The 52,131-nt window shown below is 71.4% G+C and carries 44 protein-coding genes and 1 pseudogene; 21 read left to right on the top strand and 24 right to left on the bottom strand.

Going from position 1 to position 52,131, the window contains the following annotated elements; all coding sequences use genetic code 11:
• Nucleotides 1–267 precede the first annotated feature (267 nt).
• Nucleotides 268–714 carry a hypothetical protein gene (locus ACIRS1_RS27515; protein ID WP_402844557.1) on the bottom strand — a complete coding sequence of 149 codons (447 nt, stop codon included), beginning with the start codon at nucleotides 712–714 and terminating at the stop codon, nucleotides 268–270.
• Nucleotides 715–748: 34 nt separating this feature from the next.
• Nucleotides 749–2,659 carry a hypothetical protein gene (locus ACIRS1_RS27510; RefSeq protein ID WP_402844554.1) on the bottom strand — a complete coding sequence of 637 codons (1,911 nt, stop codon included), beginning with the start codon at nucleotides 2,657–2,659 and terminating at the stop codon, nucleotides 749–751.
• A 638-nt stretch (nucleotides 2,660–3,297) separates the two neighbouring features.
• Here ACIRS1_RS27510 and ACIRS1_RS27505 point away from each other — a divergent pair.
• Nucleotides 3,298–3,885 (top strand): phosphotransferase, encoded by a 588-nt coding sequence (locus ACIRS1_RS27505; protein WP_402844551.1) that lies wholly within the window; start codon nucleotides 3,298–3,300, stop codon nucleotides 3,883–3,885.
• Nucleotides 3,886–3,968: 83 nt separating this feature from the next.
• Here ACIRS1_RS27505 and ACIRS1_RS27500 read toward each other — a convergent pair whose 3' ends face one another.
• Nucleotides 3,969–5,765, bottom strand: a complete 1,797-nt coding sequence (locus tag ACIRS1_RS27500; RefSeq protein WP_402844548.1) for an N-acetylmuramoyl-L-alanine amidase — start codon at nucleotides 5,763–5,765, stop codon at nucleotides 3,969–3,971.
• A 513-nt stretch (nucleotides 5,766–6,278) separates the two neighbouring features.
• A complete protein-coding gene (locus ACIRS1_RS27495; RefSeq protein WP_402844545.1) occupies nucleotides 6,279–7,757 on the bottom strand; it encodes a DUF2079 domain-containing protein in 1,479 nt (492 codons plus the stop codon).
• Between the two features lie 189 nt (nucleotides 7,758–7,946).
• Here ACIRS1_RS27495 and ACIRS1_RS27490 point away from each other — a divergent pair, with 189 nt between their 5' ends.
• The 5 genes from ACIRS1_RS27490 (at nucleotide 7,947) to ACIRS1_RS27470 (ending at nucleotide 13,295) form a co-directional block, all read left to right on the top strand.
• Nucleotides 7,947–8,627 (top strand): response regulator transcription factor, encoded by a 681-nt coding sequence (locus ACIRS1_RS27490; RefSeq protein ID WP_402844542.1) that lies wholly within the window; start codon nucleotides 7,947–7,949, stop codon nucleotides 8,625–8,627.
• A gap of 61 nt (nucleotides 8,628–8,688) precedes the next feature.
• The gene (locus tag ACIRS1_RS27485; RefSeq protein WP_402844540.1) at nucleotides 8,689–10,155 is read left to right on the top strand and encodes a sensor histidine kinase; all 1,467 of its coding nucleotides are present in this window, start codon (nucleotides 8,689–8,691) and stop codon (nucleotides 10,153–10,155) included.
• Between the two features lie 663 nt (nucleotides 10,156–10,818).
• On the top strand, nucleotides 10,819–11,124 hold the full coding sequence (locus tag ACIRS1_RS27480) for a hypothetical protein (protein ID WP_402844537.1): 306 nt from the start codon (nucleotides 10,819–10,821) through the stop codon (nucleotides 11,122–11,124).
• Between the two features lie 267 nt (nucleotides 11,125–11,391).
• Complete coding sequence (locus ACIRS1_RS27475) at nucleotides 11,392–12,048, top strand: response regulator transcription factor (RefSeq protein WP_402844534.1); 657 nt, start codon at nucleotides 11,392–11,394, stop codon at nucleotides 12,046–12,048.
• Nucleotides 12,042–13,295 carry a sensor histidine kinase gene (locus ACIRS1_RS27470; RefSeq protein ID WP_402844531.1) on the top strand — a complete coding sequence of 418 codons (1,254 nt, stop codon included), beginning with the start codon at nucleotides 12,042–12,044 and terminating at the stop codon, nucleotides 13,293–13,295. The genes ACIRS1_RS27475 and ACIRS1_RS27470 overlap by 7 nt, the downstream gene beginning before the upstream one ends.
• An 82-nt stretch (nucleotides 13,296–13,377) precedes the next feature.
• On the opposite strand, the gene ACIRS1_RS27465 is transcribed toward ACIRS1_RS27470, so the two are convergent.
• Both ACIRS1_RS27465 and ACIRS1_RS27460 read right to left on the bottom strand, forming a co-directional pair.
• Nucleotides 13,378–14,421, bottom strand: coding sequence for a hypothetical protein (locus tag ACIRS1_RS27465; protein WP_402844528.1), 1,044 nt, complete (start codon nucleotides 14,419–14,421; stop codon nucleotides 13,378–13,380).
• Nucleotides 14,388–15,986 (bottom strand): phenylacetate--CoA ligase family protein, encoded by a 1,599-nt coding sequence (locus tag ACIRS1_RS27460; protein ID WP_402844525.1) that lies wholly within the window; start codon nucleotides 15,984–15,986, stop codon nucleotides 14,388–14,390. The genes ACIRS1_RS27465 and ACIRS1_RS27460 overlap by 34 nt, the downstream gene beginning before the upstream one ends.
• Before the next feature lie 508 nt (nucleotides 15,987–16,494).
• On the opposite strand from ACIRS1_RS27460, the gene ACIRS1_RS27455 reads away from it, so the two are divergent.
• Complete coding sequence (locus ACIRS1_RS27455) at nucleotides 16,495–17,436, top strand: alpha/beta fold hydrolase (protein WP_402844522.1); 942 nt, start codon at nucleotides 16,495–16,497, stop codon at nucleotides 17,434–17,436.
• Between the two features lie 199 nt (nucleotides 17,437–17,635).
• Nucleotides 17,636–19,426: an Ig-like domain-containing protein gene (locus ACIRS1_RS27450; protein ID WP_402844519.1), complete on the top strand. Its 1,791-nt coding sequence runs from the start codon at nucleotides 17,636–17,638 to the stop codon at nucleotides 19,424–19,426.
• Nucleotides 19,427–19,468: 42 nt separating this feature from the next.
• Here ACIRS1_RS27450 and pqqB read toward each other — a convergent pair whose 3' ends face one another.
• From pqqB to ACIRS1_RS27425, 5 genes are all read right to left on the bottom strand, one after another.
• Nucleotides 19,469–20,389, bottom strand: a complete 921-nt coding sequence (gene pqqB / locus ACIRS1_RS27445) for a pyrroloquinoline quinone biosynthesis protein PqqB (RefSeq protein WP_402844719.1) — start codon at nucleotides 20,387–20,389, stop codon at nucleotides 19,469–19,471.
• A 49-nt stretch (nucleotides 20,390–20,438) separates the two neighbouring features.
• Entirely contained in the window at nucleotides 20,439–21,890 is a 1,452-nt protein-coding gene (gene pqqE, locus ACIRS1_RS27440; protein WP_402844516.1) for a pyrroloquinoline quinone biosynthesis protein PqqE, read from the bottom strand.
• The gene (gene pqqC, locus ACIRS1_RS27435) at nucleotides 21,887–22,657 is read right to left on the bottom strand and encodes a pyrroloquinoline-quinone synthase PqqC (protein WP_402844513.1); all 771 of its coding nucleotides are present in this window, start codon (nucleotides 22,655–22,657) and stop codon (nucleotides 21,887–21,889) included. The genes pqqE and pqqC overlap by 4 nt, the downstream gene beginning before the upstream one ends.
• The gene (locus ACIRS1_RS27430) at nucleotides 22,654–22,812 is read right to left on the bottom strand and encodes a hypothetical protein (protein ID WP_402844512.1); all 159 of its coding nucleotides are present in this window, start codon (nucleotides 22,810–22,812) and stop codon (nucleotides 22,654–22,656) included. Before ACIRS1_RS27430 ends, pqqC begins: the two co-directional genes overlap by 4 nt.
• A 178-nt stretch (nucleotides 22,813–22,990) precedes the next feature.
• Nucleotides 22,991–24,589: a PQQ-binding-like beta-propeller repeat protein gene (locus tag ACIRS1_RS27425; protein WP_402844509.1), complete on the bottom strand. Its 1,599-nt coding sequence runs from the start codon at nucleotides 24,587–24,589 to the stop codon at nucleotides 22,991–22,993.
• Nucleotides 24,590–25,305: 716 nt separating this feature from the next.
• On the opposite strand from ACIRS1_RS27425, the gene ACIRS1_RS27420 reads away from it, so the two are divergent.
• From ACIRS1_RS27420 to ACIRS1_RS27410, 3 genes are all read left to right on the top strand, one after another.
• Nucleotides 25,306–25,521: a hypothetical protein gene (locus tag ACIRS1_RS27420; RefSeq protein WP_402844506.1), complete on the top strand. Its 216-nt coding sequence runs from the start codon at nucleotides 25,306–25,308 to the stop codon at nucleotides 25,519–25,521.
• 331 nt (nucleotides 25,522–25,852) lie between these two features.
• Entirely contained in the window at nucleotides 25,853–26,278 is a 426-nt protein-coding gene (locus tag ACIRS1_RS27415) for a nuclear transport factor 2 family protein (protein WP_402844504.1), read from the top strand.
• Nucleotides 26,279–26,355: 77 nt separating this feature from the next.
• Entirely contained in the window at nucleotides 26,356–27,315 is a 960-nt protein-coding gene (locus tag ACIRS1_RS27410; protein ID WP_402844502.1) for a zinc-binding dehydrogenase, read from the top strand.
• 213 nt (nucleotides 27,316–27,528) lie between these two features.
• On the opposite strand, the gene ACIRS1_RS27405 is transcribed toward ACIRS1_RS27410, so the two are convergent.
• Together ACIRS1_RS27405 and ACIRS1_RS27400 are read right to left on the bottom strand one after the other, a co-directional pair.
• Nucleotides 27,529–28,014 carry an indole-3-glycerol phosphate synthase gene (locus ACIRS1_RS27405; RefSeq protein WP_402844500.1) on the bottom strand — a complete coding sequence of 162 codons (486 nt, stop codon included), beginning with the start codon at nucleotides 28,012–28,014 and terminating at the stop codon, nucleotides 27,529–27,531.
• A gap of 114 nt (nucleotides 28,015–28,128) precedes the next feature.
• On the bottom strand, nucleotides 28,129–28,728 hold the full coding sequence (locus ACIRS1_RS27400; RefSeq protein ID WP_402844497.1) for a TetR/AcrR family transcriptional regulator C-terminal ligand-binding domain-containing protein: 600 nt from the start codon (nucleotides 28,726–28,728) through the stop codon (nucleotides 28,129–28,131).
• A gap of 98 nt (nucleotides 28,729–28,826) precedes the next feature.
• On the opposite strand from ACIRS1_RS27400, the gene ACIRS1_RS27395 reads away from it, so the two are divergent.
• The 3 genes from ACIRS1_RS27395 to ACIRS1_RS27385 all read left to right on the top strand — a co-directional run bounded on the left by ACIRS1_RS27395 (nucleotide 28,827) and on the right by ACIRS1_RS27385 (nucleotide 32,256).
• Entirely contained in the window at nucleotides 28,827–30,047 is a 1,221-nt protein-coding gene (locus ACIRS1_RS27395; protein WP_402844495.1) for an alpha/beta hydrolase family protein, read from the top strand.
• Nucleotides 30,048–30,161: 114 nt separating this feature from the next.
• The gene (locus ACIRS1_RS27390; RefSeq protein WP_402844493.1) at nucleotides 30,162–30,767 is read left to right on the top strand and encodes a non-oxidative hydroxyarylic acid decarboxylases subunit B; all 606 of its coding nucleotides are present in this window, start codon (nucleotides 30,162–30,164) and stop codon (nucleotides 30,765–30,767) included.
• A gap of 13 nt (nucleotides 30,768–30,780) precedes the next feature.
• On the top strand, nucleotides 30,781–32,256 hold the full coding sequence (locus ACIRS1_RS27385) for a UbiD family decarboxylase (protein ID WP_402844491.1): 1,476 nt from the start codon (nucleotides 30,781–30,783) through the stop codon (nucleotides 32,254–32,256).
• A gap of 106 nt (nucleotides 32,257–32,362) precedes the next feature.
• On the opposite strand, the gene ACIRS1_RS27380 is transcribed toward ACIRS1_RS27385, so the two are convergent.
• Nucleotides 32,363–32,860, bottom strand: coding sequence for a hypothetical protein (locus tag ACIRS1_RS27380; RefSeq protein WP_402844488.1), 498 nt, complete (start codon nucleotides 32,858–32,860; stop codon nucleotides 32,363–32,365).
• Between the two features lie 259 nt (nucleotides 32,861–33,119).
• Between ACIRS1_RS27380 and ACIRS1_RS27375 the strand changes: the two genes are divergently transcribed.
• Nucleotides 33,120–33,368 carry a hypothetical protein gene (locus ACIRS1_RS27375; RefSeq protein WP_402844485.1) on the top strand — a complete coding sequence of 83 codons (249 nt, stop codon included), beginning with the start codon at nucleotides 33,120–33,122 and terminating at the stop codon, nucleotides 33,366–33,368.
• Between the two features lie 40 nt (nucleotides 33,369–33,408).
• On the opposite strand, the gene ACIRS1_RS27370 is transcribed toward ACIRS1_RS27375, so the two are convergent.
• The 4 genes from ACIRS1_RS27370 to ACIRS1_RS27355 form a co-directional block, all read right to left on the bottom strand.
• Nucleotides 33,409–34,479, bottom strand: coding sequence for a family 16 glycosylhydrolase (locus ACIRS1_RS27370; protein ID WP_402844484.1), 1,071 nt, complete (start codon nucleotides 34,477–34,479; stop codon nucleotides 33,409–33,411).
• A gap of 521 nt (nucleotides 34,480–35,000) precedes the next feature.
• Nucleotides 35,001–35,780, bottom strand: a complete 780-nt coding sequence (locus ACIRS1_RS27365; RefSeq protein WP_402844481.1) for an SDR family NAD(P)-dependent oxidoreductase — start codon at nucleotides 35,778–35,780, stop codon at nucleotides 35,001–35,003.
• A 30-nt stretch (nucleotides 35,781–35,810) separates the two neighbouring features.
• Nucleotides 35,811–36,959, bottom strand: a complete 1,149-nt coding sequence (locus ACIRS1_RS27360; RefSeq protein WP_402844478.1) for a zinc-binding dehydrogenase — start codon at nucleotides 36,957–36,959, stop codon at nucleotides 35,811–35,813.
• Between the two features lie 14 nt (nucleotides 36,960–36,973).
• Complete coding sequence (locus tag ACIRS1_RS27355; protein ID WP_402844475.1) at nucleotides 36,974–37,480, bottom strand: VOC family protein; 507 nt, start codon at nucleotides 37,478–37,480, stop codon at nucleotides 36,974–36,976.
• 267 nt (nucleotides 37,481–37,747) lie between these two features.
• Between ACIRS1_RS27355 and ACIRS1_RS27350 the strand changes: the two genes are divergently transcribed.
• From ACIRS1_RS27350 to ACIRS1_RS27330, 5 genes and pseudogenes are all read left to right on the top strand, one after another.
• On the top strand, nucleotides 37,748–39,802 hold the full coding sequence (locus ACIRS1_RS27350; RefSeq protein WP_402844472.1) for an aldo/keto reductase: 2,055 nt from the start codon (nucleotides 37,748–37,750) through the stop codon (nucleotides 39,800–39,802).
• 90 nt (nucleotides 39,803–39,892) lie between these two features.
• On the top strand, nucleotides 39,893–41,149 hold the full coding sequence (locus ACIRS1_RS27345) for an FAD-binding protein (RefSeq protein ID WP_402844470.1): 1,257 nt from the start codon (nucleotides 39,893–39,895) through the stop codon (nucleotides 41,147–41,149).
• Nucleotides 41,150–41,260: 111 nt separating this feature from the next.
• Nucleotides 41,261–41,446 (top strand): annotated as a pseudogene (locus ACIRS1_RS27340) (transposase); the annotation flags it as partial.
• A gap of 520 nt (nucleotides 41,447–41,966) precedes the next feature.
• On the top strand, nucleotides 41,967–42,650 hold the full coding sequence (locus ACIRS1_RS27335) for a hypothetical protein (RefSeq protein ID WP_402844467.1): 684 nt from the start codon (nucleotides 41,967–41,969) through the stop codon (nucleotides 42,648–42,650).
• Nucleotides 42,651–42,721: 71 nt separating this feature from the next.
• Nucleotides 42,722–44,122 (top strand): hypothetical protein, encoded by a 1,401-nt coding sequence (locus tag ACIRS1_RS27330; RefSeq protein ID WP_402844464.1) that lies wholly within the window; start codon nucleotides 42,722–42,724, stop codon nucleotides 44,120–44,122.
• 166 nt (nucleotides 44,123–44,288) lie between these two features.
• On the opposite strand, the gene ACIRS1_RS27325 is transcribed toward ACIRS1_RS27330, so the two are convergent.
• The 3 genes from ACIRS1_RS27325 to ACIRS1_RS27315 all read right to left on the bottom strand — a co-directional run bounded on the left by ACIRS1_RS27325 (nucleotide 44,289) and on the right by ACIRS1_RS27315 (nucleotide 46,971).
• Nucleotides 44,289–44,699: a transglycosylase SLT domain-containing protein gene (locus ACIRS1_RS27325; protein WP_402844462.1), complete on the bottom strand. Its 411-nt coding sequence runs from the start codon at nucleotides 44,697–44,699 to the stop codon at nucleotides 44,289–44,291.
• Between the two features lie 545 nt (nucleotides 44,700–45,244).
• Nucleotides 45,245–46,036, bottom strand: a complete 792-nt coding sequence (locus ACIRS1_RS27320; RefSeq protein ID WP_402844460.1) for an ABC transporter permease — start codon at nucleotides 46,034–46,036, stop codon at nucleotides 45,245–45,247.
• Between the two features lie 20 nt (nucleotides 46,037–46,056).
• On the bottom strand, nucleotides 46,057–46,971 hold the full coding sequence (locus ACIRS1_RS27315) for an ABC transporter ATP-binding protein (RefSeq protein ID WP_402844458.1): 915 nt from the start codon (nucleotides 46,969–46,971) through the stop codon (nucleotides 46,057–46,059).
• A gap of 202 nt (nucleotides 46,972–47,173) precedes the next feature.
• Here ACIRS1_RS27315 and ACIRS1_RS27310 point away from each other — a divergent pair, with 202 nt between their 5' ends.
• On the top strand, nucleotides 47,174–48,370 hold the full coding sequence (locus tag ACIRS1_RS27310) for a sensor histidine kinase (protein WP_402844456.1): 1,197 nt from the start codon (nucleotides 47,174–47,176) through the stop codon (nucleotides 48,368–48,370).
• Between the two features lie 64 nt (nucleotides 48,371–48,434).
• Here the strand turns inward: ACIRS1_RS27310 and ACIRS1_RS27305 are convergent, their stop codons facing one another.
• From ACIRS1_RS27305 to ACIRS1_RS27295, 3 genes are all read right to left on the bottom strand, one after another.
• Nucleotides 48,435–49,511, bottom strand: coding sequence for a phosphatidylinositol-specific phospholipase C domain-containing protein (locus ACIRS1_RS27305; protein WP_402844453.1), 1,077 nt, complete (start codon nucleotides 49,509–49,511; stop codon nucleotides 48,435–48,437).
• 184 nt (nucleotides 49,512–49,695) lie between these two features.
• Nucleotides 49,696–51,192, bottom strand: a complete 1,497-nt coding sequence (locus ACIRS1_RS27300) for a sensor histidine kinase (RefSeq protein ID WP_402844450.1) — start codon at nucleotides 51,190–51,192, stop codon at nucleotides 49,696–49,698.
• A complete protein-coding gene (locus ACIRS1_RS27295; RefSeq protein ID WP_402844447.1) occupies nucleotides 51,189–51,941 on the bottom strand; it encodes a response regulator transcription factor in 753 nt (250 codons plus the stop codon). The genes ACIRS1_RS27300 and ACIRS1_RS27295 overlap by 4 nt, the downstream gene beginning before the upstream one ends.
• Between the last annotated feature and the right edge of the window lie 190 nt (nucleotides 51,942–52,131).

Below are 52,131 nucleotides of genomic sequence, written 5' to 3'. Positions count from 1 at the left end.
GGGGGCCCCGCCGGGGGCGGGGGGGCCCCTCCCCACCCACGTCTAGTTCGTGGCGCCCGGGGGGGGGGCGGGGGGGGGGGGGCCGGGGGGGGGGGGGCCCCCCACGCCCCGGGGCGACGACGGTGGGCCTCCCCGTGCCGTGCGTGGTGACCGGTGCGGGCCGTGGCGCCGCGGCCACCGGACACGGGCGGTGTGCCGGGTCGGAGGGTGGTCGTGTATGGCCACCGGCTGCTGCCGTCCGGGCAAGGCTGCTTCCGGAGACTACTGTCAGGTCTCACCCCGCTCGTTGAGGTAGGCCTGCAGTTCCGGGTCGTCGAAGAAGTCTTCCCAGTCGCTCTCGCCCAGGGCCGGGTGCTCGTCCTGCTCCTCGGGTTCCTCGGCTTCGAAGACGTCGACGGTGAGGTAGCTGAGGAGGTCTTCGTCCGCGTCGAACTGTTTGAGTGCCTCGCTCATCTCCTCGGCGGTGCCGACCCCGGCTTGGCCGAACACCGTGCGTGCGTTCTCCAGCGCCGCCCCGTCATCGGTGAAGCTCCAGGCGGATGCCAACAGGCACTGCAGCGGCTGCACCGTGGGGGTAGGTAGCGAGGCCAGGAGGTCACTGTTGGTGAGGATCTCGGTGATCACGGTGATCACGGTTCCCCACTCCTGTGCCTGCAGCGCCTCGCTTCCCTCGGTGATCTTCGCGTTCAGCATCGCCGTCTCGACGTCGCTCACAGTTGCCCCTGTCCCTTCATCGTCACGGTCATGATCAGTGGTGCTCCATGCCTGAACGCTGGCGGTCGAACTCGTCGAGCAGCGTTTCGTGGATGCCGAGGCCGCTCAGTCGGTCACGCGATATGAGCTTTCCGGCGCTGGTGATCTTCGAGGACAGCTTGTCGCCGTGCTCGTGGTGGTCGAGGACATAGAGGAACTGCCGGGCCCAGCCGTCCATGGCCGCGACGCCGTTCTGGAGGTAGCCGTTCCACGAGCCCTGGAGACCTGGGTCGTACCACGGACTCGCGTACCAGGCGTCCTCCAGGAGGACCAGCGTGTCGAGGACGGGCTCCGCCGCGCCGTCTGCAAAGCACCGGAGGTCGATGGCACAGTGGAGCGGCTCGCGGGTCAGATGGCTCAACAGCTCGATGCGGAAGGTGTAGACGTACGCGCCCTCGTCGGCGCCGACGTACTCGGGTGCCGTGTCCTCGTCCGCGTGCACACCCCATATCTGCGCACCGACGTCTCCGCTGATGCCCTGGAGCTCCGCGAGCACGGCTTCGCCCGCATTCGATTCCCACTGGACCCACACTGCTTCCAGAGCGGTGCGGGCCATCGTCTCGTCGTCGATGTCCGCGACGTCTCCTTCATCGCCCGCGGGAACGGCACCGCCGCCGATCGCCAGGGACGCCGCACGGGAGAACCCGACCGAAGCGTCGAGCGCGTGCAGCTCGTAGTCGTGTATGCCCGTGGTTGCGTCGGAGACCATGCCGATGGTCTGTGACATGGCGTCGGCGCCTGTGCCGACACCCGGGATGAGCGAGTCGCCGACGAACGAGAAGACCTCGAGCCCGGTCGTCACGACGCTGACGACAGCCCGGCCCTTGCGATCGCGCCGCCGCCTGTCCTTGTCACGGGCACGGGTCTTCTGCGCGTTCTCGATGAGACGCTCCGGCGTGCGGGTACTGACGTGTTCCCGCTGCCGGACCAGCCCGAACTGGAGGTTGTCGTACGCCTTCACCGCGAGCTTGACGCCCACCGCGGCACCTGCCCAAGGAAGCGCTCCAAGACCCGCCGTCGCGGCCGAGACCGCCACGCCACCGCTTCCCAGCGCCACGTCGAGTGCCCGGTCCCGAACCTCTCGCACGGACGCCTCGATCTCGTGGTTGTCCGCGTACTCACTGACGAAGACCCTGTTGTCGTGGTTCTTGCACCACTCGTAGAACGCCTTCCCGCAGGAGTCCATCTCCTGGACCAGTTCCGTCATGCACTGCGCGAGCTCGCTGTCGGACTTCTGCAGCGGGCCGAAGGCGGCTTTGATCTTTTCGACCTCGGCCCCGGTCTTTCTCTTCGACACCCGGGAAGGGTCCTTGACCGTGTCGGCCACCTCTTTGCACCGCTCGCTCTGGTACCTCAGCAACCCCGCGGCCGACTGGGCCTTGCTGATCGCCTCGGTGAGCGAGGCGACGTGCTCGTCGTGGTCCTTACGGAACAGGCCGACCCTGATGCGGCCCTTGGCGGGGTTGAGATTGGTCGGTGGCTGATCCCAGGCTTTGACCCCGTCCATGGCGGCGCCGAAACTGCTGATGGCGTTGATCGTCTTGACGGCCGCCGCGTGGGTTTCGGTGGCTCGGCCGATACTCTTCACCGTGAGGGTGTGCACCTCGGAGAAGGCGGCGCTTCCGTCCTTCAGCCGTTCCTCCAGCCGGCTGGCGGGGTCACTCTGGATACGGATGCGCTCCAGCTCCACGGGGACCATCCTGGCGAATCCCTTGTAGTCGCCCTTGATCGGCTCCAGGGCCTTTCGGGATTTGCGGGGATCATTCATCCCCTCTCGGAAGACCCACGCCTTGTCCCTGCTCACGACGTCCAGATATGACGCGAACAGTTTCTGGAACTCCGTGTTCCCGCCTTCGCAGAACTGGGTGAAGGTCGGGAAGGTGAACCCATACGGCGGGATCTTCATGCCGGAATTTTCGAGCAGGGACTTCAGATCGAACGGTTCCAAGGAACTCTCCAGGACATGCGGACCAACGGGTGATTCCAGTCGGTTGACCAGCTGGCGTACTGACGTGCACACCGCTCATTCGATTGTGCTCGCGGGTACCGCAGCCCGGTGTGTCCGATCGGCCAACCCATCGGTCTGTGGTCAGTGCCTCTTACCGCGGGCTGCCCTTCCGATCCTGGAAGCACCCGAAACCGCCGTCGCAACGGTGCAGAAGAAAGGCTGCGTGGATCAGGAGTCCGGCGGGCTGAACGCACGGTGTCCCTGATCCAGACTGGCGAGTGCACTCCCATCACGGATGGTCCGCGCTCGGATGGCGGCTGACGGCGTGGGTTGCCGACCGAGGTGTCGGAAATTGTTTTGCCGCTATCAGGGCGGCTTGGCGAGAATAGGCGAATGATCGCTTCTATCCCCCGAGGTCCTGTCGAGCCGCCCCATGTCGTCACCGATCTCGCGGAGGGACGGCCGGTGCGGGCCGTATGGCAGAACCAGCTCGGCGGGTTGACGTTCCAGGTCGGCTCGGGCGGGAAGCGGCAGTTCGTGAAGTGGACACCGGTCGGCAGCGGTATCGATCTCGCGGCCGAGGTGGCACGTCTGCGGTGGGCAGCGAGGTTCGCGGTGGTGCCGAGGGCGCCGACGAGGCGGGGTCCTGGATCATCACGCACGGCCTGCCCGGCCACGCGGCGGTGGACGACCGCTGGAAGCACGACCCCGGCACCGCGGTACGCGCGATCGGCTCCGGACTGCGGGCACTGCACGACGCGCTGCCCGTCGCCGACTGCCCCTTCGGCTGGTCGGCCGAAACGCGACTGGAGAGCGCACGGTCACGGGTAGCGGCGGGGTCTGCCGCTCCGGTGGTTCTGCCCGAGGACCTCCAGCACTTCGGCACGGTCGAGGAGGCGCTCGGCGTGCTCTACGACATCCCTCCGGTCGATCGGCTGGTGGTCTGTCACGGTGACGCCTGCGCTCCCAACACCTTGGTCGGAGACGACGGTGCGTGGACCGGGCACGTCGACCTCGGCAGCCTCGGTGTCGCCGACCGATGGGCCGACCTCGCCGTCGCCACGTGGAGTACGCGGTGGAACTACGGCCCGGGGTGGGAAGAACCGCTGTTCGAAGCCTACGGAGTCGAGCCCGACCCGGAACGGATCATGTACTACCGGCTGCTGTCGGAATTGTGCGACTGAGGACGTCCGGTGGCGGAGACGTGCCCGGCGGAGTGCCTCCAGGGGCACTCCGCCGGGCACGTCTCCTCACCGGAGCGGGCTGTTCAGGGGCAGTCGGGGTCGACGATGTCGACGTCGGCACTGTTCACCAGGACGATCCGGTGGTCGAGCTGGACGGCCAGGTACCGGCCCGCGCCCGTGACGACGGTGTCCGAAGGCTTGGTGAAGTAGTCGTCGGACTGCCTGGCGGGGCCGGTCGTCACGTAGGCCTGTCCTGGCGGGAGCGTGTAGACGCCCAGGGGTGCCTGGGTGGAGGGCTTCAGGCCCGCGGGGTACTCGTTGGGCTGGGGGTAGGCGGTTCCGTAGACGGGGATGGCGGCCAGGGTGTTCTTCGGGCGTACGATGCGCGTTCCGTGGTGGGCCGGCCGGGTGAGACTTCCGTGCGGGTTGAGGAACCACACCTTCTGGCCGGAGAACCAGATCGCGGTCCAGTCCCCCTGGGTGTCGGCGACCACGAACTGCTGCCCGGCGACGATCGTGTCGCCCCAGTCGTCGATGAGGTCGGTGCCCGAGGACGCGCCGGGGTGGATGGCCGGGTCCGGGAACAGGGGCGCGGTGTCGCCGGGGCCGGTGCGCACGAACAGGAAGTTCGACGGCTGGGTCTGGGTCGGGCAGGGCGCCGCGGTACCGCTCTGGTCGCAGACCCGGACGGTCTGGATGTTGTCGGCGAAGCGAGGGGCGATGGTGACGGCCGAGCCCACCTGCGGCATGCTCCGCCACATGGTGTCGGGTTCCTCACCCCGCAGCAGTCGCATGTACCGGTCCCAGTCCCAGTAGGGCCCCGGGTCCCAGTGCATCCCGGCGACGGCGCTGCGGGAGGGGCCGGGGACGTTGTCGTGGCCGATGATGTGCTGGCGGTCGAGCGGGATGTGGAAGCGGTCGGCCAGGTACCGGACGAGCGCGGCCGAGGAGTGGTACATGGCCGGGGTGTACCAGGTCGCGCCCTGCGCGGCGAAGCCTTCGTGCTCGATGCCGATCGCGTGCAGGTTGGTCCAGTAGTTGCCGGCGTGGAAGCCGATCGCTCCGGTGGGGAGCATCTGCGTGACCTGCCCGTCGCCGGAACGGACGACGTAGTGGGCGGAGACCCCGCTGGAGGGGTTCTGGAAGGTCGCGATGGCCGAGTCGTAGGATCCTTCGACGTCGTGGATCACGATGGTGTCGATCGGGACGCCGTTCTCCGGCCGCGTGGCACTCTGGTAGTTGCCCACGGCGGCCGCCACGAACCGGCAGTCCAGCGTGGGCGGACACTCCGTTCCCTGGGCCGCCTGTTGCTCCTGCGGCAGACCGAGGGCGGCCAGCTGACGGGTGTCCGGGTTCACTTGGCGCAGGGGTTCCAGGACGACCTGCTGGCCGTCGGAGCGCACCCGCGCCGCGCCGTCCCGGATGACGGCGAAGACGTCGTCCGCGAACAGCCGTGCACCGCTTTCCCGGCCGGCCTCGCTGTACCGGGCCACCGCCCCGTACCAGGCCCCCGGGTCGCCGGAGCGGCTGCCCGTCAACTGCTCCTGGTAGGAGGCGAGCAGGGCCGCTCCGGCCCTGATGTTCTGCCGGTCGTCGCCGAGGACCTGCTGCGGATCGGCGCCGATCAGTGCGGCGGCCGCCGCCAGCGTGTGGGACGCCGCGCGGGCACCCGCCTCCGTCGTCGGCTCGGCGGGCGGCCGTGCCTGCCGCATGCCGGGGTCGGTGTCGGTGAGCTGCATCAGGCCGAACCCGCCGCCGGCGCTGGGCTGCCCGCGGTGGGACTCCCACCAGGACTCCTGGTAGCCGACCGCGAGGAGGACCGGTGCCGGCACGTGGAACTCCGCGGCGGCATCGGTGAAGGCCGACTGGACACGGCTCACCGCCGGTGGTCCGTCCTGCTCGGCGTGCGCGGCCGGGCATGCTCCGATGGTGACGGACCAGCAGAGCAGGGCGGTGGCGGTACTCGTGAGGAGGTGTCTACTCGGTGACGAGGGCAAGGTCCTTCTCCTGTACTTTCGCAGGTCCTTCGCAGGGCCACCGATGCGTCCCCGCCACCGCGCCTGCACAAGGCCGCCGATCGGGCGACCTCGCAGAACCCGCCAGGACGCTGCAGCGAGCGGCGACGGGCCGGCACGGTGCCGGTGCGCGAGGGCAGGACCTCCGAAACGACCGGTACGGGATGGGGCCCGGGGTGTCTCCTACGGCTGCCGCGCCTCACCGCCGAAGCCGTCGTTCGACGGCGTCTCGGGGCTTCGGGACGGCTGCAGCGCCCGGCCTGCGGCGCCTCCGTGACCGCTCGCCGGCTGTCCGATGGCGATGCCCTGTTGATGTCAAGATCTTTGATGCTTGGTGCCGTGGTCAGCAGGCAGCGGTGAAGCTGGTGCCCCGGTGTTTCAGGCTGTGCGGTGGAGTAGGAGGAATCCGTTGTCTTGTGCGGCGGTGTGGTATCCGGCCTCGTAGGCTGCCGCGACTTGGCGGGCTTGCTCCTGTGCGGGCACGGGGAAGCCGGCCTGGTCCCCGTCGGTGTCGACGATGATCCAGTCGGTCGGCTGGAGGTTCGGGGTTCCGAAGAGGGCCACGGTGCACCGGTTGGTGAGTTGGGGCACGAGGCTGTTTGAGGCCGCCACACTCGCCCCGCTGGGGATCTCGTCAAGGAGCCGGTGGGCGGCCGCGATGCGTGGCGATGTCTGCCAGAAGTCGACCGTGGCGAGCTGGGACAGCGGGAAGGCGGGGATGAGTGCGAGTGTGACGCAGGCGCCGGCGAACAGGCCGGTGCGTACCACGCGACGCTCGCGGAGCGGCTTGCCCGCCACCGATCGCTCGAGGGCGTGTACGAACGCGGCGAAGACGATCGGCATCAGTACGGCGCTGTAGTGGAATTGGGTACCCCAGTAGGCCGGGTTGTCGGAAAGGAACCGCCAGGTGAGCGTGGGAACGGCCAGGGCCAGTAGGGAGGAACGGACCGCCATGAAGGCGGTCGGTGCCAGCAGGAGGACCAGGGTGACCACCTTGGTCTGTGGAGTGACCAGGTCCAACGGCAGGTGCAGGAGCCCGGCCAGGCCGCCTTGGCCCCCGACGCCCGAGAGGTTCCCCGAGTATGAGTAGTGACCTGCGGGATTGAAGGCCGGAATCAGGACGAAGGTCTCCAGCAGCGTCCCGCCGATTCCCGCGGCGATGGTGACGGCACCCAGGCGGTACGAGCCGCGCCAGGCGACGTAACCGCCGATTGCTGCGAGAGTGAGTCCCAGGTCTTCCTTGACCAGCAACAGTGGCAGGGCCCAGAGCACGGCGACGCGCCACCGTCGCCGGCCCAGGGCCGTGACGGAGAAAGCCAGGAGCGGGACGGCGAAGCACACCTCGTGGAAGTCGAAGCCGACGGCCGAGGCGATCCCCCAGGAGGCGCCGTAGCCGAAGCCGACCACCAGCGCCGCCTGCCGGCCACCGATGTCGTGCGCCCACCGGCTCAGTGGAACGGCAGCCACTGCCAGCAGGGCGGCCTGCACCACCAGCAGTGTCAAAGAAGAGGGGAAGATCCTGTAGAACGGTGCGATCAGCGCGGTGATTGGGGAGAAGTGGTCGCCCAGGAGGTTGAAGCCCGGCCCCTTGAGCCCTGAAGTCGGCGCATGCCCCTGACTGTAGGACCGGACCTCCTGCTCGAATATCCCGAGGTCGAAGCCCGTCGTCAGCATTTTCTGCTGCAGACGGATCGACAGCACAGAATAGAGAACGAAAAGGATCCCGGCGCATCCCCAGGAGAATTTCTTGCCGTTTCCGGCCTGTGCGATGCGGTCTGCAGAAGAAAGCCATCGGCCAGGGCTGATCAGAGCCGTTACCCGCGTGTTGCCGGATGTGACCGGCGGGGAGATGGACATGGCCCGGCCTCTCGGATCGCCTGCTGATCGGAAGGACCGAGCATGCGGGAGGCCACCTGATGCTTCGCTGACTCAACCTGACCGACTGATCAGATCGGCAGGAGATTCGCCGGCAACCACACAGTTCGGGCAGGAATCCATGCCTGATCGGGCACGGGCGGGCAGAAACACCATGGCACCCTGGTAGGCATGCGGATTCTGGTGATCGAGGACGAAACCGACCTCGCGGCGACCCTGCACCGCGGCCTTTCGGCCGAGGGATACACGGTCGATCTCGCCCACGACGGCCAGGACGGTCTACTGCGGGCGCGCGCCGGGGACTACGCGGCGATCGTGCTCGACATCATGCTGCCGACCATGAACGGCTACCGCGTCTGTGCCGCGCTTCGACGAGAACGCATCGACACACCGGTCCTCATCCTCACGGCCAAGGACGGGGACTGGGACCAGACCGAGGCGCTCGACACCGGCGCCGACGACTACCTCGCCAAACCGTTCTCCTACCCGGTCCTGCTCGCACGACTGCGCGCTCTGCTGCGGCGTCCGGCCCTCGGCCCCACGCAGTTGGCCGTGGGGGACCTCGTCCTCAACCCGGCGACTCGCACCTGCCACCGTGCGGATCAGCCGGTTCTCCTCACGGCGCGGGAGTTCGCGATCGCGCAGGTGCTGGCCCGTCGGCCGGGTGAGCCGATCGGAAAATCCGAGCTTCTGTACCACGCGTGGCCCGATCACGCGGCGGATCCGAATCTGGTCGAAGCCAGAATCAGCGCTCTGAGGCGCAAGATCGACACCCCGTTCGGCCGGCACTCGCTGCAGACCGTACGCAGCCTGGGCTACCGCCTGGTGGACGACCGTGAACCTCACCGGTAGGCGATGGCGACCAAGGTCTGTCAGCGCCCGCTCCGCCCTCGGCGCGGCCCTGGCAGCAACGGTGATCTTCACCCTCGGAGCCTGGTTCGTTCACGACCGCACCTACCAGCGGGAGATGCAGGCCACCCGGGACACCGCCGTCTCCCAGACCTACACCACCAGACAGCAGATCACGTCCACTGGCAGCGTGGACAACCTGGTGATCAACACAGACGCGCCCTACGCGATCGTGACGGGCGACAACACCATCGTCGGCGGCTCCGGGGCCCTCTGGCCGTTCCTGACAGGCCCCCACCCGGCTCTTCCGTTCCCAGGACACGGACCAGTCGATGACATGCAGGACTACAACCGGCAGTACACCGTCCGCCTCGACACCGTTCCACCGCAGACCGACCCACACTACTTCCCGCTGCAAAGGACGGCGCTGGACAACTCCCTGCTCGGTACCACCATCACTGTGCAGGCCACCACCTTCGTCCTTGACCAGAGCCACAGCCCGCCGCCGGAAGCGGGACAAACCACTGCGGGCAACGGCACCCGCTACCGGGTCTACACGGCCATCAGTCCCCGACCCGCGCAGCGGGCCGCAGCGGCAGTCGACCGCCTCCTGTTCCCCGCGGTCCCTCTGGCCGTCGCCCTGGTCGCCGTCGTCGCCTACCTCGCCACCCGCCGTGCCCTGCGCCCGGTGGAGGCGATGCGGCTGCGCATGGCCGAGGTGAGCGCCACCGACCCACGTGAACGTCTCGATGTCCCGGACAGTCAGGACGAGGTCGCCGCGCTCGGCACCACCATCAACGCCACTCTGGAGCGTCTCGACCACGCGGCCACGGACCAGCGCCGGTTCGTCGCCGACGCCTCCCACGAACTTCGAAGCCCACTGGCCGGCTTGCTGAGTGGTTTGGAGGTCGCGCTCGCTCATCCCGAGCTCGGCAGTCCGAGAGAGACCATCGCCACCGCCGCCCGACAGGCCAGGCGCCTGCAGACACTCGCCGAGGACCTGCTGCTGCTCGGGCGACTGGACGCCACCACCGTCCAAGACCTGCCCGCCGCCAGCGTCGACCTCGCCGAGTTGGCCACCGAACTCATCACCGAGTACGAGGATCGGTACGGCGACGAACTCACCCTGACCTGCCACGTCGACGGCCCGGCCCCGGCCCGCGGCAGACACGATCACCTCGAACGCGCCCTGCGGAACCTCTTGGACAACGCGTGCCGCCACGCACGCACCCGTGTCGAGGTACAGGTCGCATCCCAGCCCACCGAAGCGCCCGACGCCGAGGTATCTGTGACCATCAGCAACGACGGTCCCCGGATCCCCATGGACCAGAGGGATTTCATCTTCCAGCGGTTCGCGCGGCTGGACGACTCCCGCACGCGCGAAACCGGCGGCGCCGGGCTGGGACTGGCCATCGCCCGCGAGATCGCACACCACCACCACGGCACACTGGCAGCCGCCGACGACCCGGAAGGCGCCTGCTTCGTCCTGTGCCTGCAGCGAGCACGGCCAGCCAGCGGTCTGGCCCCGTAATCGGCACTGGCCCGGGCCTGACAGTTATCGTCAGCCGCGGAGTCCTGGGCGGCGACGTGTCGAGCGACTGCGTCGACGCCGGGGCGGCAGCAGCTGGGCGGCGCCGGACTGCCAGAAGGACCTGGCGGACCCCCGGGCGGGCACCACCCTGCAGGTGTTCTGTTCGAGCCCGACGCTGGGCACGGTCAGTGGTTGAGTCCGCCCAGCGGCAACGCCCCGGTGGGGGTGCGCAGGACTGCGTCGAGGGTCAGGCGTGCGGTGCGGGCCCGGTGGTCCACGCCGACGCCGATCACCCCCTGGCCGGTGGCCCCCGACGACAGGGCCTCGCCGAACCGCTGTCCCTCGGGGACTGATCGCCCGACCGTGGGGACTCATCCGCCACCAATCCGGCTCCCCTCGTGGCGCTCTACCTCCGAGGGAGTACGGGAACCGGGCGTGGCCGTGCTCTCGGTCGGGCCGGAGGACAAGGCCCTGCTCTCGCGGCACCGCACTCCGGCCGGGCCCGTCGTCGGCCGCCGGACCGGGTCGTGCGAGCCCCACGGCCCGGCGACCCGGCGGGATGAAGAACGGTTAAAGACCGGGGAGACGCTGCCGAAACACGGGCTTTGGTGAGCTGGGTACCAGAAGGCGGCCACGGGGCCGCCGACAGTGAAAGGGCTCATCATGAACATCACCCGCATGATCCACCGCAAGGCCGTCGCCGTCCTGGGCGGTGCGGCGCTCACGACGCTGGCGGTGTGCGGTGTGGCGGCCGCCGCACAGTCCCCGGACAACGCGGCAAAGCCGTCCGGCCGGAGCGTTACCCCCCTCCAGACCGACAAGAACGGCAACCTGAGCTACAGCCACACGGTCCCCAAGGGCGATGCCGCGGCCAAGTCCGGCCAGGCCAACCGGCCGATCCAGACCGGCAAGGACGGCAAGCTGACCTTCACCGACAGTGTCGCTCCCGCGACTCCGGTGCAGAAGTGATGCGCTGAGCCGCAGGGCGCTCCCCACCAGTCGGCCCGCGGTGGCTCCACCTCGGAGGGGGCGGAGCCACCACCGCCGCGAGGCCGCACGGACGGGGCTGTTCCAGCAACCGACCCAGCAGGCGGTGGAACAGCCCCCGGGCTCGGGGATGTCCCCCGGTCCGGGGGTCGATCGGAGCCTTCCGGGCACGCCGGTGCGCGGACAGACTGGATGCTGCCGTCCACCCCATGGGCGCGAACAGGGGGCGACGGTACGGAAGGACGTGTGATGCGGGTTCTGGTCGCGGAGGACGAGCCGGTCCTGGCGAGGATGGTGGGCCGCGGACTGCGGCACGCGGGCATGGCGGTGGACGTGGTCCTCGACGGTGAAGAGGCCCGCGAGCTGGCCGAACTGGCCGACTACGACGTCCTGGTCCTGGACCGCGACCTGCCCGGTGTGCACGGCGACACGCTGTGTCGCACCCTGGCCGCCTCCGGTGCCCGTACCCGGATCCTCATGCTGACCGCGGCCGGCACCCTGGAGGACCGGGTCCGCGGGCTGGGCCTGGGGGCGGACGACTACCTGTGCAAACCGTTCGAGTTCCCCGAACTCGTCGCCCGGATCCAGGCGTTGTCCCGCCGCGCCGCACCCGCCGTGCCGCCGCGCCTGCAGCACGCCGGCATCACCGTGGACACCGCGCGCCGCCACGTCACGCGCGAGGGCCGCACCCTGACCCTGACCCCGAAGGAGTTCGCGGTCCTGCGCATCCTCCTGGAGGCCGACGGCGCCCCCGTCAGCGCGGAGGCACTCCTGGAACGGGCCTGGGACGCCCACGCCGACCCGTTCACCGGCGCGGTCCGCGTCACCATGAGCAAGCTGCGCGGCAAGCTCGGCGCCCCCGACCCGATCCAGACCATCCCCGGCATCGGGTACGCGCTGTGCTGAGGACCCGCAGCATCCGCACCCGCATCGCCGTCGCCTTCGGCGCCGCCTTCCTCGGCCTGGGCGCCCTCCTACTCACCGCCGTGTACTTCCTCACCCAACGGGGCACCACCGCCCGGGCCCTGGAGATCACCGACCTCGCCAAGCACCCCGCGGCCTGGGCGCAGGCCCAGCCCGTCGGCCCCGGACAGGCTCCCTTCCGCGGCACCCTGCTGCCCGGCGGCGACGGGACGACCCTGACCACCCTCAGCCGGCAGATCACCGACGCCGCGGCCCAGCAGCAGCTCCTGTGGTCCGTCGTCGCCCTGGTCATCGCCGCCCTGCTGGCCTCCCTGGTCGGCTGGTGGACCACCGCCCGCGTGCTGCGCCCCGTCGACGAGATCACCACCACGGTCCGCGAGATCAGCGCGACCAGCCTCCACCGGCGCCTGACCGCCGGCGCCCACCGCGACGAGATCACCGCACTCGCCGGCACCTTCAACGAGCTTCTCGACCGCCTCCAGGCCGCCTTCACCGCGCAGCGGCGCTTCGTCGCCAACGCCTCCCACGAACTGCGCACCCCCCTCGCCGTCCAGCGCACCCTCATCCAGGTCGGCCTGCACGATCCGGACCCCGCCGAGCTCGCCGAGGTCCGCTCCGAGCTCCTGGAGTCCAACCGGGCCGGTGAGCGGCTCATCGACGGCCTGCTCGTACTCGCCAGCGGCCAGCACGGCCTCGACCACCACGAGCCGGTCGACCTCGCCGCGATCGCCGCCCGGGAGACCGACGCGGCCGCCGGCGCCGCCCGCACGGCACGGGTCACCATCCGTACGGAAGGCCGGCCCACCGCCGTGCACGGCGATCCGGCCCTCCTCACCCACCTGGTCCGCAACCTCGTGGCCAACGCCGTCCTGCACAACCATCCCGGCGGCGGCGTCCACGTCCGGCTCGACGACCGGACGCTCCTCGTACGCAACACCGGTCCCAGCCTCGACCCCGACACCATCGACGAGCTCCTCGAACCGTTCCGCCGCGGGTCGCACCCACGGCTCAGCTCCCCCGGCGGCGGGTCGGGGCTGGGCCTGTCCATCGTCCACGCCATCGCCGTCGCCCACCGCGCGCACCTCGCCCTGGAGGGCAACCCCGAGGGCGGGCTCACCGTCCGCGTCCGCTTTCCCGCCGACCCGCCGCCACCCGCACCCGAGCGGCACCGGCCCCCACCACCGGACGCACCGCCCGGCAGCCCCGGCGACGGCGCCACCAACCCGTAGGAGAGGCGGCCGGCCCGCGGAACGACCCTGCTCGACGGCGGGTCGGGTGCAGCGGCACTGCGGCGGGCAGGTCGGGACCCGGTCAGACCATCCGGGCGGTGGTGGGCGCATCCTCGCCCCGGACCCGGGCCTCGCGGCGGGCGCGGCCGGGCGTGGGGCCGGTGCCCAGGACCCGGCCGTCCGCGAGGGCGAGCCAGCTGCCCGGCGGTGTGCCCTCGGGCACGGCGGTGTCGAGGGCGGCGGCGAGTTCGGACCGGGAGGGCCGGGGCCGCGGGCCGGGCAGCCCCTCGCGCCACCGGGCGGTGGTGCGCTCGCCGCCCGAGCGGCGCCTCCAGTACAGGTGTTGGGCGACGATCAGCGGGCCCAGCGCGGTGAGCAGCGGGAATCCGGAGGTCAGCAGGCCGAGGGCGAAGCAGGTGCTCACGGCTGTGGTGGTCAGCAGTCCGGCGAGGGCGGCGCAGGCCGCGGCGGTGCGCCCGTGGGCCTTGGCGGCGACCAGCGGGTACAGGACGAGCAGCAGCAGGTCGCCGAGGCCGACGGCGACGGGGTGGGGCCCGCCGGTGAGGGCGAGCATCGGGGCGAAGGGGCGGTCCTGGACCTGCTCGAAGAAGCGGGTGGTGGTGTCGGTGAGCGTGGTGGCTGCCAGGTCGTAGCCGGTGAGGACGGCGGCGAGCGCGGCGGTGTGGGCGGAGCGCAGGCCGCTCTGGGTCCACAGGTTGGCGACGCCGACGACGGCGACGGCGATCAGCGCGTCGCTGCCGGCCCTGGCCGCGCCGGGGTGGCCGGTGAGGGCGGCCAGGGCGGTGGCCGCGGTGGCGGTGAGGGCGGCGGTCCAGGACCACGGCGTGGCCCGCAGTCCGGCGGCGGCGAGCAGCGGGGCCAGGGTGAACTGCGCGGCCAGGCAGCAGACGAGGCCGAACACGGCGGAGACGGCCGCCCCGGGCAGCGCGGAGTACAGCAGCGGGGCGATGACCACGCCAGCGCAGAGCACGGCGACGTCGCCGCCGGTGTACACGCCGACCGGCGGCCGGGGCATCCGGACGCGGGCGAGGTACCAGGCCGCGGCGGCGGTCTCGACGGCGACGGCGGCGCTCAGCGCGGCGAGTGCGGCGGGGCTGGCGCCCATGCGGTGCCTCCGGGGGCGGGGTCGTCGGTGGGATCGGGGTCGCGTCCGGTGCCGGCCTCGGTGCCGGCCTCGGTGCGGGGCGCGGTGCGGGGCGCGGCCGCGGCGGCACTGGACGCGGAGCCCTGCGCGGAGCCGGTCTCGAAGCTGTGCTCGCGCAGGTCGGCGCGGACGGGGGTGGTGGGCGGCATGGTGGCGCGGTCCTCGTGCAGCACGATGTCGCACAGCCGCAGGCCCGCGGCCCCGGCGCGCTCCTCCAGGCGCCCGAGCAGGGCGGTCGCGGGCAGCCGGGTGACCAGCAGGTGCAGGCGGGCGGTGCCGTCGGGGCCCTCGGTGAGGGCATGGCGCGCCGGGAGCGGGACCTCCGGTTCGGCCTCGACGAGGTCGAGCACCTCGCGGGTGGTGACGGTGGTGCTGAGCGGGCCGTTCCAGCGGCCGAGGATTCCCGAGGTGGCGGGCAGGTGGGCGAGTTCGCAGCCCGGCGGCTCGGCCGGCAGGCGTACGAGGTCGCCGGTGGCGTAGCGCAGCAGGAGGGTGCACTCGCGGTAGGGCACGTACGGGGTGTGCACGACGGTGCCGAGGCCGCCGGGGGCGGTCGGTTCCAGGGTGAGCGGGTCGAGCACTTCGAGGTGGCCGAACTCGGTGGTGTGGTGCAGGTGCCCCTGGGTGCAGGGGGTGGCGCCGGAGGGCAGGGTCTCGGTCATCAGGTAGGCGGAGGACACGGCGGCGCCGAAGGCCTCTTCGGCGCGGCGGCGCAGCGGGGCCGAGAGGACCTCGCCGCCGACGCTGATCGACTGCAGGCCGAAGTCGGTGCTGTGCCACTTGTGGTGTTCGGCTTCCTGGACCAGGGCCGCCAGGTAGGAGGCGGAGGTGGTCAGGTGGGTGATCTGGGGGTCCTTGCCGGGCAGGCCGAGCGGGGACGCGAGGCGGTCGAGGGCGAGGGCGGGGCTGACGGTGCCGAGCTGGACGAAGCCGGCGCCGGTGCGGGTGGTCGACTCCTCGGCGCTGACCAGGGGCAGGGTGGCGCGGGAGCAGCCGGCGTAGGCGACGGTGTGGCGGGGGCGCAGGCCGAGGCCGAGCACGGCGGAGATGGTGCTGAACGCGATGGTGCAGTCCAGTTCGGCGCGGGAGAACCAGACGGAGGTGGGGGTGCCGCTGGTGCCGGTGGTGAGCGCCATCAGGGCGGGGGTGGCGCTGTCGGAGACGAAGGCGGCGGGCAGGGAGCGCAGCGCTTCCTTGGGGGTGACGGGGACGCGTGACCAGTCCTCGGGTTCCAGCCGGTCCGGGTCGAGGTCAAAGGCGGCGAACTGCCGTCGGTAGTAGGCGGTGTGGCGGGCTGCGGCGCGGGCGGTGGCGCGCAGGCTGCGTCGGGCGACCTCGCGGCGCAGTTGCGGGTCGACGTGCCCGGCGCGGCCGGGCAGCAGGGCGGAGTCCTCGCCGGGCTCGCCGAACTCGGCGATGGTGGCGACCAGGTCCCGGGCGAGGCGTTCCAGGTCGCCCGGACGTATCCGACGATTCGTCAGAATCGCTGCACCGTAGCGCAGTTGGCTGATTGCGGTTGCGAACAAGCGGGCTCCCCGGGCCAGGGTCGGAGTGATCGCCACCCGGCCCTGGCCGGGGCCGACCGGGTCAGGCCATGTGCGCGAACATCGCGGCGGTGAGGGTGCTGAAGGCGTACTTGAGGTAGTGCTTGACCATGAGCGGTTCTCCCTCGTACGGGCGCGCGGCCGGGTGGGGCCGGGCGCGACGGGTGGTGCCCGTGGGCCGGGATCCGGTAGGCGGGCAACGGGAGTATAGGGACGGCGAAGGCCTCGGGAACAGCCCTGCGTACGCACTCAACCTTCAAATTCTTCACAGAAGTTGTCGATCGGAGGCCGGGCGCGGGGCGAGGGTCCGAGGTCAGGGCGGGTCAGGAGCCTGATCTCCGGGGCTCCGTCCTGGGCTGGAGTTCGACGTCGCCCCTGCCCGACTCCCCTGCCCGGTGGGCCGATCGGCCGACCCGCGACGACCGCGGGCGTTCCTAGCATGGTCTCTACCACTGCCGTCCCGTACCCGACCGGGCCTGGAGGAAGATCCATGTCGACAGCGTCCGCGCCCCGCGCCGAGGCCCCGCCGCTCACCGGCACCGCGCCGCAGCAGGGCTCCCCCGCCGTACGCGGGCACAGCTGGCGCGGATACCCGTGCGAGTCCCGGCTGGTCCGCTCACCGGCGCCGGCCCTGGCCACGATCGTGCTGGTCGGAGGTGCGTTCCAGACGAAGGAGAGCTGGGGGCGCCTGGAGCAGGAGTTCCTGGCCGTCGCCGACGTCCTCACCGTCGACCTGCCCGGCTGGGGCCGCGGCGCGGTACTGCCCGAACACTACGGGGCCGACTTCCTGGCGGACGCGCTCTGCCACGTCCTGGACGACCTGGGGCTGGCCTCGGTCAACGTGGTGGCCGGCTCGTACGGTACGGCCGTCGCCTACCACCTCGCCCAGCGCCACCCCGCCCGGGTCCGCCGCATGGCCCTGGTCGGCACGATGACCTCGATCCCCGACCACTCCCGCGCCGCCATCCAGCGCACCCTGGAACACCTGGTCGCGGGCAGGACCGAGGAGTTCGCGGACGGTTCGGTGGCCCTGATGATGAACCACGACCGTACCGACCAGGTCGCCTCCGCGCTGCGGGTCCGTCGCTTCCTGCGCCGCAGGCTGCTCAACCTCCACCCCTCGGAGGTCGAGCAGCACGTCACCAACACCAGGCGTCTGCTGCGGCACGCCCCGCTGCGGACCGACCGGCCGCCGACCGTCCCGGTCCTGGTCGCCACCGGCGAGCACGACCACTTCACCACCCCCGAACTGTGCCGGGAGCTGGCCGCGACCTGCCCGGACAGCTGGTTCGCCCGGCTCGCCCACGCCGACCACATGCTGCCCGTCGAACGCAGCGTGGAGGTCGCCGACCTGATCAACCGTTTCCTCGCCGGCCTGCCGATCGTCCGACTGCCGTACTGCCGGTCGGTGGAGCGCGTCGGCAGACCTTGACCCCGAACACAGGACACGGGCCGCACGACCTCGGACGGGGCAGTCGGTGGTCCGCCCGACGGAAAACGGCTCACTTCTCTCCGGTCAGGACGAGGAACAGCAACCTGTGCAGCGGCACACGCGACTCGGCCCCCGGCACCCGCGCGCCCCGTGCACCCCTGTGCCGGACGACCGTCACCGCACCACATGGGAAGGCATCATGAGCCTGTCGTTGTACGTGGACACCGAGCGCCGGCCGCTGCACCGGCGCACTCTGCTCACCGAGTTCCCCGAGCTGGTCCCCGTCGTCGACGGCAACGGCATCTGCACCCCTCGGCTGGCCCGGCAGGCGGCGCTGCTGGGCCTCGGCACGCTGGCGGTGGGCACCGCGCAGGAGGCCGCCGAGGTGCTGGCCGACGGCTTCACGGGCGAGGTCCTGGTGCTCGCCCCGTACCGGATCGGCGAGGACGGACCCGACCTGCCCGGGGAGAGGGTGATCCGCACCGCCGGTTCACCGGAGGCGCTGCGCGCCCTGGCCGGGCGGCGGGTGGTGGTGGAGTGCACGACCGGCATGCACCGGCACGGCATCACCCGCCGCGACCTGCTCAGCCTCGCCCCGACTCTGGCCGGCGTGGTCTTCGAGGGTTTCACGCTGAACCTGCCGCCGGACGTCGGCGACCCGGTCTCCGAGGTCTCCGGCTGGCTGTCGGCGATCGCCGGGGCCGGCCTGCCCCCCTGCACCGTTCACCTCGGCCGACTGGACGCGGCGGACCTGGCCGCACTGGCCGCACGGTTCCCCACCATCGCATTCCGCTCCCGCACCGGCACCGGGCCTCGGCTCGGCGGCGCCGGCGCCCTCCGCACGCGGGCCGGCGTCCCGCAGGCCCCACGGATCGCCGGGGGCGAGCTACCCTCCGACGTCCCCGCCCTGCACCCGACCCGCACCACCGGGCTGCCCGCGGCACCGCCGAGGCCCGCCCGCGACCACCGGGCGACGACCGGACGCCGCCGGCGTGGCACAGGCGCCGGCTGGAAGCGGAAAGGCGCCGGACTCGCGCTGTTGACGGCTGTGGTCCTCGCCGGAGCCAGCGGGTGCGACGGGACCGCCTCAGCCGGAAGAGCCTCCACCGCGGCGACTCCGCAACCGGGTACGAGTGCCGGGGCCGACGGGGGCGCCGGCACGAGTGGCAGCCCGTCGCCGTCACAGCCGTCCGCACCGCCGCTGCAGATCGACTCGATCACGCCCGCGGACGGCAGCACCGTGGGCGTGGCCATGCCCGTGTCCATCGTCTTCTCCCACCCCGTGGCGGCGTCCGCCCGCGCGGCGGTGGAGCAGCAGTTGAAGGTGACGACCGCGCCGGCGGTCACCGGAGCCTGGCACTGGTTCGGCGACCGGCGGGTGGACTGGCGTCCGCAGGACTTCTGGGCCTCCGGCACCAAGGTGAGCGTGGTCGCCGCCATGACCGGCGTGTCCGACGGCAACGGCCGCGTCGGGACCCAGGACTACACCCACACCTTCACCATCGGCGCCGACGTGGAGGCCAAGGTCTCCGTGCCTGGCCACCAGATGCAGGTCTTCCGTAACGGCTCGCTGGTACGCACCCTGCCGATCGACGCCGGCAGCGCCTCCTTCCCCTCCTGGGACGGCACGATGGCGGTGATCGACAAGCAGAAGGAGGTGCGGATGACCTCCTGCAGCGCCGGCATCACCTGTGACAAGAACAGCCCAGACTTCTACGACCTGACCCTGCCCTGGGACGTCCACCTGACCTACTCGGGCACCTACGTGCACTACTCCACCGGCGACCCGGCCCCGGGGCACGGCGAAGGCAGCCACGGCTGCGTCCACCTGTCGATGGCGGACGCACAGTGGTTCTACGACTACGTCGAACAGGGCGACCCGGTGACCGTCACCGGCTCCCAGCGCGGCGACACCGGCGGGGACAACGGCTACGCCGCCTTCACCCTGTCCTGGTCGCAGTGGCTGGCGGGCAGCGCACTTCCGCACTGAGCGGCGCTGAGCCGCCTCCGCGGCCGGCCTCCCGGTGCCCCGTCACAGCTCCAGGAGCGTCGCGTCCTCGGCCACGGCCGCGCCGGCCGCCGCCAGCGCCGGTGCAAGCGCGTGGGCCTGCGCAGAGCCCGGGTGGGCGAGCGGGTTGGTGTTGTTGAGATGGGTGTAGAGGTAGCGCGGGCCGGGCCTGCGCGCGAGGTGGGGAAGCGAGTCGGCGACCGCCAGGTGCCCCATGCCGCGCGAGGTGCGGGCGCCGGCGGTGTGCGCGGCGAGTTCGTCGTCGGTGGCGAACGTGCCGTCCAGGATCACCACGTCCGCACCGGCCACCGCCCGGTCGACGGCGGGGGTCCAGGCCGCGAGGCCGGGAGCGTAGACCGCGGTGGCGCGGCCCTCGGCCTCCGTGAAGCGGTAGCCGATCACCCAGTCCGTCCGGTCACCGGGCGGCTGCGGGGAACGTCCGTCCGCCGGGAGGGCCGGTAGGTCGGCGGCGTACCGGGGGCGCTTGCCGCCGAGGGCCAGCGGCTCGGCCACCAGCCCTCCGGCCAGCTCGAACGGTTCCCCCGGGGCCACGGTGTGCCAGTGCACGCTGGTGTACCGGGCGAGCACCGGGCCCGCCGGGAAGGCGTCGTGGAGTGCGGCCCGCACCGGTGCGGTGGCGTGCACGGTCAGTCCGGCGGACTCCCGCAGGGTCAACAGCCCGAGAGTGTGGTCGAGTTCGCCGCTGGTCAGCAGGACGCCGCGGAGCGGGGTGTCCCGGGTGCCGGGCGGGGGTGCCAGCTCGGGGGTGGTGAGCAGCTGGGAGCGCAGGTCCGGGGAGGCGTTGACCAGGTACCAGGCGGTGCCGTCGGCGCTGAGCGCGAGGCAGTCCTGGCTGCGGGTGGCACCGGTGCGGCGGGCGGTTTCGCAGCCGGTGCAGCCGCAGTTCCACTGGGGCAGTCCGCCGCCGGCGGCGGTGCCGAGGATCCGGATCTTCAGGGGGTGCTCCGGGGGACGGGTCGCCGGGACGGGGTTGTCACGCCGGACCGGGGGCGGGCGGGACGGGCGCGGTGAACCGTCGAGGCAGCGGGGCCCGGCCGGTCGGCGTGTGCGGGCCGGGCTCGTGGACCAGATGGTGGTCCGGGGAGAGTCGGCAGGCCGGGTCGGTGGCTCCCGGGTCGCCGGTGAACTGGAAGGCCTGGCAGCGGCATCCGCCGAAGTCCTGCTCGCGCAGGTCGCAGCTGCGGCAGGGCTCGGGCATCCAGTCGGTGCCGCGGTAGCGGTTGAACGCGGGAGAGTCGTGCCAGCTCGTGGCCAGGCCGTCGGTGACCGCGTTCGGCAGCGGCATCCCGGGCAGCTGGGCGGCGGCCAGACAGGGCAGTACGGAGCCGTCGGGTGCGACCACCAGCTGTTCGTTCCCCCAGCCGTTCATGCACGGCTTGGCGGTGCCGCTGTGGTGGTCGGCGACGACGTGGGTGATCTCGATCCGCTCGCCGTGCCGCGCGCGGGCGGCGGCGACGTCCCGTTCGGCCTGCCGGACCTGCGCGTCGCTCGGTGCGAGGTGGGCCCGGTTGACCCAGGCCCAGCCGTAGAACTGGGTGTGCGCGAGCTCGACCCGGTCGGCGCCCAGCCCGGCCGCGAGGTCGGTGATCTCGCCGAGCCGCTCGACGTTGCCGCGGTGCAGGACGGCGTTGACGGTCAGCGGCAGTCCCATTGCGGTGAGCAGCGCGGCCGCGGCGAGTTTGCGCCCGTGTCCGGTGGGTCCGTTGAGGCGGGTCAGTCCGGCGATGACGTCGGCGTTGCCCGGGTCGGCGTCCTGGACCGACAGCTGGACGTGGTCCAGGCCCGCCTCGGCGAGTTCGGCGGCGCGCCGGCCGTCCAGCGGCAGTCCGCTGGTGATCAGGTTGGTGTAGAGGCCGAGCTCGCGGGCGTGCGCGACGATCGTGGTGAGGTCGCGGCGGAGCAGTGGCTCGCCGCCGGTGAGGTGGACCTGGAGCACGCCCAGACCGCGTGCCTGGTCGAGCACCCGGAGCCACTGTCCGGTGTCCAGCTCGTCGCGCTGCCGGGTGAGTTCGACGGGGTTGGCGCAGTAGTGGCACTGCAGTGGGCAGCGGTGGGTCAGCTCGGCGATCAGACCGAGCGGGGCGGGGCCGCGCCCGGTGGAGGCGGCCCCGGGCAGTCCGGTGGCCGGGTGTGGTTCGGCCGGGCTGCCGGTGCCGTCGAGGGCCAGCAGTCGGCGCTGGGCGAGGTCGGTCAGCAGGGCGCGGACCTGGTGGGCGTCCACGCCCTCGTACTCCTCGCCGAGCCGGGCGGTGACCTGCGCGGCGTCGCGCCGTCCGTCGCAGTGCCGCAGCACGGCGGCGGCGGTTTCGTTGAGCAGCAGCACGCCCTCGGGGTAGAGCAGGGCGGACTGCCGGCGGACCGGGTCGTAGGTCAGTCGCACGCCGCGCCGCAGCCCGGGCACCGTCGCGACGGGCGCGGCGTTCACCGGCGGGCCCCGGCGGGCTCCACGGTTGCCACCCGGACGGCACCCGTGTTCTCCTCGCCGGTGGTGGTGCTCTCCGGGCCGTAGTCCACGGCGTCGAGCATCGCCCGCAGCACCTCGCACTTGAAGGCGAGTGCCGCCACCGCGGCCTGCTGCTGGTCTGCCGTCACGCAGTGCTCCAGCACCAGGTCGAGGGTTTGCTCGCTGTCCCGGCGGGCGTCGGGGATGCGGTGTTCGAAGTAGTCGTAGCCGACCGGGTCGATCCAGTCGTAGTGCTTCCGCCAGGCGATCACCCGCTCGGCCATGTGGTCCGGTGAGAACATCTCGGTGAGTGCGGCCGCGACGCCCTCGGTCCATGATCGGGCCTGGCAGAAGTGCAGGTAGCCGTCGACGGCGAAGCGAACGCCGCGCGCCACGTGCCGCTCGTCGAGGACCTCGGCGCGGTCCAGGCCGACGGCCTCGGCGAGGACCAGCCAGTCGGCCAGTCCCCCCTCGCCCTCGTGTGGCCCGTCCTGGTAGCCGAGTCGGCGCGTCCATTCCCGTCTGACCTGCGGGAGCGGGCAGTTGGCGATGATCGCCGCGTTCTTCCGGGTCAGGCACAGCTGGTAGTACCAGCGGTTGGCGACCCAGCGCCGCAGCTCCGTCGGTGTGCAGCCGCCGGAGTGCAGGCGCAGATGGAACGGGTGGGTGTCCCAGTACCTTCCCCGCAGGCCGTGCAGCCGGGCCTCGAACTCCTCCCGGGTCGAGGCGGTGGCACTGGCCTGGGTCACCGGGTGGTCCGCGCGGCGTACGCGGTCACCTCGGCGCCGGTGCGGTGGCACTGGACCGCCGGCGGGGACCAGAGGGGCTTGGCCGCAGGTGTGGGAGCGGTCGGTGCGGGCGTGGTGGTGGTGCCGGGGAGCGGGGGAACGGATGTGGACTTCACGGGAGTTGCCCTCCTCGAGGGAACGGGGCTGGGGTGGGGCTTCGTGGGGTGGGGCCTCGTCCGGCAGGCCTTGGGGCAGGACACTACGAGCCGCCGGGCCCGTCCGTCGGTCCGAACCGTGCGATCGCGTGACAATCACGCTCGAACGGGTGACGGCGGCGTCGGGCCCGGGGATCGTTCAGCTGCCTGTACGGCCGAAGGCGACGAGGTGGCCGTCCTTCGTTCCGGCGAACACCCGCCCGCCGTCCGTTGCGGGGACGGAGAACCTGGTCACGGTGCCGAGGGCGAAGCTGCGGCGCAGCTTGACCTTGCCGTTGACCGGCACCGGGTCGTAGACGCGCAGTTCTCCGTTCTCGCCGCCCGGTCCGGTGCCGGAGTAGATCGTCCAGACCAGGGCCGAGCCGGTTGCCGTCCCGTTCGAGGTGACGACGGGGGAACCGGAGGCGTAGCCGAAGCCCTCGGCACTCGTGCCGGCGCTGACCAGCTGCGGGTTGCCGGAGCCGGCCACCGAGTACTTGAGCGCGCGCAGTGAGCCGTTGTTCTCGACCAGGTAGACGTAGCCGCCGTCGCCGCCCCAGACGCCCGGGTGGCCCCAGACGCCCTTGAACGGGCCGGTCACTCCGAGCACGGCGTCGGTGCCGTTCGGGCCCTGCCCCATGCCGCCCAGGTCGTCGCGGTCGAGCAGGAAGATCCGGCCGTCCTTGCCGACCTGCACCAGCAGGTGCGGGTGTTTGGCGGTGCCGAACCCGGACGGTAGGGCGGCCGGGCCGCCGGAGCCGAGGTCGAGGTCGTCGTGGTCGAGCTGCCGGTTGTCGGTCGGGCTGAAGAAGTCCTGCGCGGCGATGCTTCCGTCGCTGGTGACGCCGAGGCGCACCACCGAGTCGCCGAAGTGTCCCTGTGGCCGGTTGCCGGGGCCCTTCGGCGGCGAGGATCCGGTGCCGGCACCGTTTCCGGTGGCGATGATGATCCGCCCGGGGCCGTCCGAGACCAGCCCGCCGCCGCTCATCCAGACCCCCGCGTTCTGCGAGTTGGACCCGGACTCGGTGGACCAGAGCGTCAGTTTGCGGCTCGTCGTGTTGACTCCGCCGACGTGGCCGACGTAGGTGCCGGCCCCGCAGTCCGAGGCGAAGCCGAAGTAGACCGCGCCGTCCAGCAGGAGCAGTCCGGCACGCTGGGCGGAGGTGGCCGCGTTGAGGGGGACTCCGGGACTGTTGACCGGGTCGCCCTGGACCGGTACGGGCCAGCCGCTGCGTTCGGCGCCGGTGGCGGTGTCCAGGGCGTGCACGGAGAAGTGCGCACCGCCCTCCTTGGACTTCGCCACCAGGTAGACCGTGCCGGTCGCCTTGTCGTACACGGGGGTCGAGATGATGCCGGTGCCCGGGGAGAGGCAGACGGTGGACGACGGCACCGGAGTGCCCAGGGCGCGCTGCCACAGGATCTTGCCGTCGGCCGCGTTGACGCCGTAGACGTGGTTGGTCGCGGTGGCCACCACCACGGTCGAACCGGCCACCAGGGGCTGTGCGTACACCGCGCCGTCGACGGCCGTGGACCAGCGCCGGCCGAAGTCCGCGGCCGAGACGTTCGCCGGGCTCAACCCCGGTTCCGCGGCGTCCCAGCCGTCGCGGGTGGAGCTGACCGAGATGGTCGGGCTGTCGGCCCGGGCGGGAGCCGCGCCGCCGAGCACTCCGGCGCCGAGGGCGGGGGCGAGCAGGGCGAGCCCGGACAGCAGGGCCGCACCGGATCGCGGGGGCCGGCGGGGGCCGGGCGAGCGGGGCACCGGTCCTGGCGTCACCGGCTTCTGCGGTCTCGGCCCGGATGGTATCGGCCCCGGGGGCACCGGTTCCGGTACCGGTTTTCCGGCCGGTCCGGTGGTGGCACGCGTGGGCGGATGAGAGCGGCTCATGGGTCTGCCTCGACTGTCGGGAGGGGTACGGCTGCGGTGCCGTGGCGTCATTGTGCGAGCGCTTGTGTCGTCCCTGCATCCGCCCGGTTCCCGGGAGCTTCTCCGTTCACGCCCCGGGCGGAACGCGCTGCGCCGACCGGCGGCGTGCAGGCGGGAAGGCGTGACGGGAAGGCCTGGCGACCGGCCGGAGCGGGGCTCGGGGCAGCGTCCGGGGGGGGTTCGCACCGGTTGTCGACGGACGCGCCGACCGATCCGGCCGGAAGGACGCGGGAGGCTGCCCGGTCTTCCACCCGATCGTCTCTGCCCCGGCGAACGCGGTGATCGCAGCCTGGGTGAGCGCGCGGAGCCGGAACCAGGAGGAGGGCCTCATGCCGCAGGAAGCCGCACGGACCGCGGAGGCCCCGGCCGGGGACAGGGGCACGACGTGTCTGCCCCACGCGAGCGAGAGGGCGGTCGCGGTCTGCCGGACGGCGATCTGGTGCGACCGGGTCGCGGTTCCCGGGGACGGCGTCGACAGTCCGGTGTGCACGGGACGGGCGTCGGCGGGCGGGGAAGGCGCCGGTAGCTACTACTGGCTGTGCCGCCAGTGCATGATCGTCTATCCCGGGTTCGAGACCCAGGAGGCGGCTCGCCACATGGCCCACTCGCACGGCGTGCTGCGATGGCGCGAGCACGCCGTGGGCCGGGCGGTCGAGGCCAAACGACGAGCGGGTCTGGCGGCGACCCTCACCCTGGAGGAGCTGCAGGCGGCGTTCCGGCAGTGCACGGAGCCGGCTTCCGTCCCGTCCGGTTCCGGCGGGGTCTGATCGGGCCGTGACGAGTTCGCGTAGAACGCCCGGCCGGGGTCTTCCCGGCCGGGCGTTCTACGTCGGCTCCCCTACGGCAGAGGCTCTGCGGGTGGGGATCTGACCGCCGACGCCGGCGGTGTCCAAGCCGTCTGCAGATTCATATATATGAGAAAGCCTCAAAAGCTTGACCGTACATCGCCACCTCGCTGAAGATCGGGTCTTCGCCGCCCCCACCCCGGCAATCATTCGCGACCGGCATCCCGTCGGCCGTCCGATGCTGCCGAAATACCGGCAGAACCCCTGCCGGCGCCCCGGCGCACCCCCCACCGCCCCGATCCGAAGGAGTTCCATGACATTGACAGCCGATGCCCACCAGGACACCGCCCTGGCCGTCGTCTCCGCCCTGCTGGACGCCATCGAGCACAAGGACCCCATCGGGCTCGCCACCCTGATGACCGAGGACTGCGACAAGCTCATCCCCATGGCCCCTTCAGGCCGCCTGGAGGACGCAGCGCTGTTCCGGGGGAAGGACGCCACCCTCGCCCACATGAAACAGCTCTTCGGGGCGATGCGGGCCATGTCCTTCACCCAGCGCGAGTTCACCGTCTCCGCGGACGGCTCGACCGTCTTCGTCCAGTGCCACGGCGAGTTCGTCCTGAACTCCGGCACGGACTACCCCAACGTGTACGTGTTCCGTTTCGACCTGCGCGAGGGCCTGATCGCCCGCTGCACCGAGTACTTCAACCCCGTCGCCATGGCCCACGCCAAGCGCTGACGCACCCTCAGGGGCCGGCGCACGACACCGGCCCTCAGCCGCAGGACACCGCGCACCTACGAAACTTGGAGCACATCATGAAGGCCTTCCGGTACGTGGCGAAGGACACCGCACTGGAGTACGTGGAGCTGCCGGACCCGACGCCCGAACCCGGCATGGTGGTCGTGGACGTCGAGGTCGCCGGGCTCTGCCATTCCGACCTGCACGTGATCGACGGCATCATGACGCCCCCCTGGGAACCGCCCTTCACCCTCGGCCACGAGATCGCCGGCACCGTCTCCGCCATCGGCGACGGGGTCGAGGACTTCACGCTGGGCGACCGCGTCGCCGTCGCCATCATCGGCTACCCCGAGGTCCAGTCCCGCATCACGCCCGGGATCGGCATCGACGGCGGCTACGCCGAGCGCGTCGCGGTCCACGCCTCCACCTTGGTCCGGATCCCCTACGCCGTCTCCACCGCCCACGCCGCCGTCGCCGCCGACTCGGTGGCCACCGCCTACCACGCGGTCCGCACCGCGGCCGGGGTCAGGCCCGGCGAGACGATCGCCGTGATCGGCCTGGGCGGCCTCGGCCTCAACGGGGTCCGCACCGGTGCGATCGCCGGAGCGACGGTGTACGGGGTGGACACCAACCCCCACACCTTCGACGCCGCCCGCGCGGCGGGGGCCCGGGAGTGCTTCACCGAGGTCACCGCACTCGCGGACCTCGAACCCGACGCCGTCATCGACTTCGTGGGCCTCGGCTCCACCACCTCCGACGCGATCGACGTCGTACGCCGCCTCGGCCGGGTGGTCGTCGTCGGGCTGGGGGCGAAGAACACGACCTTCTCCCACGGCACCCTGGTCCGCAAGAGCGTGGAGCTGCGCGGCTCCTACGGCGCGAGCAAGGACGAGTACCGCCAGGTGCTCGGCCTCATCGCGGAGGGGCGGATCAAGCCCGTCGTCGAGGAGATCGCGTTCGCCGACCTCAACACGGGCCTGCACCGGCTGCGCCACGGCAACGTCCTGGGCCGCCTGATCACCCGCCCCGGGGGCTGACGCCGGCCTGACGGCCCGGCCGCCGCCGAAGCGGCCACCACGATCACCCGCCGCCGCGGCCGGCCCCCGTCAAACCGGCCGCGGCGGTGGGCTCCACCCCCGGTGAAGGAGACGGATGACCTGCGGGGCCGGAACCCCGCTCGCGGCCACCCCAGGCCCCGTCCGCCCCGGCCCCGGCCTGTCACGCCGGGCGGGGGCGCGGCACCGGAGGGGTCACTCGACGCCCGCCGTCGCCTCCTCGGTGTGCGCGTAGAGCTTCAGCACCGGGACACCCACCGTGTGCTGGGCCCTGCTCGCCCAGTCCCGGTGGAAGAACTCCTCCACCAGGTGCGGGGCGGTCAGCACGATCACCTCGTCCGCGCCCGCCCGGTCGACCACCGAGCGCAGCAGATCCAGCGGCCGGCCCTCGACGACCTGGCCGACCGCCTCGCAGCCCGCCGCCCGCAGCGCGGCGAGCGAGTGCTCCAGCGCGGCGGCGGCCGGCCGCTGCGCGGCTTCGCCTTCCGGCTCGTCGCCCTCGTGGACCGCCTCCTGGAGCTTCCCGAGCGCGATGTCGTCGATCACCCGCAGGAGCCGGTCCGCCGCCCCCCGCGGCTGCATCAGCACGACGAACGACACGGCGTCGTCGTGCAAGGTCGTCACGAAGTCGACGTCTATGGCGGACAGCGGCTGCTCGACCAACAGAACGCTCGTGAACACCGTGGGATCTCCCCTCGAACGGCACCCCCAGCGGGCGCGACGGTGCGCAACGATAGCCGTGCACCTTAAGTGCCGGTGACCGGCCGTGTCGGACGGGGCTCGCCGACGAACGGTCTAGCCACCGCCGGGGCCCGGTGCGCCCGCGGGGCCGAGCAGTCGGTCGACGAGGAGTTCGGGGTAGCCGGTGTCCGGCGGGTCGATGCCGAAGATCGTCCGGATGTAGAACGGTGCGACGAGCTGGTCGAGGATCTGCTCCAGTGGTGGCGGGTCCTCGCCCCGGTCCGTGGCGCGCCGGCGGATCTGTTCGATGGACTGCATCCGCCGCTGGAAGTGCTGCGCGCGGTCGGCCCGGGCGTGGGCGTTGTTCGGCATGGAGAGGATGACGGCGCGCACGAGGGCGCGGCCTTCGGCGGTGCGGATGCTCGCGACGCTGGCTTCGGCCCAGGCGAGGAGGTCGCCGCGCAGGCTGCCGGTGTCCTTCAGGGGTGAGTCGCGTTCGAGGCGGGTGGTGACCATGTCGGCCAGGAGTGCGTCGAGGCTGCCCCAGCGCCGGTAGACGCTGGTGTGGTTGACGCCGGCGCGGTGGGCGATCGCGGGGATGGTGAGGTCTTCTCCCTCCGGGTCGGAGAGCAGGTCGACGATGGCCTGGTGGACGGCCGCACGGACCTGTTCGGGGCTTCTGCGGGCGCGGGCGGGCGCTTGGTTTCGAGTCATGACCCCATCGTAAGCACAGATGTTTGCTTCTGCCGGGTCGAGGCCCTACAGTCTTCCTCGCAAGCACAAATGTGTGCTTCCGGATCGAGGAGACCCCCATGAAGCCCCTGCTGTTCCCGAACAACATCCAGTTCTGGTACGAGACCCTGCGCTCGATGAGCCACATCGCCTACGGCGGCGCGGACTTCGGCGAGGTCGTCTCCACCGCCGAGCGCATCACCGAGGGCGACTACGGCAGCTGGTACACCGAGTGGATGGCCACCGCCGACCGCGTCGCCGGCCAGGCCGAGAAGTCCCTGGCCGCCGGCCACCGGGTCAGCGCCCGCGACGGCTTCCTGCGCGCCTCCAACTACTACCGCTCCGCCGAGTTCTTCCTCCACGGCCACCCCTGCGACCCCCGCCACGACCACGCCTACGACCGCAGCGTCGACACCTTCCGCTCCGCCGCCGCCCTGTTCACCCCGATCATCGAACCCGTCCAGATCCCCTACGAGGACACCACCCTGCCCGGCTACCTCTACCGCGTCGACGACACCGCCACCCCCCGCCCCACCCTCATCATGCACAACGGCTTCGACGGCACCGCCGAGGAACTCCACTACTTCGGCGCCATGGCCGGCGTCGAGCGCGGCTACACCGTCCTCACCTTCGACGGCCCCGGCATGCCCGGCCCCCGCCACCACCAGAACCTGCCCTTCCGCCCCGACTGGGAGAACGTCATCACCCCCGTCGTCGACTACGCCCAGACCCTGCCCGACGTCGACGACGACCGCATCGCCCTGCTCGGCATCAGCATGGGCGGCATCCTCGCCCCCCGCGCCGCCGCCTTCGAACACCGCCTCGCCGCCCTCATCACCGTCGACGGCCTCTACGACCTCGGCCAGACCACCACCCGCAACATCCCCGGCACCCGCGAAGAAGCCGAACACCTCCTGCGCGCCGAGTCCGCCCCCGAACTCGACGCCGCCCTCCAGCGGCTCATGGCCACCGACCCCATCGCCCGCTGGGCCATCAACCACGGCATGTACGTCATGGGCGTCGACACCCCCCGCGCCTTCAACGCCTCCTACCTCGACTACACCCTCGCCCACGGCATCGCCGAACAGATCCAGTGCCCCACCCTCGTCTGCGACGCCGAAGACGACATGTTCTTCCACGGCCAGCCCGAACAGCTCTACGACCACCTCACCTGCCCCAAGACCCACATGCACTTCACCAACCACGAAGGCGCCGGCGCCCACTGCCACCCCGGCGCCATGCGCCTCACCCAAACCCGCATCTACGACTGGCTCGACGACACCCTCAACACGACCGTCTGAAGAGCCGACGACCCGACACCGCGGCAGGGCCCCGCCCGCCGACCCCGCGCCGGGGCCCGCCCGCCGATCACCGACCGACCGAAGAGAACACCGAAGAGACACGGGGAGACGAACGTGCGCCTGATCGTCGGAATGACGGGAGCGACCGGCTCCGTCCTGGGAATCCGGCTCCTGCAGGAACTGCGCCGCCATCACGGTGTGGAGACGCACCTGGTGCTGACGCGCTGGGCGCGGGCCACCGTCGAACTGGAGACGGGGATGAGCACCCGTGAGGTCGCGGCCCTGGCCGACGTCGTCCACTCCCCCGACGACCAGGGGGCCTCCATCGCCTCCGGATCGTTCCCCGCCGACGGGATGGTGATCGTCCCGTGCAGCATGAAGACCCTCGCCGGGATACGCACCGGGTACGCCGACGGCCTGGTGGCCCGCGCCGCGGACGTCACGCTCAAGGAACGCCGCAAGCTCGTCCTCGTCCCCCGCGAGACCCCGCTGAGCGAGATCCACCTCGACAACATGCTCGCCCTCGCCCGCATGGGCGCCGCCATCGTGCCGCCCATGCCCGCCTTCTACAACCACCCCGCCACCGTGGACGACGTCGTCGACCACATCGTGGCGAGGATCTGCGACCAGTTCGGCCTCGACTCCACCCGGGCCCGGCGTTGGGAGGGCATGCGTGCCGCCGCCCCCACGCGCCCGCGAGCCCTGCAGACGAACCAGTGAAGGAACCACACCCGTGAACCACCACAAGGACCTCCGTGAGCACATCGCCGCACTCGAGGCGATCGGCGACCTCAAACGCGTACGGCGCGAGGTCAGCTGGGACCTGGAGGCCGCGGCCATCACCCGGCTCTCCTACGAGCGCACCGCCCCCGCACCGCTCTTCGAGAACGTCGGCGGCGCCGAGCCCGGCTTCCGCCTGATGGGCGCACCCGCCTCGCTGAGCTCCGCGCCCGGCACACCGCTCGCCCGGGTCGCGCTCTCCCTCGGGCTGCCCCCGGAGCTGACCGCCGCGCAGCTCGTCAACACCCTGGCGGCGACCCGGGACCTGCCGCCGGTGCCGCCCCGGCTGGTGCCCCGCGACCAGGCCCCCTGCAAACAGAACGTCCTGCTCGGTGAGGACGCGACGCTGGACCGCTTCCCGATCCCCCGCGTCCACGAGCAGGACGGCGGCCGGTACCTCAACACCTGGGGCATCATCGTCGCCCGCACCCCGGACGGCTCGTGGACCAACTGGTCGATCGCCCGCATCATGATGATCGACGGCAAGCGCATGACCGGCCTGGTGATCCCGCCCCAGCACATCGGCCTCATCTGGCAGGAGTGGGCGAAGATCGGCAAGCCCATGCCCTACGCCCTCGTCCAGGGCGGTGACCCGGCGATCCCCTTCGTCGGCGGCATCCCGCTGCCCGACGGCGTCGACGAGGCCGGCTTCATCGGCGCCCTGCACGGCGAGCCGGTCGAGGTCGTGAAGTGCGAGCTGTCGGACCTCGAGGTGCCCGCCGGCGCGGAGGTCGTCATCGAGGGCCACCTGTCCGTGGAACGCTCCGCCGTCGAGGGGCCGTTCGGCGAGTTCGCCGGATACGTCCCCGACGAGGCCTCCCACCAGCCCGTCTACACCGTCGAGTGCATCACCCACCGCGACGCCCCGATCTGGCCGATCGTCGCCGAGGGCCGCCCGGTGGACGAGTTCCACACCGTCACCGGCGTCGGCATCGCCGCCGACGTCCTGCACGACCTGCGCGCCGCCGGCCTGCCGGTCACCACCGCCTGGTCCCCCCTGCGCGCGGCCTCCCACTGGCTGGTGATCACCGTCCCGGCGAACTGGCGGGACCTGCTCCCGGACACCGACTCCCAGGAGTTCGTCCACCGCATCGGCGAGGTCATGCACGGCGTGACGCGGACCGGCAGGCTCCACGCCAAGGCTTTCGTCCTCGACGACGACATCGACCCCGCCGACGACACCGACCTGATGTGGGCCCTGGCCACCCGCATCCACCCCACCGACCGCGCCGAGGCGTGGCACGGCCCGATCCACCCGCTGATCAACTGCTACCACCACAGCGAGCGGGCCGCCATGACCGGGCCGGTCGTCCTCCACGACGGCCTCCAGCCCGCCCCCGGCCAGGGCCGCATGCCGCACAGCTCCTTCGCCGAGGCCTACCCGGCCCACATCCGCCGACTCGTCCTCGACCACTGGGACGAGGACTGAGGAAGGCCTCCCGGCGGGTCGGGCCTCCGCCGCCGTGAGCAGAGAGCGAGCAGCGGGTGCAAACGCGGTGGCGCCTGTTGATGCCGGATTCCTGGAGGAGCAGGATCTACGACAACTGCAGGGAGTGGAGGATCCTTTCGACCTCCTCGATCCTGGTGCCATGATTCCGGAGCGCCTGGGCGACCTCCGGAATGTCATCATCAGAATTCAGCACGCCGATAAGCAGGTCGGCTGCCGCACTGCTCTTGATCCGGGAGCCCAGATAATCGGCAATGTAGCGGTATTCGTCGAGATCATCGACGACTTTCGAGAAAGCCTGGGTGTAATTCTCGTACGCCACACTGAGATCCCCCCACGGCGTCGCCCGCAAAACCTTCACTACGGGAATCTCGCGGTCATACAGGTCCTCCTCCCCCGTGGCACCCTCGGGCCCCTCGCCGTCGTAGTCGGGGTCCTCAATATCCAGGTAGGCTATGCAATAGAGAAGGAAGTGCCGACGAATGATCCCCACGGGAACATCGTGCGCCCCATACCTGGATAGCAGCGCGAGGGTTTCCGCAGTGAATAGATGGCCCCATTCGCCGGATTTCAGATCGTCCGACATCTCCATGATGATACCGCCTCCTTCTACACCAAGAACTATTCAGTCCATAATGTAAGGAATCCCAAGCAGCGACCAGGCCCATAGGGGCAATGAATCGGCTGACCGATGGGGAGACCTGCTCCGGGGCATGCCCGGGGCAGGGACTCATGGCATCGACTGCGGGACCTTCGCCATGCCCGGTCGGCCGCCCGGACGGGCACCCTGGAAGTGCGCCCCCTCGCACTCCGTGACGCCCACAGCTCAAGGACGCCAGCCCACCGTGTCAGACGAACCGACCGCCCACCGCCTCATCGACGCCTACTTCACCCACTGCGACACCTGCCAGGAGCACCGGCAGGACTGCCACTCCCGCGACCACTGGAACCTCTACCTGGACCTGGACGTCACGACCATGCAGCGCTTACGCCACTGGGCCGCGACCCCGGACCCGCTGCACCCGCTCAGCCTCGCCGAACGCGCCATCCTGCTGGGTTGGCTCGACGCCCGCACCGTCGACGACGACCAATGACGAAGCGGTGCGGCCCCCGCCCGCCGGATCGGCACCCCCGTCAGTGCACGGGGAAGGAGGCCGGCCGTTGCCAGGCCCGCACGTAGTCGACCGCCAGGTGCCCCTGGCTGCCGGGCTCGGGCGGGATCTTGGCATAGACGAAGTTGCTGAGGAGCACGTTGACGGGCCCGTTCGAAGCGCTGCCGGTGTGGTGGACCTTCCGGCCGTCGATCCACCAGTCCGTTCCCCACGGCTCGATGTCGACGCCGTAGGTGTGGAAGTCCGCCGCCGGGTCGAACGCGGGCCGGTGCACCGTGCCCGCGGTGTTCGGGGCGGAGCCGGTGGCCCCGGGCCAAGTGAACCAGGACGGGACCTCCGGCTGGACCCGGCTCGGACTGTGCTGGCTGAGGTAGAGCCGCGTGTGGTCGTCGGAGTAGGACTCGAAGGCGTCGGTCTCACCGTGGGCCGGGAGGGTGACGCCGGGCGCGGACCACGTCCACAGCGCCGACCAGAAGCCCTTGGGCGCCGGGAGCTTCGCCCGTACCTCGGTGTAGCCGTAGGTGAAGGCGTAGGAGGGCGACGTGTTGATCATGCAGCTGGACCACCCGTAGTGCTTCCCGGCGGCGCTGGTGACGCTGTCCGGCTTGGCCGTGATGTCCAGCATGCCGCCGGCGACGGCGCAGTTCGCCGGCTGGTCGAACTCGAGCTGCTGGTTGCCCGGGTTCCCCGTGCCCAACGGGGTGGTGGACCAGTCGGCCTCCGCATCCGACTGGTAGGACCACTTCGTCCGGTCCAGCGCCGTCCCGTCGAAGTCGTCGGCGAACCTCAGCTCCCACAGCCCGGTCGGTCCGGTCGGCGCGGGCCGTGACGGTGGCCGGGGCGAGGTGGTCGAGGGAGCGGCGGAGGGCGCCGGTGTCGGCGTGGCGGGCGACGGCGACGGCGACGGCGACGGGAAGAGCGGGGGCCAGCCGCTCCACAGGTTGCCCGGGAACGGCCAGGATCCGTTCCCGGGTGAGGGCAGGGGCCAGGGCGGGACGGTGCCGCCCTGACGCGCCGCCAGGGCCGTCGGCGACACGAGCGCGCACAGGGCCGCACCGGCCACGGACGCGGCGGCGAGCTTCAGGAGTTTCACGAAGGGATCCGCCGTTCTGGGACAGGTCACGGCGGATCCCGGCCCGGGGTGGCCCGGGCGGGTGGAAGCCGTGCGCGTGCTGGGACCCCGGCCCCTGCGACGCGCGAGGGCCGGTTACCGACCGACTCTCACACCCATTCCGGGGCACCGCCCGTCGCGTGGTTCAGGTGGGTGACCCACCGACAGTTCGGGCCCGGTCGAAGGGCTCCCGTCCCGGTGCCCGGGCGGTCGCCGCCCGGGCTGCGGCGGTGCCGGAAAGCCGCGGAGCCCGCCTGTCCGCGTCTCCTGGCAGGAGTGGGGGCAGGCGGGCTCCGGATGGGCGCCGGCCCCCCGGTGGTCCGGTCGGCAGCGGGGCGGCCCCCGGGCGCCGGCGCCCGCGTGCGGGGGCGCGGTCGGGCTCAGCGGCACAGTCGGGCTCAGCGGCACGGTCGGGCTCAGCGGCGTGCGACGAGTGATCACCGGGACGCTGAAACGCCCCGGGGCCTGTCACGCGGGAATCCGCCGGGTACTGTCTCCCCGGGTCAGATGATCGTGGGCGTCACGCCGCCGTCCACCCGCAGCGCAGCGCCGGTGATGGCGGATGCCTCGTCAGATCCCAGGTACCGTACGAGGCTTGCCACCTCCTCCGGTCGACTGAGCCGCTTGATCAGCGACGTGGGGCGGCAGTCGTCGATGTAGCGGCGTTCGGCCTCCTCGAAGGGAACGCCGCCGTAGGCGCCACGCAGGAAGTCCTCTGCCCCCGGCGTCCGGGTGGGGCCCGGCAGGACGGAGTTGACGGTGACCCCGGTGCCGGCCAGTGCCTGCGCGAACCCGCGGGCGGCGGCGAGCTGCGCGGTCTTGGTCATGCCGTAGTGGACCATCTCGCCGGGGGTGGCGAGGGCACACTCGCTGCTGATGAACACGACCCGCCCCCAGCCCCGTTCGGCCATCCCGGGCCCGTAGGCCCGGGTGAGGCGGACCCCGCTCATGACGTTCACGTCGAAGTAGGTCTGCCACTGCTCGTCGGTGATCTCGAACGGGGCCGCCTCTCCGTAGATCCCCGCGTTGTTGACGAGGACGTCGACGTTCGGGACGGTGTCCAGGATCCGGCGGACGCCGTCGCGGGTGGAGACGTCGGCGCTGACCGGGACGATCTTCCCCGTGGCGGTGGCTCCGATGCGTTCCACCGCCTCGTCGACCCGTCGGCGGTCACGGCCGTTGACGACGACGGTGTCCCCCTGCCGGGCGAACGCGCCGGCGATGGCTTCGCCGATGCCTGCGGTCGAGCCGGTGACGAGGACGGTGCGGGGGCTGGAGGTCATGGTGTGTGCTCTCTCGGTGAGGGGTGCGGCCTACCCGTCGGACAGGACGAGCTTCACGACGTCCGTGCCGAGGTCGCGGATGGCCGCGTCGGCCCGGTCGAACGGGTAGGTGGCGGTGACGAGCGAGGCGAAGGGGAGGTCCGCCCGCGCCAGCATGGCGATGCCTTCGGAGTAGGAGCGCGGGGTGTTGAAGCTCATCCCCAGCAGCCGGATGTTGCGCTGGCAGATGTCGGCCGCCGGGTCGACGGGGATCGTCGTTCCGTCCGACACGATGTTGCCCGCCTCGACCACGGTGCCCAGGCGCCGTACCAGGCGCAGTGCTTCCGAGAGGGCGACGGGGCTGTTCGTCGCGTCGACGACGAGGTCCGCACCGCGGCCTTCGGTGGCGTCGAGCACTGCCGCCGCTCTGGCCGCCGGATCGTGGTCGCCGGTGTCCAGGACCAGGTCCACCCCCATCGTGCGGGCCGCGGCCAGTCGTGCGGGGCGGGCGCCGGCGGCGATGACCGTGCCCACGCCGGCCTGGCGCAGGACCAGGGCCGTGAGCAGGCCGATCGCGCCCAGTCCGAGGACCACGGCGGTCGAGTCGGCGGTGAGCACCTCGTCCCAGGTGCCGGTGGGCGTCTTGGTCGCGTTGACGGTGCGGATGGCGACGGCGAGGGGGTCGAGGAGGGAGGCGACCTCGTCGGACACCTCCGGGGGGACGAGCCACAGGCAGGTTCCCGGGTGCACCACCAGGTGTCGGCCGAATCCTCCGGTCAGGGCGGGGGTCTGCGCGGCGGGGCCGGATCGATCGGGGGCCAGGCCGATGGCCTCCGGGGGAATGCCGTAGAGACGGGCGTCGGTGCAGGTCGTCGCGCCGGGTCCGAAGCGGCGGCAGCCCCAGCAGCGCCCGCAGGGCACCCAGGGGAACAGCGCCACCCGGTCGCCCTCCTTCAGGAGGCGCCCCGCGGTGTCACGGCGGCCGTGGTCCCCGTCGAAGGCGGTGATCCGGCCGACGATCTCGTGTCCCAGGACGAACGGCCGGGTCGGCTCCTGGGAGAGGAAGTGGGCGTCGGAACCGCAGATCCCGTTCGCGGTGACCTCGAGCAGCAGGCCTCCGGGCGGCGGCGGCGGCAACGGGAGCGACGTCCGCTCCAGGCGGTCCTTACCGACCCAGACGTTGGCACTGGTCGTTTCCATGATCGTTCACCGGTTCAGTCGGTCGGCCACAGGCTGGGGAAGCCGTGGGCGTCGCGGTGGGCGGGGCGTCCGTCGTCCATCACGATCGGCTGTGGCACCGGGCTGACGAACTCCAGGCGGATCCCGTCCAGGGCCCGCTTGTCGGTGAACCACAGGAGGATGTCGCCCGCGTCGTCCAGGGCCATGCCGTCCGCGGCCACGCCCGCGCGCTCCAGCCGCTCCTTGCAGCCGAGGACGTCGGGGTGGTTCATGAAGCCGAGGTGGTGGATCCCCTCGCCCTGGGCCGGGGAATGCGTGCCCTCGCCGGTGAACTCCATCAGCTCGATGTGGGGCGGCCCTTCCTTGGAGAAGGCGATGCGGGCGTCGTGGTGGTGCGGGTCGGCCTCGCTGTGGTCGACGTAGGCGTCGGTGACGTACCGGCCGACCTCGCTGAACGTGTAGCCGGTCGCCCGGGACCAGCGGTCGATCGCCGCTTCGAGATCCCGGACGAGCACGCCGATGTGGTGGATGGGTTCACTCATCAAATTCCGCCTCAGCTTCGCTGACCGCCTCCGTGGGCGTTCAGCTGCGGTCTGTCGTTCCTCCACCGTAGGTCGGGTCCCGGCCGCTCCCGGGGTCTTGGCGGACGAGGCCTGCGGCCCTCTTTGCTCCCCTGATCGGGGGTGCCCGATCAGTCCTCCCGACCGTGCGGGGATCGTCCCTTCGGTCATCCGTGGGGGCAGCCCGTTCCTCCGGTACCGGAGGGATGCTGGCGTTACGACAAGCAACTGCCGTTGGGAGCAAGCGCCGTGAACGTCTCGTACGCCTGGACGATGACCGCCGAGAAGCGCGTCGAATTCGAGATCGTCGAAACGACCGACATCTTCGACCCGGGGAACCCCGCGCTCGCCGCCGTACCCGGCGGAGGCACCTGCGCCGGCACCCGGCTGGTGATCCTGGACGAGGTCGTCGAGACCATCTTCGGCGAGCGGGTGCGCTCCTACTTCGAACAGCGCGGCGTCGACGTGGCGTACATGCTGGTCAAGGCCGGCGACGACCACAAGACCATCGACCAGGTGCTCCAGGTGGCGAGCCGGCTGAACGAGATCGGCACCTCACGGGTCAGCACGCCGCCGATCGCGATCGGTGGCGGAGCTCTGCAGGACGTGGTGGGGATGGCCGCGGCCCTGTACCGCCGCGGCATTCCGTACGTCCGGGTCCCCACGACCCTCCTTTCCCAGATCGACGGCAGTACCTCGGCCAAGAACGGTGTCAATTACGAGAGTTTCCGTAACCGGCTCGGGACCTTCGCCCCGCCGCCGCGCACCGTGATCGACCGGAGCCTGATCGCCACCCTGCCCGAGCGGCAGGTGCGCAGTGGTCTGGGCGAGGCCGTCAAGATGGCGCTGGTCAAGGACGCCCGGCTGTTCGAGATCCTCGAGGTGAAGGGGGCGGATCTGGTCGCGGACCGCCTCCAGGACTCGGCCCCCGACGACCGGATCCTCCAGCCGGGCCGGGAGGTGATGCGCCGCTCCATCGCGGGGATGGCGGAGGAACTGCAGAAGGACCTGTGGGAGACGGACCTCGCCCGCATCCTGGACTACGGCCACACCTTCTCCCCCTGCGTGGAGATGACGGCCCGGCCGCTGCTGCTGCACGGCGAGGCCGTGGCCATGGGCTCCGTGTTCTGCGCGGTCCTGTCCACCGGACGCGGTCTGCTGCCGGCGGACGACCTGGTGCGGATCGTCGACACGGTGCGCGGCATCGGCCTGGCACCGTCCCACCCGATCTTCTGCGACGCCGAGTTCCTCAAGGCCGGCTTCGCGGACACCGTGCGCCACCGGGACGGCCGCCAGCACTTGGCCCTGCTCACCGGGATCGGGACGACCACATTCGTCAACGACCTCACCGACGAGGAGATCGAGCAGGCCGCCGGGGTCATGAAGGACCTGCTGGACGACCGCGACTGGCCGAAGCAGGGTCGGCCCACCAGGGCCCCGAACTCGTCGCCGCCTGAAGGCCCGGAGATGACCGCGAACACGCCCACCGTACCGCTGGCCGACGGCGTGGAGATGCCGCGCATCGGACTGGGCACCTGGCCGCTGTCCGACCGTGAGGCCTGCGAGACCGTCGCGACGGCGGCCCGGCTCGGCTACCGGCTGGTCGACACCGCCGCGCGATACGGGAACGAACGCGGAGTGGGGGAAGGGCTGCGCCGCAGCGGGATCGCACGGGAGGAGTTCTTCGTCACCTCCAAGCTGGCCGGGCGCGACCACGGCTACGACCGGACCATGCGCGCGTTCGACGCGAGCCTCGACCGGCTCGGACTCGACCACCTCGACCTCTACCTCATCCACTGGCCGCTGCCCATGCGCGGCAAGTACACGGAGTCGTGGCGTGCGTGCACCGAGCTGCTCGCACAGGGCCGGGTGCGCGCCATCGGCGTCTCCAACTTCACGCCCGCGCACATCGAGGCGGTGGTCCGGGAGACCGGCGTCAAGCCGTCGGTCAACCAGATCCAGCTGAACCCCCGGATGAGCCGGCCGTCCTGGCGCTCCTTCGCGGCCCGGCAGGGCATCACGGTCCAGAGTTGGGGGCCGCTCGGCCAGGACGGGAGCCTGCTCCGCGAGCCGGTCGTCACCGAGACCGCTCGCCGCCACCGCACCAGCGCGGCCCAGGTCATCCTGCGGTGGCACCTGGACCTCGGCGTGGTGCCCGTCCCCAAGTCGGCCGACCCGGGCCGCCTCGCGGCCAACATCGATGTCTTCGGGCTCGAACTCACCGAGGCGGAGCGCGATGCGATCACCGACGCCCTCGACGGCACCGGCCGGCCGATGGACCCCGACACGTTCGAGGAGGACTGAGCCGCGCACCCGGGCGGGCGGCCGCCGAACGGGCCCGTCACTCCGAAGCAGCCGTCCCCACCCCCGTCGAAACACCTGCCGGAGGCCACCATGGCACCACGCACCGCTGCCGGACCCGCCACCAACTGGGCGGGCAACGTCACGTTCACCCCCGAGACGATGCGCCGGCCCAGATCGCTCCAGGAGCTCCAGGAAACCGTCGCCGGCAACGCCCGGGTCCGCGCGGTGGGAACAGGTCACTCCTTCAACCGCATCGCCGACACCGACGGCTGCCAGATCAGTCTCGACCGTATGCCTCGGTTCGTGCGGATCGACCCGCAACGCCGCACCGCACGCGTCAGTGCGGCGACGACGTTCGCCGAGCTGAGCGCACGGCTGCAGGAACACGGGTTCGCGCTGCCCAACCTGGGCTCGCTCCCGCACATCAGCCTCGCCGGAGCCTGCGCCACCGGTACCCACGGTTCGGGTGACACCAACGCCTCGATCGCCAGGTCGGTCCGGTCGATCGACCTGGTGACCGCGGACGGGGAGCCGACCTCCTTGTCGCGGGGGGACACCGGCTTCGACGGAGCGGTCCTGTCGATCGGTGCGCTCGGCGTCGTCACCGCCCTCGAACTCGACCTGGTCCCGACCTTCGACGTCGCCCAACGCGTCTACACCGGCCTGCCGTGGAGATCCCTGCTCGACCGCTTCGACGAGGTGTTCGCCGCCGCCTACAGCGTCAGCGTGTTCACCGACTGGTACGTCGGTCTGCAGGTGTGGTCCAAGCAGCGGGTCGGTGACGACATGGAGGACTTCGCGGGTATGGGCCGCCCACTGGAGGTCGCGCGCCATCCGGCGCCGGGTCTGCCCGCCCACACCTGCACGGAGCAGCTGGGAGTGCCGGGCCCGTGGCACGAGCGGCTCCCGCACTTCCGCGCCGAGTTCAACCCCAGTACCGGTGCCGAGCTCCAGTCGGAGTACTACGTGGCGCGGGCCGACGCCGGAGCCGCGCTGGAGGCCGTACGCGGAGTCCGCCAGTACCTCGCCCCCGCCCTCCAGGCCTCCGAGATCCGCACGGTCGCGGCGGACAGCTGCTGGATCGGCGGAAGCCACCAACGGCCCAGCGTCGCCATCCACTTCACCTGGAACCAGAACCACGACGCGGTGTGGACCGCGATCGGCCACGTCGAACGGGTGCTGGCCTCCTTCGACCCGCGCCCGCACTGGGGAAAGCTCTCCGCCATAGGGCCCGACCGCCTGGAGCGCTCCTACGCCCGGTGGCACGACTTCGCGAGGCTGACGGAACGGCTCGACCCGGACGGAACCTTCCGCAACGACCTGGTCGACCACTACTTCCCCCGGTGACCGGCAGTCTCCTGGAAGGCCTGCCAGGCGTGTCCGATAATTGATCGTGCGGCAGGTCGAGGTGAGTCGACGGACGCGGCACGGGGGCGGACAGAGCCCTTGTCACCGTAGGTGGACGGGCGTGGCAGTCCGTCGCGTGATCGCCGGCAGGCGGTTGACGGTGCGTTGTGGCGGCTGCGGACCCGGGCCCGAGGCATGACCTGCCGGAGCGGTACGGGCCGTGGGCGGACCGTCCGCGAGCGGTTCGCCCGCTGGAAGGCGGACTGGACCCGGGCCAAGCTGCTCGAACACGTCCGGGCCGCTCGCAGACGCGCCAAGCCCTCGGCCGATCCCGAGGCGGGCCCGGGCGATCCGCCACCTACTGCGGCGCCCACCACGCGGCGACCTGTACGGCTGTCGTCGTTGCCCGGAGCGCGCCGCGGTATCCACTCGCTACAAGCAGACGCGGCATGAACTGGTTTGCCGAAAAGCCAAGTTGATCACGGTTCGCAACTTCCGCCCTTCGCGCACAGCACACCGGAGCACCTCCCGAATCAACCCGTCCACGGCGCCCGATCCCGCCAGGGGCACGATGCTCGGCCGCCCTCGCATCGGACGATCCCGTCAGCATCTCCGGCTGCACCATGGCATTCCCATTCGGCCATGTGCCCTGCCGCCGCCAGCGAGTACGGTCACACAGGGTGGCCGACCGCTGCCGCGGCTTCCGCCGCGATTCCGGGCCACCGCTGCGGCGCCGGGCCATCGCTGCGAGTACCGGTGCCGGTTTTCAGACGGCCGCACGGGGAGCGCCCCGTACCAAGGATCCGGAGGACAGGGAATGACGCCAGAAGAGTATGGCTTCGCGGGAGCACTAGCCAGGCTGGAGGCTCGGGACAATGTGGAAACACTGGCGGACCGGTTCGGCGAGTCGGAGTCCCTCTTCCGCCTCCTTTCCGACATCGAGAGCGACTCTCCCGAGAGTCTTCGACTGGACCACAGCATCCACGACATCCAGGCGGCGGGTTCCCCTGAGGGCTGGGCGGCGCTGGGTGACTTTCTGAACAGGACCGCCGAAGCCCTGCAGACGTTCGATTCATCCGCTTTTCTGGAGGAAACGGGCATCGAGAGAAACGATGTCTGGGCCCTCGAATATCAGGCAGCTATCACTGAATCAGCCACACCACTCGTCTGGAATTACCTGAGCACGCTGTGGGAAGCAGACAAGACTGCCGCCCAAACCGTTGCAGGTCACTTCGTCGGCTGGCTGGCCGGCGAGGGCCTGGCCGGAGACGATGACAGTGATGAGATCTTCGAAGAGATCACCGAGCGAATCCTGGAGGAAGTTGCAGGGATCGGCCGGCTGCCCTACGAGGACCAGCACAAGAACGCGGAACACATCTACCAGGAATACCGGCAGGATCTCGATGGTCACTACACCGTGATGAGCGAATCGCTCGATTCCTCGACCCTCGCGGCGGAGGAGATCAAGAACCTTCTGGATGCGCTTTCTAACAGGGTCTGACCGAACCCGAAAATCCCGAAACGGGCACGCTTGAAGCCCCTGCAAACCCTCCCGATCGAAAAGGAACCAAAATGGGCCACGGGCACGCACTAGCAAAATCGAAGAAGAAACTGGAAGATCTCGAACAAGACTTCAGAACCCTCCGAAACGACCTGGCCAAGGCGGCAAAAAATCCCGAATCAGATTTCTCCGAATGGGTATCGGAAGAGCAGCTGAAAGGCCTCTTCAATAAACTTTGCGACATCAAGGAAACGCTAATAGGAAAGAAAGGGGGGTCTGCGACAAGTCTGAACAATAAAATCAAAACCCTGGAAACGATTCTCAACTCTTGCTGGGACAGCTACCATGCGGCAGTAGGGATTCGCACACCCCATCCCGAAGCGCCCGATCCAGCCATTTCGATCCAGCGCTCCTCCAGTGAATCTGCGGCAGAATCATCCTCCGGCGGCGCAGGAGAGCCCGACGACGGCCATATCGCCCAAATCCGGGCGGTCGAGTCCGACGAAGCCTATATCGCCGCGGCCAGGGAAGAAGCTATCGACGCGGCGAAAAGGAGGCTCAAGCGGGCAGAGAAAGACCTTCTCGACGCACGCACCAAGATGCAGATAAAATACGCAAAAGAGGACGTAGCGGAAGCAAAGAAAAGGCTTCTCGAGCTCGAGTCCAACAGTAATTACGTCCCGGAACCGGCCGAAACGCAGCAGCAGATCGACGAGGCCGAATCCTCTGCCTTTAACTCTCGGATGGCCCACTGGGAAAAGGCGGCCTGGCGGTATTACACGACCGGCAACCCCGAGGGGGAGGAGGAGTTCAAGAAGTGCAAAGAGGAGCTACTGGACTACTGGAGCGCGAGCGGCACCGGTAGCTCCGAGCGGGAGAGTCTACTGGCGAGGGTCGACAAAGAGACGATTAGATTTAACTCGACGGTGCTGGCCGCGCTTGGCCAGGAGAAGGCCGAGAATTCAATCGTCCTGGACGCAGAGCAGGGCGGAAAGATGCGAGATGCCATCACCATGTTCTCGCAAGAGCTAAGAAACCTGGGGGTTCCGTACGAGTCCGACCATGCAATCGGAATCGCCACCCGAAATGGCTGGAATATGAGCCCGGCGGACCTCAAGGACCCAGACGATGAAGGAGTGTCAGATGATCTACTCAAAACGTTCGGAGACATGCTGGGGAATATCTATACAGCAGACAGCCTGGTGAAAGATATGGAATCCCGCGGTTTCCCGTCGGGCGAAATCAGTGCGGCAGTCATTGCCCTTGGAAGATCTGCGGGGATTGCCGGATGTGGTGGAAGGATGCGGACGACGCTCCCACGGGTCGTAGCTGCGGGAGCCAGGGCAGGCCTCGACGTAGCGAAACCCAGCTGCCGGCATTTCCTGTACAACGTGGCAAGCGATATCGCCTCCAAGCATTCGGGTAATGCGGGATCGTTCGGCGACGGCCAGCTTGCCACTCGGCACACGTGATATGAAATTCTAAGGGACTTCCACAGTGCCGATCCCAGTGGACTGCTGCGGGATCCGGCCCGTGGGTGAACACGTGCCAGGGCCGCCGGCGAGTACGCCGGCGGCCCTGGCACGTGTTCACGTACCCGGCCGCCCTTGTGAAGGGGTGGCCGAGGAGGCACTTCGGTCAGTACCAGCCCTGGGCGACCTCGTGGGCCCAGGCGGCGTCGGGGGTGTGGTAGCGCTGGACCATGTAGTCCAGGGCGGCGTTGAGCTGGGTCTGGTAGCTGGCACCGGTGCCGGGGCCCTTCATCAGCTGGCCCAGGCCTGCTGCGCCGGAGCTGGCGTTGACCGCGTTCGGGTTCCAGGTGCTCTCGCGCTGGATGACGTTGTCGAAGGACTGGACCTGGCCCGCCTGGCCGGGGAACTTGGCACCGACGATCTGCTGGGCGTAGGCCTTCTCCTGGGCGACCTGCGAAGCGGAGGGCGCGGAGGAGGCGGCGAACGCGGAGGGCGCCATGGCCACACCGGCGGCCACGGAGGCCCCCAGGCCCAGGACGGTCGTCACGGTGCGCAGTCGGGAGGTCAGAACGGACATGATGCGGTGGAGACCTTTCACGAGGGAGGACGCCCGGCCCGTCGGCGGCCGCGGCGCGGCCCGGTGCGGTGCACCCGACGGGGGCTGTCCGAGGACGGGCCACCGGTGTCCCGGTCGGCACCGAGCGACCGGGGTGACCGGCCCGCTCTCGTCCTCGACATCCACGAAACCGGAGACGGCCGTGCCGCCGGGACACCCGCCCGTCCGAACGGCGGCCCCACCCGCCGCTCCCCCACCCGGCCCCGCCCGCCCGGTCCCGGCGCCCCGCCACCACTCCCCGACCCACGCCTTCACACCCGATCCGACCTGCGACGACACCCGGATCCCGGACGTCACCACGCCCTCCCCCGATCGGTGGAACGGAGCCACCGGACCGGCCGGGCGGCGGACGGGCGAGGGACGGACGGCACCGGGCGGTCGGGGGGCCGCCCGACACCGACGGTTCCCGTCCGACGGCGCATGGTCACGGTGAGCGGCCTGGGCACGCACGGCGGAGGACCCGCCCGGGAGGGGCGGGTCCTCCGCGGCGCGGCCGGGGCGGGCCGTCACGCGTCGCGGCGCTTCAGGAGGACGTAGGCGGCGGCGAGGGCCGCGGCGGCCCAGACGAGGAGGACGAGGTAGCCGTTCCAGGCGTGCGGTTCGGCGGCCCTGGTGATCCGCAGGCCCGCGTCGAAGGGCAGGTAGGTGCCGGATCCGACGGCGAGGGAGCCCACGTAGAGGGCGAAGACCGCGCCGACCGCGGCGACGGCGTTGCGCAGGACGAAGCCCAGGCCGAGGGCGAGCAGGCCGCAGGTGGCCAGACACAGGCCGCCGCCGAGCAGGGCGCGCAGCACGCCCGGGTCGCCCGGGGAGAGGTGGACGCCCGGGCCGATGAGGGAGCGCCCGACGGCGAAGGAGGCGACCGAGGCGATCAGCCCGGCGACGAGGGTGACGGCGGTGAGGACGGTGGCCTTGGCGGCCAGCAGGCGGCCGCGGGCGGGGACGGCGGTCAGCGAGGTGCGGATCATGCCGCTGCCGTATTCGGAGGTGACGGCCAGGGTGCCGGCGATGGCGAAGGCGAGGAGGCCGAACTTCATTCCGGCCTGGGTGATCCACGTCGGGTCCGAACCGGGGAGGAAGCCGCCCTTGGCGAGTGAGCGGGCGTTGGCGGCGCTGTTGTCGGCGCCCACCGCGATGGTGACGGCGACGCCGATGACGAGGGTGATCAGGAGACCGCGCTGGGTGCGGAGTTTGATCCATTCACCGGCGACGGCGTCCAGGAAGGTGGCCGGGCGCGGTGCGGCGCCGAGTTCGCCGACGGGGGTGTGGACGGGGGTGAGGGTCAGACTGCTGGTCATGGCTGGTGGGTTCCTCACGGTCACGCGGCGGCGGGCGCGGCGGTGTAGTCGGCGTGCTGGTGGGTGAGTTCGAGGTACACCTCTTCGAGGCTGGGCCGGTGGACGGCCAGTTCCCGCAGCGGGATGCCGTGTTCGGCGGCCAGGCCGGAGACCTCGTCGGTGTCCGTGCCGGTGATCGACAGCAGTCCGTCGGGTGCGCAGTGGACCTCTGCCCCGGTGCGGGCGAGGAGGGCGGCGAGGCGGTCCGGGTCGGCGCAACGTGCCCGCACGCAGGTCTGGAGGGATCCGTCGATGAGTTCGCGCACGGTGGTGTCGGCGATGAGCCGGCCCTGGCCGATGACGACGAGGTGGTCGGCGGTGTGCTCCATCTCGCTCATCAGGTGGCTGGACAGCAGGACGGTGCGGCCTTCGGTGGCGAGGCGGCGCAGGAGGGTGCGCATCCAGATGATGCCTTCGGGGTCGAGGCCGTTGACCGGTTCGTCGAGCATGACCACGGGCGGGTCGCCCAGGAGGGCGGCGGCGATGCCCAGGCGCTGGCGCATGCCGAGGGAGAAGCGGCCGATGCGGCGGCGTGCGGCGTCCTCGAGTCCGACCTGGCGGAGGACTTCGGTGACCCTTCTGCGGCCGATGCCGTTGGCGCGGGCCAGGCACCACAGGTGGTCGGAGGCGCTGCGGGCGCCGTAGACGGCGCCGGCGTCCAGGAGGGCGCCGATCTCGCTCATCGGGGCCGGCGATGTGGCGTAGGCGCGGCCGTTGACGGTCGCGGTTCCGCGGGTGGGGCGGTCCAGGCCGAGGATCATGCGCATGGTGGTGGACTTCCCTGCGCCGTTGGGGCCGAGGAATCCGGTGACGACGCCGGGCTCGGCCCGGAACGACAGCCGGTCGACGACCGTGCGGTCGCCGTAGGACTTGGTGAGGTTGACGACGTCGATCACCGGGGGTTCTCCGTCCGGGGTGAGGCGTTGGGCACACGGTCGATCCTCCCGGCCGGCGGCGGGCCGGGGCATCGGCGGATGCGCCGTCGTTCTCCTCGACCTTCGTCGTGGTCGGGCGCCGGGGTGCCCTCGACGAAAGTCGGGGGTGGGGCAGACCTGGGGCCGGTCCGGGCGGGGGGTGCGGCTGCCTAGCCTGGGCGTCATGAGTGACCGTCCGCTGTCTTCCGCGCCCGCCGTCTGCGGTACCGACCGGGTGTCCGGGGTCGCCGACCGGGTCCTGACCGCCGTGGTGCTGGTCGCGCTCGGCTACGAGGCCGTCGACATCGGCATCACGGGTTCCGTCCGCGGTTTTCCCGGTGGCGCGCCGTGGGCGCTGCTGCTCCTGTGCTGCGGGGTGGTGGCGGCGGTGGTGCGCCGGCGGCGGCCGGCGACGGCCCTGGTGGTCGGTGCGGCCTGCTGGACGCTGCTGGCGGCGCCGTGGGTGATCGCGCTGGTCCTGTACGACTCGGCGCTGCACCCGCCGGCCTCGCGCCGGCGCGCGGTGGCGCTGCGGGTGTTCGGGGTGCTCGCGTTGGGCTCCCGCCTGGTGCTGCCGGACCCGCTCGGTCTGGCTCCCACGAACATCGCGTTCTGGACGGTCGCGTGCGGGGCGCTGCCGGTCGCGGTGGGGCTGTGGCTGGCTGCGCGCCGCGGGCTGCTGGCCAGTCTGCGCGAGCAGCTGGCCCGGGCGGAGGCGAGCCGTGCGGTGGAGGTGGCGGCGGCCCGTACGGCGGAGCGTTCGCGGATCGCCGGGGAGATGCACGACGTGGTCGCGCACCGGGTGAGTCTGATGGTGCTGCACGCGGGGGCGCTGGAGGTCTCGGGGGGCGAGGCGGTCGCCGAGCAGGCCGCGCTGATCCGGCGGACGGGGCGGACGGCGTTGGAGGAGCTGCGTGCGGTGCTCGGGCTGCTGCACTCCGCCGAGGACGCCGCTCTGGCCCCCCAGCCGACGCTGGAGCGCCTCGACGAGCTGGTGCGGTCCTCCCGGGAGGCGGGCACCGGGGTGCTGCTGGCCGTGGAGGGCGTTCGGGGTGAGCTGTCGCCCGCGGTGGAGCGGACGGCCTACCGGGTGGTGCAGGAGGCGCTCACCAACGTGCACAAGCACGCCCCGGGTGCCCGGGCCACCGTCCGGTTGCGGCACGGCCCGGACGTCCTGGAGGTCAGCGTGCGCAACACCCGGCCCGCCGGCCGGGCGGCGGATCGCTTCCCGAGCAGCGGGCACGGGCTGGTCGGTCTGCGCGAGCGGGTCACGCTCGCGGGCGGCGCCCTGACCACCGGGCCGCTGGAGGACGGCGGGTTCCTGGTCACCGCCGAGCTGCCCTGTGCGGTGCGCCCGGGCGGCGGGGAACGGGCGGCGTGATCCGCCCGGTCCGGGCCGCACCGGGCGGCGCGGTGACGGGCACCGCGCCGCCCGGGCTCGGGCGTCAGGACTTGTGGGTGATGATGCTGTTGATCAGCCGGGCGCCCGGCCAGTCGGTCTCGACGATGCCGGCGTGGCCGGTGGTGCTGGCAAGGTACTCCTGGAGGCGCTGGTTCTCGCCCTTTCCGCCGCGGTAGCCGTTGGCCATGTCGACGTAGGTGGCGCCGAAGGGGGGACAGCTGGACGAGGTTCCGGTGGAGTTGAGCGTGTTGCCGGTGTCCGCCGCGACCTGGTCCAGGCGGGCCTTGACGTAGCCCCACTTGGTGTCCAGGTTGCATTCCGTCCAGGGGATGTTGCCGCTGGAGTAGCCGGTGAGGCCGTAGCCGGTGGTGGTGTTGCCGAACTGGGCCAGGACGATGTGGCCGCGGGCCTGGCCGAGGGTGGGGGTGGCGGCGGTGCCGGTGCCGGTGGCCGAGGGGGCCCAGAAGAGGCCGGGGTAGCGGGCGAGGTAGCTCTGGAAGATGCGGGAGCGGTCGGCTCCGGTGGTCGAGGACGGGTCGTCCGTGCAGTAGCCGATGCCGGAGCCGTAGCCGCACTCCCCGGCGAGTTTCATGATGATCGTCTCGCCGGGGTGCGCGGTGAGGAACGTCCGGGCCTTGGTGAGGACGTCGTCGAAGTTGGCGTTCTGGTAGACGTCGCTGTGGTGCAGGGCGAAGGCGGTGCCGCCGTTGACGACGCGGACCCGGATGTCGATGGCGCGGATGCCGGCGTTGAGCTGGGCGGTGAGGGTTTCGGCGCTGTCGCCGTGGTTCTCCTGGGTCTCGTAGTACCAGGGGGCGAGGCCGCCGTGGATGGCGAGGGTGTCGTGGGTGCCGGGGATCGACATCCGCCCCAGCTTGGTGCCGGCGGGCAGGTGGCTCATCCAGTCCGGGAGGCTGATGCTCGTCAGGCTGTTGAACCAGGGGGACGAGCTCTTCGGCGCCCAGGGCAGGTTGGCCGCGGAGGCGGGGGCGGTGGCGGCGGCCAGGCTCAGGGCTGCGGCCAGGCCGAGGACGGCGGGTGCGCGCAGGGCGCCGAGGCGGGTGCCGGCCGGGGGCCGGGTACCGGCGGCGGGTCGGTGCCACTGGTGGCTGGGGAACACGGGTCCTCCTGGATGACGGGGCGGTGGACCGGTGTATGGGTGACCGGGCCACCACCCGGGGCAGGTGATGTCATGCACTGAACAGAGGAGTGGACAAGGATGGCCCGCAGCGCTCGCGGACGGATGGGGGGCGGCCCGGGCCGCCGGTGGGGACGACCCCCGCAGGGGTCGGGTGCCGCCGGTCTCAGCCGATGGCGGGCAGCCGGACGGTGAAGACCGTGCGACCGGCCTCGCTGCGCACCGCGACCTCGCCGGCGTGCGCGGCCACGACGGCGTCGACGATGGCCAGTCCCAGGCCGGTGCTGCCGGCGTGACGGGACCGGGCGGCGTCGCCGCGCGCGAAACGTTCGAAGACGTGCGGCTGCAGCTCGGGCGGGATGCCGGGCCCGTCGTCCGCCACGTGCAGGAGCACCCACGGGCCGGCCCGGGCGACCCGGGCGATGACGGTGGTCCCCGGCGGGGTGTGGTTGCGGGCGTTGGCCAGCAGGTTGGCCAGCACCTGGTGCAGGCGCGCCTGGTCGCCGAGGACGAGGGCCGGATCGTCCGGCAGGTCGAGGCGCCAGTGGTGTTCGGGCCCGGCCGCGCGGGCGTCGCTGACGCAGTCCACGACCAGCGGCGCGAGGTCGAGGGCCTCCATCGACAGCGGGCGCCCGGCGTCCAGGCGGGCGAGCAGCAGCAGGTCCTCCACGAGCACGCTCATCCGGGCCGCCTCGGACTCGATCCGGCCCAGGACGTGCCGGGTGTCCGGCCCGATCTCCTCGTGCCCGCGCCGGGAGAGCTCGGCGTAGCCGCGGATCGAGGCCAACGGGGTGCGCAGCTCGTGGCTGGCGTCGGCGACGAACTGGCGCACCCGGGCCTCGCTGGTGTGGCGTGCCTCCAGGGCCGAGGCGACGTGCCCGAGCAGCCGGTTGAGTGCGGCGCCGACCTGGCCGACCTCGGTGCGCGGATCGGTGTCGGCGGCCTGCACCCGCTCGTGGAGGACGACTTCGCCGCGGTGCAGTTCCAGTTCGGAGACCCGGGTGGCGGTCGCCGCGACGCGGCGCAGCGGCCGCAGCGCGGAGCCGGTCAGCAGGACGCTCGCGAGTGCGGCGGCGAGCAGCACGGCGGCGGAGACGGAGATCTCGGCGGCGACGAGGCCGTCCATGACGTCCTGCTGCTGGTCGGTGGGCAGGCCCATGATGATCGTGTCGCCGGTCCTTCCGTTGTGGGCCAGTTCGACGCGGTAGGTGCCGACGCCGGGCAGGTCCAGGGACTTCGGGGTCAGCTCGGGGGTCTTGGCGAAGCCCTCCAGTGCGGCGATCTGTGCCGTGGTCAGCGGTTTGACGGTGAGGCTGGTCGCTCCCGAGGTGATGCCGCTGGTGTGCACCCGGCCGTCGGTGAGCACGGCGCCCAGGGTGGCTGGCGGCTGTCCGGGGGCCAGGAGGAAGCTGGTGCCGACGAACCCCTGCCCGCCCTGGGGGCCGGGTGGTGAGGAGACGGCCCGTCGGAGGGCGTCGCCCAGCTGGTGGTCCAGTTGTCCGTACAGCTGCCGGTGGACGACCAGGGCCGCGACCGAGCCGATGAGCGCGCACACCACGGCGATCAGTGAGATCGAGGAGATCAGCAGGCGGGCGCGCAGGGAGAGGCGTCGGCGGGGGCGGGTGTTGTCGTCGGTGGGGGCGGGGTGCTCCGCGGCGGTCACCGGGACTCGGCGGGTTTGATCAGGTAGCCGGCGCCCCGGCGGGTGTGGATCATGGGTTCCCGGCCGGCGTCGATCTTGCGGCGCAGGTAGGAGATGTAGAGCTCGACGACGTTGGTCTGGCCGCCGAAGTCGTAGGACCAGACGCGGTCGAGGATGCGCGCCTTGCTGAGGACGCGGCGCGGGTTGTGCATCAGGAAGCGCAGCAGTTCGAACTCGGTGGCGGTGAGGTCGATCGGCACGCCGTCGCGGGTGACCTCGTGGCTGTCCTCGTCCAGGGTGAGGTCCCCGACGGTGACGACGGAGTCGGCGCGGGTGGCGGCCGCGCCGGAGCGGCGCAGGAGCCCGCGCAGCCGGGCGACGACCTCTTCGAGGCTGAAGGGTTTCGTCACGTAGTCGTCGCCGCCGGCGGTGATGCCGACGATCCGGTCCTCGACGGCGTCCTTGGCGGTCAGGAACAGCACCGGCAGGTCCGGGGTGTCGCGCCGCAGGCGCTGGAGCACCTCCAGGCCGTCGAAGTCGGGCAGCATGATGTCCAGGACGACGACGTCGGGTCGGAAGTCGCGGGCGGTGCGGACGGCGGTGGAGCCGTCGCCGGCGGTTCGCACCGACCAGCCCTCGTAGCGCAGGGCCATGGCCAGCAGCTCGGCGAGGGCGGCCTCGTCGTCGACGACGAGCGCGCGCAGCGAGGAACCGTCGGGTCGGGACAGCCCGGTGCGGGCCTGCGGAGTGGTGGGTGGTAGGGCGGACATAGCCTCATCCTCGATCGTTTCGGCCGTGAAAAGCCTATCCGTCGGATATGTGTTCGCTGTGAGAATCGGCGGGGGGGGCGGGGGGGCCCGCCCCCCCCCCCCCCCCCCCCGGGGGGGCGGGGGGGGGGCCCCCCCCCCGCCCCGGGGGGCCCCCCCGCCCCCAACCCCCCCCCCGGGTGGGGGGGGCCCG

Origin of the sequence: Kitasatospora sp. NPDC101176, from assembly GCF_044768035.1 — a bacterium.
GTDB lineage: Bacteria > Actinomycetota > Actinomycetes > Streptomycetales > Streptomycetaceae > Kitasatospora.
Note: the sequence above shows the minus strand (reverse complement) of the source record. Positions and strands in the feature narration are given on the sequence as shown.

Coding starts and splice junctions, on each gene's coding strand:
- ACIRS1_RS27420 (WP_402844506.1), top strand. CDS start 25,306: ATGATCGTCTATCCCGGGTTCGAGACCCAGGAGGCGGCTCGCCACATG.
- ACIRS1_RS27365 (WP_402844481.1), bottom strand. CDS start 35,780: ATGACCTCCAGCCCCCGCACCGTCCTCGTCACCGGCTCGACCGCAGGC.
- ACIRS1_RS27330 (WP_402844464.1), top strand. CDS start 42,722: ATGGGCCACGGGCACGCACTAGCAAAATCGAAGAAGAAACTGGAAGAT.
- ACIRS1_RS27360 (WP_402844478.1), bottom strand. CDS start 36,959: ATGGAAACGACCAGTGCCAACGTCTGGGTCGGTAAGGACCGCCTGGAG.
- ACIRS1_RS27320 (WP_402844460.1), bottom strand. CDS start 46,036: ATGACCAGCAGTCTGACCCTCACCCCCGTCCACACCCCCGTCGGCGAA.
- ACIRS1_RS27480 (WP_402844537.1), top strand. CDS start 10,819: ATGAACATCACCCGCATGATCCACCGCAAGGCCGTCGCCGTCCTGGGC.
- ACIRS1_RS27490 (WP_402844542.1), top strand. CDS start 7,947: ATGCGGATTCTGGTGATCGAGGACGAAACCGACCTCGCGGCGACCCTG.
- ACIRS1_RS27295 (WP_402844447.1), bottom strand. CDS start 51,941: ATGTCCGCCCTACCACCCACCACTCCGCAGGCCCGCACCGGGCTGTCC.
- ACIRS1_RS27380 (WP_402844488.1), bottom strand. CDS start 32,860: ATGTCGGACGATCTGAAATCCGGCGAATGGGGCCATCTATTCACTGCG.
- ACIRS1_RS27450 (WP_402844519.1), top strand. CDS start 17,636: ATGAGCCTGTCGTTGTACGTGGACACCGAGCGCCGGCCGCTGCACCGG.
- ACIRS1_RS27455 (WP_402844522.1), top strand. CDS start 16,495: ATGTCGACAGCGTCCGCGCCCCGCGCCGAGGCCCCGCCGCTCACCGGC.
- ACIRS1_RS27465 (WP_402844528.1), bottom strand. CDS start 14,421: ATGGGCGCCAGCCCCGCCGCACTCGCCGCGCTGAGCGCCGCCGTCGCC.
- ACIRS1_RS27335 (WP_402844467.1), top strand. CDS start 41,967: ATGACGCCAGAAGAGTATGGCTTCGCGGGAGCACTAGCCAGGCTGGAG.
- ACIRS1_RS27510 (WP_402844554.1), bottom strand. CDS start 2,659: ATGAAGATCCCGCCGTATGGGTTCACCTTCCCGACCTTCACCCAGTTC.
- ACIRS1_RS27345 (WP_402844470.1), top strand. CDS start 39,893: ATGGCACCACGCACCGCTGCCGGACCCGCCACCAACTGGGCGGGCAAC.
- ACIRS1_RS27475 (WP_402844534.1), top strand. CDS start 11,392: ATGCGGGTTCTGGTCGCGGAGGACGAGCCGGTCCTGGCGAGGATGGTG.
- ACIRS1_RS27325 (WP_402844462.1), bottom strand. CDS start 44,699: ATGTCCGTTCTGACCTCCCGACTGCGCACCGTGACGACCGTCCTGGGC.
- ACIRS1_RS27410 (WP_402844502.1), top strand. CDS start 26,356: ATGAAGGCCTTCCGGTACGTGGCGAAGGACACCGCACTGGAGTACGTG.
- ACIRS1_RS27310 (WP_402844456.1), top strand. CDS start 47,174: ATGAGTGACCGTCCGCTGTCTTCCGCGCCCGCCGTCTGCGGTACCGAC.
- ACIRS1_RS27495 (WP_402844545.1), bottom strand. CDS start 7,757: ATGTCCATCTCCCCGCCGGTCACATCCGGCAACACGCGGGTAACGGCT.
- ACIRS1_RS27415 (WP_402844504.1), top strand. CDS start 25,853: ATGACATTGACAGCCGATGCCCACCAGGACACCGCCCTGGCCGTCGTC.
- ACIRS1_RS27395 (WP_402844495.1), top strand. CDS start 28,827: ATGAAGCCCCTGCTGTTCCCGAACAACATCCAGTTCTGGTACGAGACC.
- ACIRS1_RS27355 (WP_402844475.1), bottom strand. CDS start 37,480: ATGAGTGAACCCATCCACCACATCGGCGTGCTCGTCCGGGATCTCGAA.
- ACIRS1_RS27400 (WP_402844497.1), bottom strand. CDS start 28,728: ATGACTCGAAACCAAGCGCCCGCCCGCGCCCGCAGAAGCCCCGAACAG.